Origin of the sequence: Brucella lupini, assembly GCF_002252535.1 — a bacterium.
GTDB classification, from domain to species: Bacteria; Pseudomonadota; Alphaproteobacteria; order Rhizobiales; family Rhizobiaceae; genus Brucella; species Brucella anthropi.
Map to the genome: position 1 here is coordinate 57672 of NZ_NNRN01000037.1, position 57671 is coordinate 115342.

A 57671-nucleotide genomic window follows, 5' to 3' on the forward strand; every position below is an offset into this window, starting at 1 on the left:
CCATGTGCGGATTTTTCGACCGAACTGACACTGCAACCAAGCTTTAGTCGCGCGCCATGGCGCTTCATTTCCCCCAGCAACATTTCAATTATCTGCAACGCCGAGCCATCACAGAAGAGCTGCCCGAGTGTCTTCTCGTGATAGGCGATACGATGACGTTCCACGAGCGCAATGAAGCCGCGCTGCGTGTAGCGGCTCATAGCAGAGATACAAAAATGCGGGTTCTGTGAGAGATAATTTTTCGGACTTGCATGAAGATTGGTGAAATTGCAGCGACCACCGCCCGATATACGGATTTTCTCACCTGCTGCCTTTGCGTGATCCACGACCAGCACGGAACGCCCGCGTTTGGCCGCCTCGATGGCACACATCATGCCTGCCGCGCCAGCGCCTATGACCACAATATCGACTGTTTCCAACTCACCCTACTCCGAATGGCGCCGGTCCATAGCATACCGGAGGCGAATGAAACAGAAGGCTCTGCCATTTCGAACGACAAATAAGGAAGTACTCGAATCTCTTTGTACGGTTCTGGCGCCAAGTGATTCAAACCGCAAAACAAAACGGCATTGCAGATTTCCCTGCAATGCCGCTTCAGCAGTACATTCAATTGAGGATCAATTGATCCGGACAGTCACGAAACGCAGTTCCCCCGAACGAGAAGCCAGCATCATAAGTGCATTCTTGCGTCCTTCGCGGCGCAGCGCATCAATGCGCTTCTTCACGTCTTCCGGCGTCTTCACGTTCACCTGCCCGATATCGACGATAACATCGCCGGTTTCGATACGCTTCTCGCCAGCAGCTGAACCAGGAGCGACGTAAAGAACAGCAACGCCTTCTACATCTTCGGCAATGCCAAATTCTCCGCGAACATCGTCATTCAGCTCGCTGAGCTTCATTCCAAGAACGCTCGGGGCAGCGTCACTCTTCTGTTCTTTTTTTGACGTATCCGGCGTTTCCGCACCTTCATCACCGCCCTCGCCCTCGGGCAGCGGAGCCTGATCTTCCGTCGCAGCTTCGGTGCTCTTGTCATCCTCGACCAGACGTCCGAGCTTGACCTTCACCGTCTTTTCCTCACCCTGACGAACCACGACGATCTCGACGTCCTTGCCGACCGGGGTTTCCGCAACCAGTCGCGGTAGATCGCGGGCGGTGTCGACCGGCTTGCCTTCGTAGCGGATCACGACATCTCCGGCTTCAATGGCCTTGTTGTCGACGCCGGAATTTTCGATCAGCCCGGCAATCAGCGCGCCCTTGGCTTCCTTCAGTCCAAGGCTCTGAGCGATATCCTCGGTAACAGGCTGGATACGTACACCAAGCCAGCCACGGCGAACTTCACCGAACTCCTTGAGCTGGTCGATAACACCCACAGCCATTTCCGCAGGGATGGCAAAGCCGATACCGATAGAGCCGCCCGAGGGCGAGATGATTGCAGTGTTGATACCGATCACCTTGCCATCCATATCGAACAGCGGCCCACCGGAATTGCCACGGTTGATGGCCGCATCGGTCTGGATGAAGTCATCATAGGGACCGGAATTGATATCTCGCTTGCGGGCCGAAATAATGCCCGCAGTCACCGTTCCACCAAGACCGAAGGGATTGCCAATCGCAAGGACCCAGTCGCCGATACGCGCCTTTTCCGAATTACCGAATTCTACGGCCTTCAGCTTGTGCTTGGACGGATCCACCTTGAGGATCGCCAGATCGGTCTTAATGTCTTTTCCGACCAGTTCCGCTTTCAGCTTGGACCCATCGTTGAAATTGACTTCGATCTCATCCGCATCGGCGATGACGTGATTATTCGTTACGATGAAGCCCTTTTCGGCATCGATGACGAAGCCGGAACCCAGCGACTGGACCTTGCGCGACTCGTCGCCTTGCGCGCCGCCCTTGTCACCGAAGAAGTCCTTAAAATATTCCTGGAATGGAGAGCCTTCCGGCACCTGCGGCATCGGAACCGCACCGTCACCTTCGCCATCTTCCTTGACGGTCTGTGAGGTCGAGATGTTCACCACTGCATCCAGCAGCCCTTCGGCCAGATCGGCAACGGAAGCCGGTCCCTGAGCCGCGATTGCCGGAGGTGTCCCTACCGAAAGAGTGCCAGCGACGGTCATCGCCCCCAATGCCACGGTTGCGAAAAGGGTGCGAGCAAATCCCGCCTTTGGTGCAATTGCCATGAAGCCCTGCTCCGTTCCTGTTTGCTTGCAGTCGTTTGATTAGCGATAGATGTACTAAGGCTTGATCGCTGCAAAATACGGCCTGTTTACGGCCCCGCATAGACTACAGACAATAAATAACGGAAGGAAAGCGGCTTATCCCCTGACAAGCCAAACAATGCCGACGCCGATTGCGAGCGCTGCAATCCCGGCAATGCGCAACATGTTCTCCGGCGTCTCACTCGCTTCACGAGCAAGCTTCTTCGCCAAGGAAGGAAAGCCGCCGTAGAGCAGCCCTTCGAGAACGAAGAGAAGACCTACGGCGGCTAAAAAATCGCTCATGAGCGTTTGACCCGGTTGTTACTGGGCAGGCGTTGCCAGCTTGCCGCCAGCATCACGGAAGAACTTGAAGAACTCCGAGTCCGGCGAGAGAACCAGCGTTGTATCCGGGGTCTCAAGGGCTTCACGATAAGCAGACATCGAGCGGTAGAAGGCGAAGAAACCAGGGTCCTTGCCTGCAGAGCCTGCGAAGATCTCACTGCGCTGCGCATCGCCTTCACCACGAAGGATTTCCGATTCCTTGCGTGCTTCTGCAATCGTTTCGACGACCTGACGATCCGCGACAGCGCGGATGCGCTGGGCAGCTTCACGGCCACGGGCACGCAGGCGCTCTGCTTCGGCAAGACGCTCTGCCTTCATGCGGTCATAGGTCTGCTGCGAAACTTCAGCCGTCAGATCGGTACGACGGATACGCACATCGGCGATGGTCAAGCCAAGCGACGTTGCATCGGGACGAAGCTGGTCACGCACTTCGCGCATCATGTCGCCACGCTCTTCCGAAAGTGCCGCTTCGAATCCGCGCTGGCCGTAAACGCTACGCAATGCAGCATCAAGACGCGTGCGAAGACGCTGCTCGGCAAGCAGCGTGCTGCCCGAAACGGTTTCACGGAACTTGCGCGCATCGGTAATGCGATAAACGAGGAACGCATCGACGTCATAGAACTTGCCGCCCGAAACCTGAACGCGGATATCGTCCAGATCGAAGCGCAGCAGGCGATCATCGATCAACTGCACAGTATCTGCATCAAGGAAGCCAAAAGGTAGTTTGAAGTAGATGCCCGGTTCCGTCTTCACATCAACGATCTGACCGAAGCGAAGCACGATAGCCTGCTGACGCTCGGATACGATGAACGTGGCGGAGTAGATCAGGAAAGCGATGACGGCGATAATGCCGCCAATGATTGGGAGCCTGTTCTGAGCCATTACTGGTTACCTCCGCTCGGGGTCGTCGTGGTCGCATTCACGCCTGGGCGTGGCTGCTGGCGCATGAGTTCGTTCAGCGGCAGATAAGGCACGACATCCTTTCCAGGTTCGACAATAACTTTCTTGGTGCTCTTCAGCACCTGTTCCATGGTTTCGAGGAACAGACGGTTACGCGTCACTTCCGGCGCCTTCTGGTATTCACCCAGAACGGAGCTGAAACGCTGAGCCTCACCTTCCGCGTCCTGAACGACACGGTTCTTGTAAGCGGCTGCTTCTTCGCGAAGCTGGGCTGCTTCACCACGAGCCTGACCGAGCTTCTGGTTCGAATACTGGTTCGATTCTTCCACGAAACGGTCTTCGTCCTGTTCGGCACGCTGCACTTCATCGAAGGCATCAGCCACTTCACGCGGCGGTGCTGCATCTTCGATGGAAACGGCGTTGATCTGGATACCCGTTTTGTAGGTATCGAGCGTCTGCTGAACAATATCGCGAACACTGGATGCGATTGCCGAACGGTTGTCGCGGAAAACGTCCTGAGCCGGTCGACGGCCAACGATTTCACGGATCGCGCTTTCAGAAACCTGCTGCACCATCGCATCCGGATTATCGACGTTAAACAGATAGGCTTGCGGATCGGAAACGCGATACAAAACCGAGAACTGAACGTTGACGATGTTCTGGTCGCCCGTCAGCATCAGGCCCTGCGTCGCACTTCGGTTGCCCTGCCCACCGATATTGATCTGCTTTTCGACGATCTGCGCCTTTTCATAGGTTTCAATCGGCCACCAATGGAAATGCAGTCCCGGTTCGGACACTTCTTCCTTCGGCTTGCCGAAGCGCAATTCGACGGCAAGTTCGTCCGGCTGCACGGTATAGACGGACTGGAAGAGCCAGAAGCCGACAACTGCCGCGCCAATAAGGAAAAGAACGCCGCGATTGCTGCCGCCCTTGCCACCACCACCGGGGAAGACCTGCTTCAGACGATCTTGTCCTTTGCGCAGAATATCTTCGAGATCAGGTGGTGTGTTCTGGCCGCCGCCACGTGGGGCCTTTGGCCCTTGTCCCCAAGGACCGCCATTATTGTTGTTATTGTTATTATCGCCGCCGCCACCCCATGGGCCGCCGCCACCATTCTGATTACTCCAGGGCATCCTCACCTCTCGTCCAGGCGACGGGAAAGCGAGCTGCCCACTCCCGTCATCAACTAATGTTTCCGTTTTATAGGCATCGGGAGGTCCGCTTTCAACGCGAAGACGACAAAATTCGTGAACTATGCTTTACACAGCACGTTTTTCGTACACAAAATAGCGCGTTGGGTGACTATCCTTGTCACCAGCGGGCACATCCTCCTGCGAAACGACGCGCCAGATTTGGAGGTCGATTTCTGGAAAATGCGTATCTCCATCGATCTCGGCCAGCACGCGGGTCAGGTGAATATGGTCCGCGAGAGGCAAAGCCTGCGCATAAATTTTCCCGCCGCCTATGACGCAAACCTCTTCGACACCCAGGTCAGCGGCCAGTTTTTGTCCGAGCGCAATTGCCTCTTCGAGAGAACCGATAGCACTTGCACCTTCAGCCTGAAATCCGTTGTCCCTCGTCACGACAATATTGGGCCGTCCCGGCAAGGGGCGCCCAATAGATTCCCAAGTCCGCCGCCCCATGATAACCGGCTTGCCGAGCGTCAGGGCCTTGAAGCGTTTGAGATCGGTTGAGAGCCGCCACGGCATATCATTGTCGCGCCCAATGACGCCGTTTTCGGCGGCAGCAACAATGATTGAAACAATCGGTTCTTGTACGGACATGGAATGCCTCAGACAGCAATCGGCGCTTTGATCGTCGGATCGGCCTCATAGCCCTCAAGCTGGAAGTCCTCAAAACGGAAAGCAAAGAGGTCCTTCACATCCGGATTGATCCACATTGTCGGCAATTTCTTTGGTATTCGGGTAAGCTGCAGGCGCGCCTGATCGAAATGATTGGCGTAAATATGCGCATCCCCGAGCGTATGGATGAACTCTCCCGGTTTCAGACCGGCAACCTGCGCGATCATCATCGTCAACAACGCATAGGAAGCGATATTGAACGGCACGCCCAGAAATATGTCCGCAGAGCGTTGATAAAGCTGGCAGGAGAGTTTTCCATCGGCGACATAGAACTGGAAAAGACAGTGGCATGGCGGCAAAGCCATTTCATCGACCAGCGCCGGGTTCCACGCCGATACGATCAGGCGCCGCGAATTGGGATTTCCATGCAGCATCTTGAGAAGATTCGCGATCTGATCGATATGGCGGCCATCCGGCGCTGGCCATGAGCGCCACTGATAACCATAAACCGGGCCCAAGTCGCCATTCTCGTCTGCCCATTCATCCCAGATCGAGACGCCATTTTCCTTCAGATAGGCGATGTTCGTATCACCTTTCAGAAACCAGAGCAGCTCATGGATGATCGAGCGAAGATGCAGTTTCTTGGTCGTGAGAACCGGAAACCCCTCTTCGAGATTGAAGCGCATCTGATATCCGAAAACCGATCGCGTACCTGTACCCGTGCGGTCACCACGGTCGGTGCCGGTATCCAGCACATGTTGAAGAAGATCGAGATAGGTGCGCATGGGGGATGATCCAGAATCCGATTCGTTTAAGCCACTATAAAGAAAAACCCCGGTGTAAGGCACCGGGGCTTCGGATTCACCAGATCGCTGTGGATCAAAGGCCGCCGAGTTTTCCGAGCTGCTTGGCGACCAGATAATAGAAGGTAACGCGATTCTTGTTGCGATCACCCTTCATGACTTCCGCAACATGCGCGACGACTTCGTCACCCTTGGCTTCATCATCAACGCCGAGTTTCTTGGCAACCCAATTGGTGCGGACGCGCTTCAATTCTTCCGGGTCCGTTGCCGAAACGAGCGAGGAATCGCGATTGCGCAGCGCAATACCCAGATGCTTGACGATCTTGTCGACTACAGCTTCATCGGCACCGGCATCGTAGCGACGGACATCCGCGAGATATTCACTCATATATCCACTCTCCTTCGAATGGGGTATCAGCACCCCGTTTCAGCCACGGAATCCGGCTATATAAGAATTTACTTGCCGACCCCGATATGTTGCGAGGATTGACCAGCAAATGCAGGCTGTCAATGAAAAATGAACACAAGGGCTGGTTGTCGGGAGCCTATTGGCAAAACCCGTTAAAAACTACGCACCCTCTTCCAATCATGATCAACCGCGCCTATATACGGCGTGTCGGCGCAAGCTGACTATGGTGATAAATGGACGGTGTAATAAACCCATTGGACCCGGGGGCGGTACCCGGCGCCTCCACCAGAATACAAATCAGCCTATCGGTTTGTATTGTGGTGGGGGCGAAACAGGATCGACAAGGGTGTAAAGATCGCTCTTTTACTCGGCATGATACCACCGTTATCGGGTCAATTGAGTAGTTGCAAATGACAACAAAGCTCAGGGTTATGCTCTCGCTGCCTAATGGCGGTGCGGGAAACCCACTCTAAAGTCCTTAGGGTTAGCCCCTTAAGGCGGGGTTCGGAGGCACCTGGCAACAGAAGCCTCCACTTTCCCTTTCACATTACTTATGCAGCGGCGGCTTCCGTATCAAGTTCACTTGCCTTGCGCGAAAGAACGATCTGCGTCAGCACGAAGGCCGTGAGCGCACAACCGGCAATTCCGCCGACCATCGGCACAGCCGTTCCGTCAAAGAACGAGCCTGTCACACCAATGGCAACGCCGCCAATCACGAAATGCAGCGTACCCATCAGCGCAGAAGCAGTTCCTGCAATCTCGCCGTGGTCTTCCAGAGCCAGCACCGCCGTTGTTGGGATGACAAGGCCAAGGAAACCATAGCCCACGAACAGGAAGCCTGCGATCAACCAAAGCGACTGATGCCCCATGAGTGCGGCGGCGAACATGGCGAGCATTGCCGCTGCAAATCCGGAAACGGCGAATCGCATGACGCGGCGAAGCCCGAAGCGTGCCCCCAACCAGCCGTTCAACTGCGAAACGCCGAAGAACGATACTGCATTGGCCGAAAACGCGATGGCATATTGCGTCGGCGTCAGGCCGTAATGGTCGATAAGCACGAAGGACGAGTTGGCGAGATAGACGAAGAAGGACGCGATGCCAAAGCCGCCAACAAAGACCAGTCCGAGGAAATAGCGATCCTTAAGCAGACGACCGTAGCCGCGCAAGGCGCTGCCCAGATTGCTTTCAAGCCTGGCCTCTGCCGTCCGCGTCTCTTTCTGTGCAGTGGCCACCAGGATGATACCAATAACGGCAGCGACCAGAACCGCCCAGAAAACACCACGCCAGCCAAAGAAGCTGATGATGACGGAACCGGTCAGCGGCGCCAGAATCGGCGAAATGGAGAAAACCAGCATCAGAAGCGACATCAGACGCGCTGCCTCGATACCTGTGTGAAGGTCTCGCACGACAGCGCGCGGGATGACCATACCAGCTGCTGCACCCAGCCCCTGAACGAAGCGGAAAAGCACGAGCACATCTATATCGGTCGCGACGGCGGAGCCAATGCTGCCGATACCGAACAAGACCAGACCGCCATAGAGCGGAAGTTTACGCCCGACCATATCGGACAGCGGCCCGCAGAAAAGCTGCGCAACCGCGAGAGCAATGAAAAAGGCCAGAAGGCTCATCTGCACCGCACCAGTTTCCGCGTGCAAATCGGCGGCAATGGTGGGCAGAGCTGGCAGATACATATCGATCGCAAATGGGCCAATGGCGGAAAGAAGGCCAAGAACAATGGCATTGCGCACAAGACTGGAAGCCATGGGGGACGCGCTTTCATCAATGTTTCGTGAGGTTCCCGCACCGATTTCGGATCTCCGGTTTTGCTTGGGAGGATAGCGCCATCGGGCTCGCAAAATCGGTACAGGACAGATAAATATTTGTATTCGCTACCGGTTTTCGTTCCATCTTGACGATATCGACCTGTTTTCCATTACGGCCGACACTTGAAAACTCTGTAGCGAAAGGCATTCTATACGCATCGTCAAAACAGATTTGACACTGATGTCAAATTAGACACCATTGTCCAAAACGTCAAGCTATCTTATGTTGGAGTTATGAAGCCTACTGACATTATCGACATGGCCGCCCTGCCCGAGAAGCGTGCTGTATCCGAAAAGGGCCTGAATTCCGCGGTGATAAAGCCCGGACAGTGCATGAAGCGCGACTTCATTTTGTGTTCTGCTGCGCGTGTTTTCAATCGCGACGGATTTCAAGGCGCGAGCATAGACCTCATTGCCAACGAAGCGGGCGTGTCACGTCAAACCATCTATAATCACTATCGCGATAAGGAAGCTTTGCTTGCTGCCGTCGTCGAGGATGCGCTTGCACGTATGAACGCGAGCCTGTTCGCAGTTCTGGCCACTTTCCCCCAGACTGGCGAAAATCTGGAGCACGATCTGGTGGCTTTCTCGATCCGCATGAGCCGGAATTGCATATACGATTCGTCCGGTGCGTTTCTGCGCAAGGTAATGCAGGCCAATGAGACCAACCTGCCGCTTGCAGCCAATATTTGCAGCACCAAAGGCCCGGCACAAGCCATCCCGGCCATAGCAGCCCGTCTGGCGCGCCTCGCCATGGATGGTCATCTGCGCGTCGACGATCCGGACCTTGCCGCACGCCATTTAATGGCGCTCATCAATGCCGACACGCACTACCATATGCTAACCGGTCAGGGTGTGGACGATGCAATCATCGAAAAGAGCGCCGTCAACGGAGTACGCACGTTCCTGATGGCCTTCGGAAGTCGATAGAGGCAAGCGCACCCTATTGCGTTCAAAAATTGCACATCTTTCCGCCACAGGCGTCGCCCTATTGCTTTTTCAGATCATATATCATCCGTTCCGGCGAGAACGAACTTGACATCGACCTCCGAATCCGTGGGATAAGCAAACCATGGTACAGGACCTAATCCGTTACGATATTCTCGCTCAGGAAGCCCTACGCGGCGTCATTCGCAAGGTTCTTGCGGAAGTGGCCAAAGCCGGCTTGCCAGGCAACCATCATTTCTTCATCACGTTCCTGACTGGAGCGCCCGGTGTGCGAATTTCCTCGCGCCTGAAGGAAAAATATCCCGAACAGATGACAATCGTTTTACAGCATCAGTTCTGGGACATGCTCGTTACGGATCAGTTGTTCGAAGTCGGTCTGTCTTTCGGTGACATTCCTGAAAAGCTGACTGTACCTTTTTCTGCCGTCCGTGGTTTCTACGACCCTTCGGTCAATTTCGAACTCGAATTCGATGTCGCGATCGCACAGCCAGAAAGCGACAATGACGAAGGCGGCAATGTAGCCCCTATCGAAATCCTCCCCACGGAAGCACCGGTCGAGAAGGTAGAAAAGCCTAAATCGAAGTCGCGCAAGACTGCAGCCGAAAAAGAAGCCGCTGCGGCCAAAGACAACAATGCAGATGATGGCACCGACAAGGAAGCCAAACCTTCTGCCGATGTTGTTTCACTGGATGCTTTCCGGAAAAAGTAATTCCGCACACACCATCCTCATGTGAATAATGGGCCAGAACTCCGGTTGGTTTCGTCCGTTTGTTTGATTGGACAGTTCCGTTTCACTGTTGATCGTGATCAATGGTGAAAAGCAAACAGGCGCTTTATACTCTGTTCTGACGGCAACCAGTTCAGGATTGAGTTCGATGATTCGTGCAATTGCTCAGGCAGTATTGTGGGTAAGCGGCATTGTCGCGGCTTTCTTCGTGGCAAAAGACGAACCCAACTTTCCGCTTCTGCAGATGACAGTTGGGCTTATACTTCTGATTCTGGCGTCCTTGGCCATCTGGTGGTTCACCAACCCCAAAGATCCGCAGAAGTAGAACCAGCCTATTACGAGCTTGCGAGACCGGGCCGAAACGCGGTAATTTTTCAGGAGCCTTCAACATTTCCGCGTGGTTCCATGAGCGATATCGTCAATCTCAGACAGTTCAAAAAGCAGAAAGCCCGCGCTGAAAAAGAAAAGCAGGCTGACCAGAACCGTATTCAATTCGGTCGTACGAAGACCGAAAAAGCTTTCGCTCGCGCGGAGACGACAAAAGCGGAACGTTTTCTGGATCAGAACCGTCTGGAAAAAAACGATAAGCCGGACGAGACAAAGTGACCCCGTCAGGACGTTTACGCAAACATTCCGTCAGTATTCGCGGGCACGCAACCAGCTATACGCTTGAAGACCCGTTTTTCGAACTGGTTGAGGAAATTGCGGCCACACGGGAGCTTTCCGTGGCGGCTCTGATCGCAGAAGTCGACAGCAAGCGTGACCGATCAATCAATCTGTCTTCCGCACTTAGACTTCATGTTCTGGATTGGCTCAAATCCAGAATAACTCAAGGCTGAGGTACAGGCACCACAGGCGTCGTTTCCAGACTTTTCAGGAATTCGTTGAGGGATTGACCACCTTCCGGCGATGCCAGAGGATCTTTCGATCCACCTGCCGGTCCGCCTTGCGGCTTCTCAGCCTCAAGCCGTTGAGCTTCCGCGGCGGTTTTCCGAGCCGCTTCGCGCGCACTGGCTTCGGCACGGCGTCTCACCTCGTCCTCACGCTGCGAACGATCACGTTCCACTTCATCTGCTTCGAACAGCCCAAGCTGACGACGAAGGCGCTGCTTCTCCATCAAACTCGCCTGCATGGATTCAACACGTTCCTGTTCGCGTTCAAGCGCACGCTGGGTCAGGAACTGAACAAGCGGCTGCTTGTCGAATGACACCTCCGGCGCGCTATAACTACCGCCGAGAGAAAAGGCCACCTGCGGAGAAATACCTGTATCGGCGCCATCCCCGTTCTGGAACGTCAAAGTACCGTTTCCGCCAATTCCCAGTGTCGACAGATCGAATTGCAGATCACTGAGAAGAGCCGCATTTCCATCGCTCAGATTTGCCGCAGCCATACGTGCGACACCGCCGCTGATCGTAAAGTCAAACCGCGCGTTGCCTGGCGCAAATGTGCCCTGCCCGGTTGCCTTGTCGGCAATGCCGACAAATTGCTTGGAAGCAAGCTTGTCGGAACCGGAGAACTGATCGCCCGTTGCATCGGCCGCCGCTATCATTGCAGGCAATGCCGCGCCATCCAGACCGTCGACGGTGAAATTCTCCACGTCAAAACTTGCCGCTCCCGCCAGCGATCCGACCAGCGCCGCAACGCTCTCGCCGCTACCATTCAGATTGACGGCAGCTTTCACCACACCGCCCAGCGGTGCAGAGCCGTTCTCTAGCTGGTAAAAATCCTTGAGCTTTGCGCCACTCCATTTGAGCTCTGTCAAGAGGAGTGCATTCTTGTCGCTATTGCTCAGAGAAACGTTTCCAACCAGATATCCACCTGCCCAGTTGCCGGTCAATTCGTTCAACTGAAGACTATCCATGGTCTTCAGAAGCCGTGTTGAAAACTCCGTAGCGGTCCCGAACCCTTCCATATGAGCTTGCGCCACGTTGAGCTTCATATCCAGCAATAACGGCAGGGACGGACGGACCGCGAATGCACCACGCGGCCAGATTGTCTTCGTGGTGGGCTTTGCCGGCTCAAATGCATCCTGCCCAAGCATGATAGCAGCAAGACTATCAACCTCGAGCGTCGCGAGCTTTGCCTCACCCTTCAACTGCGGCAGGCCGCTATCGGCAAAATTGGCCTCCAGCCGCGCGGAAACATCTTCTCCATCCAGCTTTCCTGTCAGATTGGGAAACCGCAAGATACCCTTTGCGAACTGAAAATCGCTGGCAAGGTCTGCTGAAAGACCTTCACCAAATCCGGGCAGCGCGAAACCGACCGTTGCGATGAATGGTTGCAGATCGGCGGACTTCAACTGGGCCTTGCCGCTGGCAGCGATATCCCCTCCGACCAGCGAAATCACACCATCAGTTGTGGCCGTCCCGTCTGGTGCCGTGAGCTTGAGCAATGTCCGCATGCCTGCACTCGGCGCACCCTGCATGCTCAGGTCGGCGGTAAGTTCACCAGCAAGCCCAAGCGGCAAGGCAGGCAAGCCGATCAATGCGAGTACCGCCTCGCCTTGCTCTGATGTTGCCGTGCCGTTCAATTGCATCTGCAACGGCTCGCCCTCACCCTCGCCACCGCTCGCCGTGCCCGACAGGTCCAGCTTCATGCCGCCTGTTTTCCCGGTAACACTGAACGAAAACTCCCCGACACCGGGAGCACTTTTGGTGTTTGCCTCAGCAGGCCGGGCACTCTTACCCTTGGATGCCGCGCCTTTAGCAGGTGTCTTGTTCGCCACAGGCACGGACGGCGCCACCGCATTGGCGATGACATTGATCTCGCTATCCTCGAACAGCCCAGGGAAATTCGCCGCACGCAACGAAAGCGCATGAAACAGCGGTAGCTGGGGATAGCGGTTGGCCATCAGCGAGAGGAAACGCGAAAGATCTCCAGACAGTATCGTCGCATCGAGCGAGCCGGAAGGCGTATTGGAGAAGGGTTCGTAGGTGCCTGTTGCAGTAAGCGTCGTGCCCGCTACATCGCCAACCAGCAGCCGGTCGAAATCGAAGCGCCCGTCATGCAGCCGGAGCGCCATGTCGACATTGGCCGCTTCCATGTCCTGATAGCGGACAGGCCCTGCTTTGAATGCCAGGTTCAGCGATTGGCCATCGAGAAAACCCAGCCCGTCACCACTGGAAAAAAAGGCTGTAAAAGCTTGCAGCGCTTCGCTGTCCACCGCTCCGCCATTGAAGGTCAGCACAATTGAAGGCTGTGCCAACCCTTTCACTTCGCGAACAAACGAGCCTTTGAGTGTGGTTTTTCCCAACGCAATTTCGAAATTATCGATCCGCTGCATTCCGTCGCGAAGATCGACCTGTCCTGAAAAACCCGCGCCTTCGAGTTTGCGCACAGAATCGTCAACTGTCTCGTTCAGCCAGCTTGCGAGACCGGACGGCTGACGCGACGCAACAAGCATATCACCCTTAAAGCCAAAATCCTTGCCAACCGAGAGCGTGCCCTTGGCTTCCACCTTGGTTCGCCCCGGAAGATCAGCAGCGAACTGACGAATATTCCAGTTCTTTCCGTCAGGCTCCGCGCTCACTGTGACTGAGCGTATCGTTGTACCACCTGCAATGACGGCAGGCAGACGCAAATCCACATTGCCGGGTATAGTCGGAATGGGCAGTTGTTCGAGAACACGACGCGCTATCGCAATACGATCCGCAACCGGCATTGCAGAACTGGATTGTTCTTCGCTGGCGGCTTCATTCGGCCCCCAGAAAAGTTGCTGTCCGTCGGCGCTGACCTCGAAACGCGGCTTGGCGCCATAATCGATGAATGCCTTGCCATTCACCACATAAGGATTGTCGGCAGGCCCCTGCTCCATCCGGAATTCGCTGGCATCGAAGTGACTGCGATCCGCCTTGAATTTACCGGTTACGCGCACGCCACTGAAAAAAGGCGTTTCCGTCGGCGTTTTCTGATCCTTAGCCGTCTTGGCAACCATATCGGAAGAGCGGAGCGAAAAATCACCGGCATAATCGAGTCGACCTTCGGTCACGGTCACATCACCATCGGTCTCGAAAGTAGCTGGGATTGCCTCCGGCGAAATGCGAGCGCGTACGCGCAGCGAACCGTCCGGCTTCGCCTCGCCGCTTGTAAGGTCGATCGCCAGCTTTTCGCCCTGAAGAACGAGACTTCCGTTTGCCTGCCACGGACCTGCAAGACTGTTTGCGGAGATCACGGCATTGAGTCCGGTAGCTGTGTGACTGCGACCGCTTGCCTCTTCGCGAAGGGTAATTGTTCCGTCACTGACGGAAAGCCGTTCCAGCTTGATTTTCGTCGGATCGAGCGGCGTCGACGGGCGGATTGCCCAATCGACCTTACCGCTTTTGTCCAGGGAAATCGTGGCTCGCGGGCGATCCACGCGCATATCGAAAATCAGAAGTTGGCCGCGCAGAAACGGCATCAGTTCGGCATCCATCGAAAACGTATCGACGGTCATCACCGGATGAGCAGCATCGGTCCCGACGCGCACATCGGAGAAAGCGACAGAAGGAAACGGCAAAAGCCGTGCGCTGACGTCACCAGCGACCTTAACAGGGCGCCCCAAAACACGGCTGGCCTCGCGCTCGAAATCGGCACGATAGCCGCTCCAGTCAACAAAAGGCGGCACGACAAGTGCTGCCGTCAACAGCAGCACGAGAAGCCCGCCGACGATGACGAATATGCGGCCCAAGAACCAGCTCCGGTCAAACAGATTGCAAGTTAGCGCGAAACAAAGAGTGAATCACGCTGTCTTTATCTGCGCAACATAACGGCATCGATCCGGCGACAACAAGGCAAATTGCATCACAGCCATATCGATATGCACGCCTGCCTGAATCAAACTCTTGGCAAACCCGTCCAAACGGCTGATTTGAATCAGGAAATCAGTATTTTGCCCGGATTCATGATGTTGTCTGGATCGAGCGCTTTCTTGATGGCCCGCATGTAGTCCGTGGCTTCACCCAGCTCCATGGCCAGATACTTCATCTTGCCCTGCCCGATGCCATGTTCGCCGGTGCAGGTTCCTTCCATGGCAATGGCACGTTTTGCCAATCGGTCCATGAATGCTTCGGCACGCTCCATTTCGCTCACATCATCCGTGTCCAGAAGCAGGAGAAGATGGAAATTACCATCCCCCACATGCCCGACAATTGGTGCTATCAGGCCTGTTTCGGCAAGGTCTTTTTCCGTCTCGCCGATGCAATCGGCCAGACGCGAAATCGGTACGCAGACATCGGTGGAAACACCCTTGCAACCGGGCCTCAGCAAAAAAGATGCAAGATAGGCGTCGTGACGCGCCCGCCATAGCCGGTCGCGTTCCTCGGCATCGTGGGTCCACTGGAAATTGCCCCCACCATTGCCTGCAGCAATTTCTCCAAACAATTCCGCCTGTTCGGCAACGCCGCTTTCCGTGCCGTGGAACTCGACAAACAGATAGGGCTGTGCCTCATAAGGCAGTTTGGAATGGAGGATCAGCGCCTGCATCTGAAGCGTGTTTACAAGCTCGATACGTGCAACGGGGATACCCATCTGGATGGTTTCAATCACCGTGCGGCAAGCCGAATCCACATCCGGGAAAGGACAGATACCGCCGGAGATCGCCTGCGGTATCCCCTGTAGTTTCAATGTCAGTTCGGTGATGATGCCAAGTGTTCCCTCGGCTCCGACAAGCAGCCTCGTGAGATCGTAACCCGCAGCCGTCTTCTTCACGCGCTTGGAAGTCTCGATCAACCGCCCATCGGGCATCACGGCTTTCAGCGCCAGCACATTCTCGCGCATGGTCCCATAACGCACTGCATTCGTACCGGACGCACGGGTGGAAGCCATGCCGCCCAGCGTGGCATTGGCACCCGGATCAATCGGAAAGAACAGTCCCGTATCGCGCAGATATTCATTCAGTTCCCGGCGCGTAATGCCCGGTTCCACCACGCAATCCAGATCTTCCGCGTGCACCGCAATCACCCTGTTCATGCGCGTGAGGTCAAGAGAGACACCACCAGCGGGCGCATTCACCTGCCCTTCGAGCGACGAACCGGCGCCGAAGGCGATAACCGGAACGCGATGTTCGGCGCAGATACGCACAACATCCTGCACCTCCTGCGCAGTCTCCGCAAAGATGACGATGTCCGGCGCCTGTGTCGGTACATAGGTCGTCGTGTGACCGTGCTGCTCGCGGATAGCCTGACCGGTCTGCGCACGCTCACCGAAACGCTGCTTGAGAATACCCACTGCTGCTGCAATACCGTTCTCATTGCGTGCAAGCGCGACAACATTTTCAAGCGACATCGTTCATTCTCCGAAATTCATAGTCAAACGGCAGGCAACGCCAATGCGACCGGGTCTTGTCCAAGATGCTCGGCAACGGCGCGGATCACCAGATTATGGTCCTCGCGCTGCGGCAGCCCCGATACGATTACTGCGCCGATTACGCCTGCCCCTGCAACGCGGATCGGAAATCCGCCGCCCGCCAGCGCGTAATCTTCGACATTCAATGCTTTATGGAGAGCAAACATGCGATCGTCGCGATTCTGTTCCAGAACAAGACGATAGGTCGAAGCATGAAAGCGGCGCACGACATTGAACTTGCGGCGCAACCATTCCTGATTGTCCACTGTGCTTCCGGCGGTCGTCGCATAAAACAATTGCCGGTCCCACAGGGAAATTTCGGTGGCAATGCCGAGCTTTTCCTTCACGGCGATATCGCGAATGCGATGACCAAGCGCGAATGCTTCATTCTCGTCAAATGACGGAAAAATAAGCGCCTGTTCCTGCCGGATGATCTGCGCAATCGCCTGCTTGCTGTCGTCGCCCTGTGCCATTCTCTGCATTTCCCCGATGAGCCGCACGAAATCTGTGCGTTCCTTGTGCGCCTTCGATCACGTGATTGCAATAAGGGTTGTCCGCCATCAAACTTGATTGATCGGATGCAATCCACTAGTGGAGCCTTATGGTTCAGAACCCCAATATAGATGTGCCCCTGAAAGGCGATCAAATACCGGATTTTGTCGAAACCGCCGTGTTCAAGCGCGACGTGTTCTCGGAAACCCATGCCGGTTATTTCGTAGGCGATCCCGATACCCGTATCATCCGTCGTGTCGTAAGCGCTGCTCCCTGGTGGTCGAAGCCGCTGGCATGGATATTGGCCCGGCGCGAAATCCGTGGCCTCAAGACTGTACGCGGCATTGAAGGTGTCCCGCAGCTCCTCGCCGTCGATAAGGACGGGCTGTATCGATCCTGGACGGAAGGCACACCGCTGCATCTTGCGCGCCCGTCCGATCCGAAATGGTATCGCACCGCGCACCGCATCCTGCGCGATATGCGCCGTCTTGGCGTTACCCACAACGACCTCGCCAAACCGCAAAACTGGCTGATGACGCCTGAAGGTGAAGCTGCAGTCATCGATTTCCAGCTTGCAAGCGTGCATCGTCGTCGTGGCGCGCTCTATCGCCTGATGGCCTATGAGGATTTTCGCCACCTCATCAAGCAGAAGCGTGCTTTCGCAAAGGACATGATGACACCAACGGAAAAGCGCATTCTGGCGCGCCGTTCGCTGCCGTCGCGCATCTGGCTGGCGACAGGCAAGAAAGTCTACAACTTCATCACGCGCGGCATTTTCAGCTGGTCGGACGGCGAAGGCACCGGTGACCGGATCGACAATGAAGGTCCTGCAATTCAGGCGGCCCTCAAATCTGATCCGCGTGTCTCGGATGTAGCTCTCGCGCTTTATTCGCTGCCAGCCAAGGGCGTCGGCATCTATGCTTTCGTGGAGACTCTCAACGCCGACGAAAAAAGCCTGCGCGCGCGCTTGAAAGGCCAGAAGGTTGAACTGATCCAGCCGGTTGCCCATCTGCCCCGGCGCGCTGACGGGACCATCCGGGACGACATTCTGCGGCTGATCGCGATGAACCAGATGACGGAACTCGATGATCTGTTGCAGCGCGAACCGGAACTGCGCGGACTTGTGGAAGCACTGGCCTCGCATCGCCTGAACTTTACGGATCGTCGCGTCACTCAATTAGAGTAGTCGAATATTTTAACCCTTTCGCTGGTCTTTCAGCCACGAATCATTACATTCGGGTCAAATGTCTGACTTTCCCGACGATATGCCGTTTTTCGGCGATGACGACGCTCCGGCAGGCCGCACGCCTGCTCCCGGTGGCATTGCCGCACGTGCCATGGCAGCACGCAACCAGCAGCGTGGCGAGCCTGATTACCTGAAAGGGTTGAACCCCGAGCAACGTCAGGCAGTCCTGACGACGGAAGGTCCTGTTCTGGTGCTTGCCGGTGCGGGCACGGGAAAAACGCGCGTTCTGACAACGCGTATTGCACATATTCTGACCACCGGCCTTGCCTATCCAAGCCAGATTCTCGCCGTGACTTTCACGAACAAGGCCGCGCGCGAAATGAAGGAGCGTATCGGTCATCTGGTCGGAGGCGCAGTCGAAGGCATGCCGTGGCTCGGCACGTTCCACTCGATCGGTGTCAAGCTTTTGCGTCGCCATGCGGAGCTTGCAAATCTGACATCGGATTTCACGATCCTCGACACCGACGACGTGATCCGGCTTATCAAGCAGCTCATTCAGGCTGAAGGGCTTGATGACAAGCGCTGGCCTGCCCGCACCTTCGCCAACATGATCGATGGCTGGAAGAACAAGGGATTCGGGCCATCCGATATTCCGGAAGGCGATGCGCGCTCATTCGGCAATGGTCGCGGACGCGAGCTTTATCAGGCCTATCAGGAGCGCCTGCGCACATTGAATGCCTGCGATTTCGGCGATCTTCTGCTGCATCCGATCCGTATCTTCCGCAATCATCCGGATATCCTGCGCGAATATCACGCGAAGTTCCGCTACATTCTGGTGGACGAATATCAGGATACGAATACGGCGCAATATTTGTGGCTGCGTCTGTTGGCGCAGCGACCAAAATCACGAACGACAGCACCAACGCAGGACGGAGGCTCGCCGGTACAGCCCGCCAAGGCATCCGAAGCCTCCCGCAGGACCGATGAGCGCAGCGAATTCGGCGTGAGCGGAGATAAAGTCAATCTGTGTTGCGTCGGCGACGACGATCAGTCGATTTACGGCTGGCGCGGAGCAGAAGTGGACAATATTCTTCGCTTCGAAAAGGATTTTCCGGGCGCAGTCGTCATCAAGCTTGAGCGCAATTACCGCTCCACAGCGCATATCCTCGGTGCAGCCGCCCACCTGATCGCACATAACGAGGGTCGCCTAGGCAAAACGCTGTTTACCGAAGCACCCAATCCGGACGATCCACGGGTCAAAGTTCATGCGGCCTGGGACTCGGAAGAGGAAGCCCGTGCTGTCGGCGAAGCCATTGAGCAGGCCCAGCGTCAGGGGCATCTCCTCAACAACATGGCGATCCTCGTCCGCGCTTCTTTCCAGATGCGTGAATTCGAAGACCGTTTTGTCACGCTCGGCCTTAATTACCGCGTCATCGGCGGCCCACGCTTCTACGAGCGGCTCGAAATCCGTGATGCGATGGCATATCTGCGTGTCGTTGCACAACCGGCCGACGATCTGGCGCTGGAACGCATCATCAACACGCCTAAGCGTGGTCTGGGCGAAGCCGCGATCCGCCAGATCCATGACTATGCACGTGCACGCGATATTTCGATGTTTTCCGCGGCCTGCGATCTCATTGAAACCGAGGAATTGAAGCCGAAGCCACGCTCCGCACTGCGCGAAGTGGTCGAGAATTTCCTGCGCTGGCAGTCCCTGATCGACAACACGCCGCATACCGAACTGGCCGAAACCATCCTTGATGAATCCGGCTATACGGCCATGTGGCAGAATGACAAATCGGCAGAAGCACCAGGCCGGCTTGAAAACCTCAAGGAACTGATCCGTTCCATGGAGGAATATGAAAGCTTGCGCGGTTTCCTTGAGCATGTCGCACTCGTGATGGACGCCGAGCAGAATGAGGATCTGGATGCCGTCAACATCATGACGCTGCATTCGGCCAAAGGTCTGGAATTTGAAACCGTCTTTCTTCCCGGCTGGGAAGAAGGCTTGTTTCCGCACCAGCGCGCGCTTGATGAAGGCGGGCGTTCCGGCCTTGAGGAAGAGCGCCGCCTCGCCTATGTCGGCGTGACCCGCGCCAAGAAAAACCTGCATATCTGGTTCGTTTCCAACCGACGCATCCACGGCATGTGGCAATCGACCATTCCTTCCCGTTTTCTGGAAGAACTACCGGAAGCGCATGTGGAAGTGGCCGAACTGGAAGGCAATTACGGCGGTTATGGCGGAGGCTATGGACAGTCCCGCTTCGACAAGGCTGATCCATTCCAGAATTCCTATTCGACACCCGGCTGGCAGCGCGCGCAGCAGAATCGCTCCGATGCCACCCGTAACAACTGGGGTTCTCGTTCGGGCAGCAAAGTGGAACGCATCGGCTATGGCGAGACCGATTCCGGTTTTGGAGCTGGTCGTGGCTCCATCAAGGGACGCACGATTGACGGTGAACTGGTGGCTAAGTCAGTGGCCGACAAGCCATCGGCCTTCAAGGCGGGCGACCGCGTGTTCCATATCAAGTTCGGCAACGGAACGATTTCGCTTATTGACGGCAACAAGCTGACCATCGATTTCGACAAGGCCGGACAGAAGCGCGTTCTCGATAGTTTCGTCCAGCCGATCTAGTTTCCATCACAGATGAAGGATCAGGGCAGCCGGATTATTCCGGCTTGCCCTTTGCCCATGTGACGTCACCCTTGTAAAGCGGCACGGTTGAAAGCGACGTTTTCGCTGAACCGTCCTGAACCTGTGTCGCATGGGCGAGATAGAGCAGAGTATTGTTTGTCTTGTCGTATATGCGCGTGATGACAAGCTTCTTCCAGATCAAGCTTGTACGCTCGGAGAACACCCGTTCCCCGCCCTTACCGAGATCGATATCTGCGATAGTGATCGGCCCTGTCTGCTCGCAAGAGATGGACGCATTGGACGGGTCCTCAAACCAGTTGCCTTTCTGCAGCCGGTCGATCATGCCGCGCGAAAACGACGCCAGATGACAGGTTACGCCCTGCACTTTCGGGTCCTGTACCGCATCGATGACGATATCGTTTCCAAGCCAGTCGACGCCAACCTTGCCAACTTCTTCAGCCGGAGCGGCCGAAGCCGCAACGACCAACATGGGAGCAAGCAACAACCCGGCAAAACGCTTCAGTCCGACCATATCTTCCAGCCTCCAGAACTGTTGTGATGCCAAGGTGGGTAAACAATTGCGGCTTTGCAAGAGCCGGAATTCAGCCGCTCCACTTTTCCAGAAACGCCTCGATTTCGAGCGTCTGGATGTCTGGAACCGCTTCATAGAGCTTTTCCACCGACCAGTTCCACCATTCGAGTTCGAGCAGTCGGTCTATGACAGCATTATCGAAGCGTTTGCGGATGAAACGAGCGGGAACACCGCCGACCACATGATAGGGTGGCAAATTCTTCGTCACGACCGCATTCGCGCCAATCACGGCACCGTGGCCAATCTGAACGCCCGGTGTGATGACCGCGCCGTGGCCGATCCATACATCGTTACCGATGATCACGCGCTGCTCCTGACGGCTTGCCCGGAACTCGCCATCAACGCCCAGATAACGAAAATATTCATTCGGTCGATAACTGACTTTATGAGTCGTGAGCCGCTCCATCGGGTGTTCGAGAGCATTGATGCGAACATTCGCAGCAATTGAACAAAACTTGCCGATCTCGGCATAGATTCCCTCGCCGTTCCGCTCGAAATAAGTGAAGTCGCCGACCGTGACTTCACGAAGAATCACACGCTCGCCAATATCGGCATACCGTCCCAGCTTGACGGATTTCAGCTGAGCCGTCGAATGAATGCGGGGTTCGCTGTTCTGGAAACGGAGATCATCTGACGACATCATTGCAAACTCACCTCAAGCTTCCCTGCAGCGCAGTCAGCTCTGGAACGAACTGCTTAAGCCGCTTCCTGCGAACTATCTTGCTCGCCGGAAAGATAATCCTTGATAACATTCGGCAGAACATCGTCAAACTTCGCAATGAGGGCCTGGTGAATTTGGGCTCGAAAAGCGGGCTCGAAACGCTCAAAACCCTGCACGCAGCCGAAGGGCGCTGAACCGGCCTCGATCGCCTCAAGTTCTTCCGCCCAATGTTTTTCCTGGACAAAATCCAGATAAGCCAGTTCTCTCGCCGGACGAACAGAAGCTTTGTGCCGCAAAATCTCCAGATGATTGGCGAGAGCAACCGTATTGAACTGTTCGATATCGCGATATCGAAAACCGACCTGCCGATTCAGAACATCGGGACGTTCGGTGAAAAAAGCCGCCAGCGTGCTGCGCCGCAACGGATGTGGGTGATGATGGATCGACATGAATCGATCCTTCATGCCAGCAGTGACAGCGCCTTTCCATTGCGCCATGCGGAATTTCGGAAACGTATATTCATACCGCGATATCTTGCCAAGCAAATGGCGCAGCTTGTACTTCCAGCGTGTGTTTTCAGGTCGCACCCAATCGCCATGAAGAACAGGGCGCTCGTTCTCATAAAGATCGGATACTGTCAGCGGAGCATTCACGAAGAAATCGTCGTTGGAATAAATAAAATGCTCCGACAGCCCGGGTATCCGCCACATCGCACCTTCAATAGCGCGGGCGTTGAACGAAGGGCGAGCAGCCGGCAAACCATCAAAAATATCATCATGTGATACGATCTGGATAAAAGAAGCATCACATTTGCCCTCATGCTTGAATGCATCGAGGAAACGGGGCTTCTGATGATCGGTGATGATGAAAATGCGCTTGATGAACGGGGCGAATTTGATGACGGAAGCGATGTTATAATAAATCTCGCCATTATCGAGATAACGTTCGTTTGTAACGGCTTCGAAATGCGTGCGATCAGAATTTGGCGCGAACCTTTTTCTGGCAGCCATATGCGCGGGATCCTGCCCGTCAACCCAAGCGATTACGTAATCGACTTCCAATATTGCTCTCACAAGAAATTGCAATTTTATGACCGAAATATATCAGTTCAATCATTCTTGCAAAAAGAAAGAACGAAGAAGCTGTTCAACTTTGGTCACGCGGATGAGACAGGAGCCAAACTGTGCGAAGAGCCATTATCCACCGCGCGACAAATAGTCAAAAGTTTCAGAAATTATTGAAAATTGAGCAAATGGCCGTACATTACCGCCATGCTCTTCATGATGCAGGATGCGGCTATATCGACCGTTCTGCAGCGCATAAAGAAAAGATAGATTGTTGATCAGCGCATCAAGGCGCGTACGGAAATTCAAGGCTGACTGGACATGAAAAAATTCCTGCCCATCTTCATCATCGCCTTCATCGTCGTTATCGTCGGCGCTGCGGGTCTCAATCTTTTCCGAGACAAGGAAGCGGCTAAAGAACCCTTCGGCGGTCCGCTTAACCTTGTGACCATGGATGGCACGCCTTTCACCGAGAATGACCTGCGCGCTGCGCCAGCAGCAATCTTTTTCGGCTTCACCCATTGCCCGGACGTCTGCCCCACCACGCTCTATGAGCTTGATGGCTGGCTGAAGCAGCTTGGGCCAGAAGCCAGTGACATCAAGGCTTATTTCATCACCGTTGATCCGGAACGCGACACACAGCAAGTCATGAAGACCTATGTCGGTAACGTTTCCGACCGCATCATTGGCATCACCGGTACACCACAGAATATTGCTGATATGGTCAAATCCTACCACGTCTATGCCAAGAAGGTTCCGGGCGAAGACGGCGAATATACGATGGATCATACAGCATCGGTATTTCTGCTCGACAAAGGCGGTCGCTTCCGCAGCACAATCGCCTATCAGGAAAACCCGGATACGGCTCTGGAAAAGTTGAAGAATCTGGCCAAAGGCGCTGCAAAGAGCTAAATAGAATCTACGAAGCATTTCCATCGGAAATGCGTCAGAGCCTGAATCAAAAAGCGGCATGTGTGTGCGAAAATGGTGATTTTCGAGTACCGGAGCGCAATGTACTTCTGAGCATGGTCCCGAAAAGTTGCAGACTTTACGGATAAGACTATGCACCAGAGAAAGCTACATGAGCACCGGAACGCAGAAAAATTGCCATTTGCAGCCATACAGGTCGGCTTTTGGTACAGACTCTCAAAGATAGAGAGCTTTATTACTTCATGGCCCAGTCACGACTTTTCTTTTCGGCGGATAAGGCAGAAGCCGAGCGCGTCTACAACATTCTCGAACAGGCTTTCGAGGAAGACGGCTTCCCCATCGCTATCACCGAAATCGATGAAGACCGGCAGATTTTCGAGGTGTCGGTTTATGTCGAGGACGATGCCGAAGATGTCGCCAAGCGGATCGATGCGTTGGTGGGTGCGGACATTTTCTCCGTTGAAGAACTGCCCGACATCGACTGGGTCACGCATTCGCTGGAAGGTCTGAAGCCTGTCAGAGCCGGGCATTTCTTTGTCCATGGCTCGCACGATCGCGACAAGATCGAAGCAGGCGACATCCCCATTGAAATCGATGCTGGTCTTGCCTTCGGCACCGGCCATCACGGAACGACGGCAGGATGCCTTGAACTGATCGAGGAAACTGTCAACGGCGAACATCCGACCAATGCGCTCGACCTTGGCACCGGCAGCGCTGTTCTTGCCATCGCCATAGCCAAGCTCGCTCCCATTCCTGTACTGGCTACCGATATCGATCCTGTCGCTGTCACCGTCGCCGCAGAAAATGCCGCCAAGAACGGTGTGGCAGAACATATCGTTACGGCAACGGCGGAAGGCTTCGGCCACCCGATCTTCCGTTCCTATTCGCCATTCGACCTGATCGTCGCCAACATTCTTGCCAATCCGCTTATCGAGCTGGCACCTTCCCTCAAGGAGCATCTGGCATCCGGCGGTTCCATCGTTCTTTCCGGAATACTTGACAGTCAACACGATGCAGTGCTTGCTGCCTATCAGGCACAGGGACTCGCCCACCAAAAGACGCTGCATCGCGAAGGCTGGGTAGCAATTCATCTGAAATAACAGGCCGTTTGAACCACGGCGTATTCCTGTTTTGAGCGAGTTAAACCTATGGCTTTTCAGAGTTTCGACGTCACCACAAATCCGGCCAATGGCGGCCCACGCGTTGCGAAGCTGCGCGCGAAAATGGCCGAACTTGGCCTTGACGGATTTCTGGTTCCTCGCGCAGACGAGCATCAGGGTGAATATGTTCCGCCCCATGCGCAGCGCCTTGCCTGGCTGACCGGCTTCACCGGATCGGCCGGTGCCGCGCTCGTCCTCAAGAATAGCGCCTATATCTTCGTCGATGGGCGTTATGAACTGCAGGTCCGCGCCCAGACGGACCCCAAGGTCTTCTCCTATGAAAGCCTCGTTACAAATCCGCCGGCTTCCTGGCTGGCAGAAAACGGCAAGGGCCTGCATATCGGCTTCGATCCTTGGCTCCATACCATTTCCGAAGCCCGCAATTTACGTGAAGCACTGGAGGCTCAGGGCGGTCAGCTGGTCCCGGTCGAAACCAATCTTGTCGACGCCGTATGGGACGATCAGCCTGAAGTGCCAACGGCAGAGGTCACAATTCAGCCGGCCCGTTTCGCAGGACATGAAGCGGAAGACAAGATCAAGGAAATACAGGCAGCCGTTACCGCAAGCGGCGCCAGCGCAACTGTCCTGACTGACCCGTCATCAGTCGCATGGGTGTTTAATATCCGCGGCAAGGACGTATCCAACACGCCGCTTCCGCTAAGCTTTGCCATCATTCCTGCGAAGGGTGAGCCAGAGCTTTTCATCGATGAACGCAAACTTGCCATTGAACCGCGCGCCTATCTGACCCAGCTCGCCAAGCTCTCGGCACCGAGCGATCTGGAAGGGCATCTCAGTGCTCTCGCGGCCAAGGCAGAAGCTATTCTTCTAGACCCGACTCTTGCGGCTGAGCAGCTCCGCCTCGTTGTCACCAGCGCAGGCGGCAGTGTGATCGAAGGCAAAGACCCTGCCCGTATTCCACGCGCAATCAAGAACAAGGCTGAACTTGATGGCTCACGCGCCGCCCATGAGCGCGACGGTGTGGCTATGGTCAATTTCCTCTCATGGGTCGACGGCCAGAAGCCCGGCACAATCGATGAAATCAGCGCAGCGCAGAAGCTGGAAGAATCGCGTGCCGATGCCGGGCGCGACTTCCAAATGCCGCTGGAAGACATATCCTTCGACACGATCTCCGGTGCGGGGCCGAACGGCGCAATCATCCATTATCGCGTCAATACCGACACCAACAGAACGCTTGAAGATGGCGAGCTATATCTGGTCGATTCCGGCGCACAATATCGCGACGGAACTACCGATATCACCCGCACCGTCCCCATCGGCAAGGTAACGCCAGATACGATCAAGGCATTCACGCTCGTGTTGAAAGGTGTGATTGCGATCACGACGGCTCGCTTCCCGAAAGGCACACGCGGGCAGGATATCGACGTTCTGGCGCGCATCGCATTATGGAAGCATGGTTTCGACTATGCGCACGGAACCGGCCACGGCGTCGGCTCCTACCTGTCAGTGCACGAAGGCCCACAGAGCATTTCGAAAAAGGGCGCGCAGGAACTGCTGCCAGGCATGATCCTTTCCAATGAACCGGGCTATTACAAACCCGGTTCATTCGGCATCCGCATCGAAAACCTCATCATCGTCACCGAACCGGAAGTGCCGGAAGGTGGCGACATTCCGATGATGGGCTTCGAGACACTGACATTCTGCCCTATCGACCGGCGCCTGATCGACAAGTCGCTTTTCACGCAGGAAGAAATCGACTGGCTGAACAGCTACCATGCCAGCGTGCGCGAGAAGCTGTCAGGCCACCTCAAGGACGCTGAACGCAAATGGCTTGAAGCGGCAACCGCGCCGCTTTGATAATGCATTCACACCGTGAAATGGCGTAGCGCGATCAAAAGCGCTACGCCTGCAAAGAACATGGTCATCATGCTGAGCCGCAACGAAAGCACTATACAGACCGCAAGTACCAGCAGTTCCCGCCAGCCGTGATCCGAAGCAGGTGCCGCCACAATAGCCGTCAGAACGGCTGCAGGCACGGCGTTGAGCGCCGCTTCCACCCGGTAATGCACACGGCTGAAGCGTGACAGGACCAGATGCCCGCCAATACGGGTGAGATAGGTGCAGAGCGCGCCTACGAGAATGATCCAAATCGTGGTGGACATTTACGCCTCCCCTTCGCGTGGCTTGGCAATAATCGCCGCAAGAACAATGCCGCCAAGTGCGCCCAGCGAAACATGCCACGGAGATCCCACGAACTTGTAGGCCGCCACGGCTGAAATCGCACTGACGATGACGACCGGTAGCCAGTTCTGCCGATGACGAAAGCTCATCACCATGCCGAGGAAATAGATCGGCAGCAGAAAGTCGATGCCGAAGGCATAGGGGTTTGTAATCAGATTGCCGAACAGTCCGCCGATCAGTGCTTCAAGCACCCAGGTGACATAGAATGTAAGCCCGAGTGCCATATACCAGACGAAAGTGACCGGTTTGCCAGCCTCCGCCCGTTGCTCGACCTCCGCATACTGGATATCGACCAGTACGAAAAAGGCCAGCGCCTTCTGCCATGGCTTGAAATGACGAATACGGCGTCCAGTACTCGCCGAATAAAGCACGTGCCGAAAATTAACCGCGAAAATCGACATGACGATCATCCACGGCGCTATGTTCTGGCCGAAAAGATCAAGCCCGACCATCTGGCTGGCCCCGGCATAGATGATGGAGCTCATGAACACCGCTTCCGCGAGCGACAATCCGTTATCGACAGCAAGCGCACCGAACAGCAAGCCAAAGGGCGCTCCGGCAACGACAAGCGGAAGTCCGCGCCGGACACCGTCAATAATATCGGCGCGCGCTGAAGCCCGTACGGGCCGAAAAGTCTGATCCACGAATATTCACTCCTCCGAATGAAGAGTAGTTAGGAAATTCTGGGGCCTGTTGGAATATGATTTCCCAAAAAATCATACTATTAAACAGGAATGCCGCATTTGCGCATCACTCATAAATCCAGCTGATGCATTCATGAACGATCATGATTGTTGCGGAACTGTCTTTTCGATTTTGTGCATCCAGTCCACAAGCGGGCGAGCCCGTTCGGTGAAGTCGACAAGACGATCTGCCAGATCAGCGCGGGTAATCGTTTCAGGGTCGATTTCTATCCGCACCGAGAAATGCCGATTGCGAATTGCTTCCAGCAAATCATCATCGGTCACGGCCTCAAAACCACGCGGCGTGCGCTTCAGCCGGTCGTAGTCGCTGATTTTCAAACCGTTTTTCTTGAGTTTCGCGACCATGGCGCGGAATTCTTCCGGCTTCTCGGCAATGGCCGTGCGTATAGCCAGAAGCAGTTCCTTCTTTGGCCCCCACCAAGCCACACAGGCGTAGCAGTCGCGGACACCCGGCAGGCCGATGCAGACATAGAAGCAGCCGCTCTCGTCCCATTTTGTACCCGATTGCGACAGCAGCGCAGACAGGTGACGGTTATAGGGGGCCTTGTCCTTGGAAAACCGCGTATCCCGTTTGATGCGGAACTGCGATTTCACCCGATCGCCCTTGAACGGCAGACCGGCTTTTTCAAAACGACCCGTTAATTCCTCGACAAGATCTCCAAGAGGTTCCTTCAGCTGCTGCTCGAAAAGATCCTTGTTCTCTACGAACCATTCGCGATTCTGGTGAAAATCCAGAGCTTTCAGAAACGGGATCGCTTTTTCACCAAAACCGCTGAACGGGGCCATTATTCTTCTCCGACCAGTGTAAACCAGGCGTCTTCATCGATGACTTCGATGCCCAACTCGGATGCCTTGGCGAGTTTGGAACCAGCGCCCGGTCCGGCCACCACAAGATCGGTCTTTTTCGAAACCGATCCGGCTGTCTTTGCTCCATAGCGTTCGGCCATGGCTTTCGCCTCATCGCGCGACATACGTTCCAGACTGCCGGTAAATACCACCGTCTTGCCTTCGACCGGCGAACCGGTCGATACGAGTGCAACTTCGTCTACAGGAGTCACTCCTGCTTTGAACAAGTTGTCCAATACTTCGCGATTATGCGGCTCCGCATAAAAATCCACGACAGCTTCAGCAACGATGGAACCGATGCCCTCAACGGCAATCAGTTCCTGCCAGGCTTCATTGCCCTTGTCGGTGCGGTCACCCTCTTTTGGCGGAACTGCTTCCAGAGCAGCTTCTTCAAAGGCAGCATAAGACAGATAGGCGCGCGCAAAGCGCTTGGCATTCACCTCACCAACATGACGGATACCAAGGCCGAACAGAAAGCGATGCAGGGCAATCTCGCGCCGATCATTGATCGCATCATAAAGCTTCTTCACGGAAGTCGCGCCGAAACCTTCAATGTTCTCCAGTTTCTTGAGAGGCGATTCAGCCTGTCGCTGTTGCAGCGTGAAGATATCCGCAGGCGATTTGATCTTCAGTTTGTCATCTTCGGCATGGAAGAAGAATTCGACCTGCTTTTCGCCAAGGCCTTCAATATCGAACGCATTGCGCGATACGAAATGACGAATGCGCTCGACCGCCTGCGCAGCACAGGTCAGGCCGCCGGTGCAGCGATAGACCGCCTCGCCCTCTTCACGCACGGCATGGCTGCCACAGACCGGGCATTCATGCGGGAAATGGAACGGCGAGGCATCGGCCGGGCGCTTTTCCAGTACAACATCGACAATCTGCGGGATCACATCACCTGCGCGCTGCACGATAACCGTATCGCCGACGCGAATATCATGCTCATCAGCACGAATACGCTCACCCTTGAGGCCGATACCCTTGATATAGTCCTCGTTGTGCAGCGTCGCATTGGTCACGACCACGCCACCGACAGTGATCGGCTCCAGCCGCGCCACTGGCGTCAGCGCGCCGGTGCGCCCGACCTGAATGTCGATGCCGCGCAAGATCGTCAGCGCCTGTTCTGCCGGAAACTTGTGCGCAATCGCCCATCGCGGGCTGCGGGAACGGAAACCGAGCCGTGTCTGCAGATCGAGCCGATCAACCTTATAGACGACGCCATCAATGTCATAATCGAGTTCGGCGCGCTCAAGGCCAATAGCACGGTAATGCGCAAGCAATTCATCTGCACCGTGAAGCCGCTTCGTCAGCGGATTGACCGGGAAACCCCATTCGCGAAAAACCTCAACCATACCCATCTGCGTATCGGCAGGCATGTCCGACATCTCACCCCAGGCATAGGCAAAGAATTTCAGTTTGCGGCTCGCCGTCACCTTGGCATCGAGCTGGCGCAGGGAACCTGCTGCCGTGTTGCGCGGGTTCACATAAGTCTGCTTGCCTTCAGCGGCCATCTGTTCGTTGAGCGCGAGGAAGTCACTTTTGGCCATATAGACCTCACCGCGTACTTCAACGACGGAAGGCGCTCCAGCCGGAAGCCGGTTCGGAATTTCAGCAATGGTGCGGATATTCGTCGTGACATTCTCGCCGGTTGTGCCGTCACCGCGCGTCGCGCCGCTAATCAGAATTCCATTCTCGTAACGGATCGACATGGAAAGCCCATCGATCTTCGGTTCAGCGGTAAATGCAATGGAATTATCCGGCAGCGGCCCCAGGAAGCGATAGACACTGCCCACGAAATCGCGGACGTCATCGTCTGAAAACGCATTGCCGAGCGAAAGCATCGGGCGTGCATGAACAACCTGCGCAAATTTGGAAACAGGTGCTGTACCAACACGCAAGGACGGGCTGTCTGTCCGCACCAGATGCGGGAAGCGCGCTTCAATCGCATCGTTACGCCGCTTTAGCGCATCATACTCGGCATCCGAAATCTCTGGCCGGTCATTGGCATGATAAAGCTCATCGTGATGCGCAATTTCAAGCGCCAGCCGTTCCAGTTCTGAAGCGGCTTCAGGTTCAGTCAGTTTTTCGACGGGAGTATCGGTCATAAGCGGAGCAAAACCTGCTGATTCAATTTTGCTCAACATAGCCAAGAAATGGCATCGCGCCTACACCGACCCGACATTACGAACATGCATATCCCCTGACAGCGTCATGTCAGGAGACGAGCGCACTATCTCTTTGTTTGTACGCATTATCCGACGCATCGAAGCGGAATCAGAAATCAGTCCAGTGGACTGATTTCCCCGCGTAGACGCTTCGCACTTTTGCTGGAAATGCTCAATTCTCGGCCAGCAGGCGTTCTGCTGCTGCGCGCGCTTCGTCGGTAATGCTGGCACCGGCCAGCATGCGGGCAATCTCTTCCTGCCGCTCATCCACCCCGATGGAACGGATCGAGGTAGACATACGGTCTTCATTGGTCGCAGACTTGGCAATCAGGAAATGCGTGGAAGCACGCGCCGCCACCTGCGGCGCATGTGTGACCGAAAGCACCTGCACGCGCCCGGAAAGCCGTGCAAGGCGCTGCCCGATGGCATCTGCCACCGCACCGCCCACGCCGGTATCAATTTCATCGAATACGAGCGTCGGAGCAGAACCGCGATCCGCAAGCGCCACCTTCAGTGCCAACAGGAAACGTGAAAGCTCACCACCCGAAGCGACCTTCATCATCGGCCCGGCCCGCGTGCCCGGATTGGTGCGCACCCAGTATTCAACCGTATCGATGCCTTCCGCCGCCCGCGCTTGCGCATCAGTTGACATTTCAACGATGAATTCAGCACGCTCAAGCTTCAGTGCAGGCAGTTCAGCCATTACGGCAGCCTTCAGATGCTCCGCCGTCTCCTTGCGCAAACCGGAAAGCTTAGCCGCCGCAGTGTCATAGGCCGCCCGCATTTCGCTCGCCTGACCTTCAAGCTGGATCAGCTTTTCCGCTCCAGCGTCCAGGTCGGCGAGATCAGCATCCATCTTGTCGCGCAGCGCAGGCAATCCCTCCACCGCGACAGAATATTTGCGTGCGGCAGCGCGCAAAGCAAAAAGCCGTTCCTCGACCTGTTCCAGCACGCGCGGATCGAAATCGATCTCGCGCATGGCATGATCTATGCCGTCCTGCGCAAGAGCCAGACTGTTAAGCGCCTCATCGATTGCCCTGCAAACCGGCTCCAGCAGATGCGGTGCTTCCGGAATCTTGCGCTCCAGACGGCGCACAAGGCTCGCCAGCGTCGGTACAGGTGATCCCTGCCCCGAGAGCAACTCGCCAGCTTCGTTCACGTCACCGGCGATCTTTTCGGATTTCATCATGATCGCACGGCGCTCGGCGAGTTCTTCTTCCTCGCCGGGTTGCGGATCGAGCTTGGTCAGTTCTTCAACCGAAGAGCGCAGGTAATCGCCTTCACGCTCGGCCTGCTCGACGCGGGCACGATGCTTGGCAAGTGCTGTTTCCGCATCGCGCCAAGCCTTGTGACGCTCGCGAACCACTGCGGCCTCTGGCTCGAGACCGCCAAAAGCATCCAGCAATGTACGGTGAAGATCGGTATCGATCAGCGCGCGGTCGTCATGCTGGCCATGGATTTCCACCAGCCTGCGTCCGAGATCACGAAGGAGCGCGACGCTCGCCGCCTGATCGTTGATGAAGACACGCGTGCGACCATCGCCCATCTGCAGGCGGCGCAGAATGATGTCGCCATCATCGTCAAAACCGTTATCGCGCAGAAAAACCCGGGCAGAATGTGCGCCCGGCACATCGAACACTGCAGTCACCTGCCCTTGATCGGCACCATGACGCACCAACGAGGCGTCGCCACGCGCGCCAAGCGCCAGAGAAAGCGAATCAAGCAAAATAGACTTGCCCGCCCCGGTTTCACCGGTAAGTACGGACAAGCCTGTCTTGAACTCGATGTCGAGCCTTTCAATCAGAACAATATCGCGGATCGACAGGTGCGACAGCATGTGAGAATCAGCTTATGAGCCGCCGCCGGTGATGAGCGACGAAGCCTTGGCCAGCCACGAATTACCGTTTTCGCGTGGCTCAAGACCACCGCTCTGCAGAAGCTTGTAGCTGTCCTTGTACCACGGGCTGTCCGGATAGTTCTTGCCGAGAACCGAAGCGGCCATCTGGGCTTCCGACGTCAAGCCAAGCGCATAGTAGGCTTCGACGAGACGAGCCAGTGCTTCTTCCACCTGACGGGTATTGGAATATTCCTCCACAACGCCGCGGAAGCGCTTGATAGAGGCAAGGTATTCCTTGCGTTCCAGATAATAGCGGCCAACCTGCATTTCCTTGCCAGCGAGCTGGTCGCGGGCGAAACGGATCTTGGCCTTGGCATCATCCGTATATTCGGAATCCGGGAAACGATCGACCACTTCCTGCATCGCAGCGATTGCGCGACGGCTTGCAGCCTGATCGCGGGTCACGTCCGGAATCTGGCGGAAGTAGGAAAGACCGATGATGTAATAGGCATAGGCCGATTCAGGCGAAGTCGGGTAAAGCGTGTTGTAACGCTTCGCCATCGAGATCGCTTCTTCGTAATTGCCCTTGCGGTAGTTGGTGAAGGCAGCCATCACGAGCGACTTGCGTGCCCATTCCGTGTAGGGATGCTGGCGATCGACGGCGGCGAACTTCTTCGCAGCTTCATCAAGGCGACCTGCGTCCAGATTGGCGAGACCTTCATTGTAGGTTTTGTCGGCAGGATCAATCGTCTCGACATACTTGGTGAGATCGATGTCGTCGTCCTTGCTGGCACAACCGGCGAGCGGGATAAGAACGGCGATAGCGCCAGTCAGCAGCGCGGTTTTCGTCACACCCTTGAATTTGAAACTCGTCATGCGGTCTCCGGCCTTCTGACAGCGTCATTCCTGTTTGGAGTTGCGTGCTTCTAGCACTGCACGGCAGCTCCATCCATACAAATCATTCAGCTTCAGCGAATGTACGAACATAGCTGACGCTGTTTTGGCCGTCCATAAACCACATGCAGGCGAAATCGGCAATCGTCTAGTGGTCTGAATCCGCCGGACGGCGTATCGAAACGCGTAACCAGTGTGAATTGTCCCCGGTATTGGCTACCCGTATGGGTAGTTGCTCCCCGATCAATCCACCGTAGAACGGCGCACCGACTCAATTGTGAGGTGAACCGGCGAACACGGCTCAATTAAGGCCATGCGCCGATACATACTATTTCTTGGCTAAATTTAGAGCGCCCATGGAGCCGCTATATTCGGCTTCACAGCAACGAAATCCGATGCTCTCGAGTTCTGGCGAACACCCGAAGCCTCGACGATATCGAACGCCGTCTTGTCCGACAGCAGCGCCTTCACCGTTTCCGCATTCAGCCTGTGACCACTGCGGTAGGACCGGAAACAGCCAATGAACGGCAGACCGGCAAGTGCCAGATCGCCGACGGCATCGAGCGTCTTGTGACGAACGAATTCGTCCTTGAAACGCAGCCCGCCCGGATTGATGACAGAATTGTCGTCACCAATGACAAGCGAATTGTCGAGCGACGAGCCAAGCGCATGGCCGGAGGCCCAAAGACGTTCCACATCCTTCATGAAACCGAACGTCCGCGCGGTGGAAAGCTCCTTGCGGAAAGTCGCTTCGTCCACGTCGTCTGCAAATTTCTGCCGACCGATCAGCGGGCATTCGAAGTCGATCTCGACTTCAAACCGCGTACCGGCGAAGGGGCGGAATTCACCCCAGGAACCGCCAGCTTCGACGCGAACCGTTTTCAGAATACGGATAAAGCGGCGCTTCGCTTCCTGCGTGACGATACCTGCCTCATCGAAAGCTTCGATGAAACGAGCAGAAGTGCCGTCGAGAATGGGAACTTCAGGACCATCAATTTCAACGACAAGGTTATCAATGCCCAGCGCAGCGACCGCCGCCATCAGGTGCTCGACTGTGTCAATCTTGGATTCTTTCGGTCCGAGCGACGTGCAGAGGTCTGTTGCGCCAATCTGTGAGACATGGGCGCGCACTTCCGGCGCCTTTCCCTTCAGATCTGAACGCTGGAATACGATTCCCGTATCGGCATCGGCCGGGAAAAACGTCGCCGAAGCTGGAGCTCCGCCATGAACGCCGACGCCCGAAAGCGTAACCGCACGACCAATTGTCTTTTGATAAGCGCTCAAGAGAGTTCCAATCTGCTGAATAAAATGAATACAGGCCGTTTAAACGGAATTTCAACACAGCCCATTTCGCAATTCTTTGCGTCTATATGGATAGATATAGCTAAAATTGCGACAGGAAATACAGAGGGTTCACAAACTCGTGCTGCCCGAACCATACCCCGTTACAATTAAAATAATAATTTGCATGACTTGAACAAAATCACGCTTTCTTACGAATGTTTTGATTTTGTTTACTGAAACGAAAAAGCCGCGGGGGTTACCCGCGGCTTTCCTATTCACTCACCGAAATGGCTCAGTTCGACTGACGGCGCAGGAAGGCCGGGATTTCGAGCTGATCTTCTTCCGAAGCTGCACGCGGCTGCGGACGACCCTGATCATCAAGCTGGCCGCGACGCGGTGCGTAGATGGACGAGTCCTGCTGCGGAGCGCGACGTTCAGCCGGACGCATGCCAGGTTCACGGTGCTGAGCCGGTTCCAGACGGGCTGCAGGCTGATCTTCCTCACGACGCGACAGACCATGAGTCAGGCGCTTCAGGAGGCTCATCGGGCCGCGCGGCTCTTCCTGTGCAGGCTGCTGCGGAGCACGACGGGCATTGATTTCAGCCTGTGCAACCGGCGGAAAATCCGAAACGGCAGGCATGCGCGGAGCAGGACGCGGTTCACGAACCGGCTGTTCATGCATCTGCGGCTGCTGGTAGGCCTGTGGCTGTGCTGCCTGATGACCTGCCGGTGCCTGCGGCATCGGTGCACGGGCAACCGGAGCGCGTTCGAAGGACTCCGGTGCCGGAGCCTGGAAAATGCGGCTCTGCGGACGGAATTCCGGCTCAGCAGAAGCCGCAGGAGCTGCCGGTGCGGCTGGAATTTCAGCTTCGGCAGACTGGATCGCCTGGGCAATCGGATCGACCTGACGCGGCTGTTCAACAACTGGAGGACGAAGTGCGCCATGCGGAGCCATTGGCTTCGCCTGTGCAGTCTGCTTTACCGGCTGGCGAAATTCCAGCGGCGCAGGCGCCGCGTCTCCTAACTGCTTATCGATACCGGTAGCGACGACAGAAACGCGGATGACGCCTTCGAGGCCTTCGTCGAAGGTTGCGCCAAGGATGATGTTCGCATCCGGATCGACTTCTTCGCGAATACGCGTAGCAGCTTCGTCGACTTCGAACAGGGTCATGTCGCGACCACCGGTGATCGAGATCAGGAGGCCCTTCGCGCCGCGCATCGAGGTTTCGTCGAGCAGCGGGTTAGCGATTGCAGCTTCGGCAGCAGCCATTGCACGGCCTTCGCCGGAAGCTTCGCCCGTACCCATCATGGCCTTGCCCATTTCGCGCATCACCGAACGAACGTCAGCGAAGTCGAGATTGATGAGGCCTTCCTTGACCATCAGGTCGGTGATGCAGGCAACGCCCGAATAAAGCACCTGGTCAGCCATTGCGAAAGCATCGGCGAAGGTGGTCTTGTCGTTGGCAATGCGGAAGAGGTTCTGGTTCGGAATGACGATAAGCGTATCGACGTTCTTCTGCAGTTCTTCGATGCCGAGATCGGCAGTCTTCATGCGGCGGGCGCCTTCGAAATGAAAAGGCTTGGTCACGACGCCAACGGTGAGGATGCCCCGTTCACGGGCAGCGCGCGCCACGACCGGAGCAGCGCCGGTGCCGGTGCCGCCGCCCATACCGGCGGTCACGAAGCACATATGCGTGCCATTCAGGTGATCGACGATTTCGTCGATGCACTCTTCAGCAGCCGCACGGCCAACTTCTGGCTGGGAACCAGCACCAAGACCCTCTGTAACGGCAGCGCCGAGCTGGATCATGCGTTCGGACTTCGACATCGTCAAAGCCTGAGCGTCGGTGTTGGCCACGACGAAATCCACGCCGCGCAGACCGGCATTGATCATGTTGTTGACCGCATTGCCGCCGCCGCCGCCGACACCGAATACGGTGATGCGGGGCTTCAGCTCGGTGATATCCGGCTTTTGCAGATTGATAGTCATAGGTCCTTGTTCCTCTTAAGCCTTACCACCGCTTCGCCGCCGCGGTGTGGATTGGTTGTTACCCAGATGGTCACGCCCCAATAATTCAACACGCTATTTCAACAGCTTACACAATACTTACTACTCAGAAACTCTCTTTCAGCCATTGGCTGACACGTTGAATGCGCCCACCCGTACCGGTCATGAGACCGGAGGAAGCCGCTTTCACCGACCGCTCTTCTATCCCGGCCACCTGCGGGTAAATCAGAAGTCCAACGGTCGCGGCAAAAGCTGCCCCCTTAGCCGCCTCAGGCAATCCCGCTATTCCTAGAGGACGCCCGATTCGTACATTTCTTGCAAGGATTCGCCTGGCTGCCTCTGGCATTCCTGGCAGCTGGCTTGCGCCGCCGGTCAGAACCACACGCTTGCCGACAATATGTCCAAGACCTGACTGGTTAAGCCTGTCGCGCACCAGTTCCAGCGTCTCTTCCACTCTTGCACGGATAATCCGCGTCAGCACCGAGCGCGGATATTGATTGGGTACATCACGCTCATCGTCGCCGATGGGCGGAACGGAGATGAGATCGCGGTCATCGGCAGCGCTCGGCAGAGCGGAGCCATACATAACCTTCAGACGTTCGGCATCTTCCATCCGGGTGGAAAAGCCGCGAGCCACATCCATCGTCACGTGATTGCCGCCGATTGCCACTGCATCGGCGTGAATGAACTTGCCTTCGGAGAAGACGGAGATCGTCGTCGTGCCGCCGCCCATATCGATGCAGGCCGCGCCCATTTCAGCTTCGTCGCCGACCAGAGCGGCAAGACCGCTGGCATAAGGCGTTGCAACGATGGCTTCCACCGACAAATGGCAGCGATTGATGCAAAGCTCCAGATTGCGCAGTGGCGCTGCATCGGCAGTCAGCACATGCATATCGACGCCAAGGCTGTCGCCCAGCATGCCGAGCGGATCGCGAATACCGCGTTCGCCATCGAGCGTATAGCCGACCGGAAGCGAATGAACGAGGTGACGCTCGGCTGCGAGCGCCTGCTTGGCACCGGCAGCCAGTACGCGGCGAATATCGGTCTGCTCGACTTCATGGCCGCCCAGATTAACGCTTGCCGTGAAGGTTTCGCTCTTGAGGCGACCGGCTGAAATATTGACGATCAGGCTATCGACGGTCAGACCAGCCATGCGCTCAGCTGCATCGACCGCAAGGCGGATCGACTGCTCTGCCGCATCCAGATCAATGATGACGCCCGACTTGACGCCGCGTGAACGCTGATGGCCGATGCCGAGCACTTCCATACGGTGCGTGCGACCTGGCAGCAGTGCGCCGCCTTCATGCGGACGCAACCGTGCGATGACGCAGGAAACCTTGCTCGATCCAACATCCAGAACCGTTAACAGGCGCACCTTGCGCCCTGCAGCTCCGCCTTGTGATGATCCCTTGCCGCCCAGAATACTCATACGCGCTTCCCCGTGCGGGATAGTTCTTTTTTACGCTCTGCCAGAAACTTCTGGCGCTGCTCCATGCCACTCGCAGTCAATTGAACAGTCACGCGATCATCGAGACGAAGATCGACCGCAGCGATATCGCGCGACAGAAGATGCTGGTCCTGATCGAGCTTCTCGACCTGCGCGAGCGCCTTCAGCGGATCGGTTTCCGGCAGCATGATGCGCACGCCATTATCCAGAAGCAGATCCCAGCGACGGTCGCCGACACGGATGTAGGCGCGAACCTTTCCGGCCAGACCCGGATAGGCAGCGATTTCATCAACGAAGCCCTTGACCTTCTTTTCCGCGCCCTCGCCCACGACGAGCGGCAACGAATTGTAACGGCCCGGACGGAACGGAACGATGGTATCGCCGGCGGCGTCGATCAGCGCCAAATCCTTGTCGTTTTGCCAGATGGCGAACGCCTTGCGTTCATGCAACGAGACAAGAACCGTACCAGGATAAACCTTGCGAACTTCTGCGCTTTCAACCCATGGCAGCTTGTCGATGGATTGGCGCGCTTCTTCAGCGCTCAGACCGACGAGAGATGTCTCGCCATCGAGATCGAGCTGACCCAGAATATCGATATCGGACGTCTCGTTGTTGCCGACGACCTTTATATCCTCAATTGCGAAACCGAGTGTGGAAGCAGTCGCCTTGACCACCTCCGGCGTGTGACCGCCAACCGCCATGCCATAAAGGCCGGTAGCACCAAGGAAACCCAGCATGCCGACAGTGCCTGCATGGCGCGGAATATTTACATTGCCTTGGAAAAGGCGAGCAGCAAAGCGAAACGGCTTGCGCAGGAAACGCGGCAGGACAAAAGCAGCACCCGTCGCTCCCGATGCATCCCGCATCGAGCCCGAGCGCCCATATCCGTCCGATTTTCCGTTCAACGCAAACAAGACGCGTCCTCCACCATCCAACTCAACAATTCACCGAAAGAGATACCAGCCGCTTTGGCGATATCAGGCACGAGCGAGGTAGGAGTCATCCCCGGCTGGGTATTGATTTCCAGCCAGATAACTTCGCCATCATCAGAGAAACGATCGTCGAAACGGAAGTCTGACCGGCTTACGCCCCGACACCCGATTGCCCGATGCGCCGTAAGGGCCATTGTTTGTATTTTTTGGTAAATATTTGGTAAAATTTTTGCCGGACACACGTGAGATGACGCGCCTGCAACATATTTTGAATCATAATCGTAGAACTGATGACCGACCGGAATGATCTCACACACGTCCATGACGCGGTCACCCATCACGGCACAGGTCAATTCCCGGCCGGGAATGTATTTTTCGACCAGAACCTCGGCACCGTAGTTCCACTCAGCCGAACTGATGATTTGCGGCGGATGCGTCTGATCCTCCTTGACGATCACGACGCCAAAGCTCGAACCTTCGCGAACAGGCTTGACCACGTAAGGCGGCTCCATCGGATGCTCAGTGCCGATCTCAAAACGGTTGAGCAGAAGCGAGGAAGCAACAGCAACACCGGCAGCAGCCGCAACCTTCTTGGCGCGGTCCTTGTCCATGGCGAGCGCCGATGCGAGCACACCCGAATGCGTGTAGGGAATCTGGAGATATTCGAGAACGCCCTGAATAGCGCCATCCTCACCGAAAGGGCCATGCAGCGCATTGAACGCAACGTCGGGCTTCAGTTCGGCAAGAACGCTGGCAACATTGCGATCCACATCAATACGCGTCACGCAATAGCCGCGCTCTTCAAGGGTCGCAGCGCAAGCCGTTCCGGAGGACAAGCTGACCGGGCGCTCCGAAGAGAAACCGCCCATCAAAACGGCGACGTGCTTTCCCGTCATGTTAGCATCCCCTCTGCGCAATCCCCTGCGCATCAATTAAACAGAATCCGAGTAACCCAGCAGCAAAGGCCGCAGGCACCCGCGGCAGGAAAATCCTGCCGAATCAAATCACTGTGTGGTTAACCCTAAAGAATCAGAGGATTGATTCCGTGACAAGACCCTATAGAAAGGGACGAACCTTACGCGTCGCTTGTGAAGGCAAAAAAGCCCGGAATATCAGGTAGAAAATCCGGGCAACTTTTTTATCAAAATTTTCCAAGAAACTCTTCAACCGGCTCGCCCTCGCGGAACAAACCGAGACGTTTGATTTCCCAATGAAGGCGAATACCCGAATTTTCAAAAACTCTGGCGCGAACCGTTTCGCCCAAAGTCTCCAGATCGTGCCCCGTTGCGGTGCCTGTATTGATCATAAAATTGCAGTGCATTTCGGACATCTGCGCGCCTCCGACGCGCAAACCGCGGCAACCTGCCTTGTCGATTTCCTTCCAGGCCGATGTGCCTTCCGGATTCTTGAAGGTCGAGCCGCCTGTCTTTTCGCGTACAGGCTGCACCGTCTCACGATGATGCTGCACCTCGTCCATGGCTTGTTTGATCGCTTCATGCTCGCCGGGAGTTCCCTCGAACAAGACAGAGGTAAAAATCAGATCCGGCGATGCTGAGGAATGCCGATACGCGTAGCCCATATCCGCATTGGAAAGCACATGCACCTCGCCCTTGCGATCAAGGGCGCGAACCTCCACGACGCGCTCGCGCGTTTCCACGCCGTTGGCGCCTGCATTCATGCGCAAAGCCCCGCCCATGCCGCCGGGTATGCCATGGTAGAAGTGGAAGCCAGCCAGCCCCGCTTCCAGCGCCGCTGCGGCCACGCGCTTGTCAGGCGTCGCCGCGCCTGCCCGCAGCTGCGTCTCAGAAACCTGATCGACTTCACCGAAGCCTTTTGCGGAAAGCCGCACGACAAAGCCTGGAACACCGCCATCGCGCACGAGCAGGTTGGAGCCGATGCCAACCACGAGAATCGGTACCTCTTCCGGCACAGCCTTCAGAAATGAGGAGAGGTCTTCTTCATCGGCAGGCTGAAACAGAACCTGTGCCGGTCCGCCAGCGCGGAACCAGGTGATTTTGTCCATGCCGGCATCGGGCGTCAGCCGACCACGCAAGCCCGACAATTTGCCGTCGAGCTTCTTCAGAAGCGTCTCGCCGCTTTCCATCTTACTTCTTACCCTGTTCAGCCAGTTCTTTCGGCAGCGCATATGCCCACTGCGTAATATTGCCTGCGCCGAGGCAGACCACGAAGTCGCCCGGCTCCGCTATCGAAGCAACCAGCGGTGCCAGTGCTTCTGGCCCGCTGGCATAGCGCGCATCGCGATGACCTGCGGTCTTGATGCGCGATACGAGCGCCTCGGAATTGACGCCTTCGATAGGGTCTTCGCCAGCCGTATAGACCGGCGCTACGATAACCGTATCGGCATCGTTGAAACATGCCGCGAATTCATCAAAGAGGCTTGCCAGACGCGTATAGCGGTGGGGCTGCACAATGGCGACCACACGACCTTTTGTGGCTTCACGTGCAGCTTTCAGCACGGCGCGGATTTCAACCGGGTGATGGCCGTAATCGTCGAATATCTCGACGCCGTTCCACGTGCCCGTATGGGTAAAGCGACGTTTCACACCGCCGAACGAACCAAGGCCACGACGAATATCGTCGGCCGCGATACCCAGCTCATGCGCAACGGCGATTGCTGCCGTCGCATTGGATACGTTGTGCTGGCCCGGCATCGGCAGACGCAGATCCTTGATCTCGGTTGCCTCGCCCTTGCGCGAACGGATCACGACATCGAACAGGCTCGCAGCACCATCCATGCGGTGATTGACAAAACGCACATCAGCCTGCGGGTTTTGGCCATAAGTCACAATGCGGCGGTCTTCGATGCGGCTCACCAGAGCCTGCACTTCGGGATGATCAAGGCACATCACGCCAAAGCCATAGAAGGGAACATTCTCGACAAACTGCGCGAAAGCCGCACGCACAGCGTCGAAATTGCCGTAATGATCGAGATGTTCCGGGTCGATATTGGTGACGACCGCAATATCGGCAGGAAGCTTGAGGAACGTGCCGTCGCTTTCATCCGCTTCCACCACCATCCAGTCACCATCGCCCATGCGGGCATTGGTGCCATAGGCATTGATGATACCGCCATTGATAACGGTTGGATCGAGGTGCCCGGCATCAAGCAAGGCCGCAACCATGGATGTCGTGGTGGTCTTGCCATGGGTGCCGCCAATCGCGACCGCATGACGGAAGCGCATCAGTTCGGCCAGCATTTCGGCGCGGCGCACGATGGGCCGCAGCTTTTCGCGTGCAGCAACCAGCTCGGGATTGTTCTTCTTGATCGCCGTCGAAACGACAACAACTTCGGCATCGCCGATGTTTTCAGCCTTGTGGCCGACAAAGACCTCAATGCCTTTTTCACGCAGGCGCTGCACATTGGCGCTGTCGGACTGGTCAGAGCCCTGTACATGATAGCCGAGATTGTGCAGCACTTCGGCAATACCGCTCATGCCGATGCCGCCAATTCCGATGAAATGGACAAGCCCGATATTCAGCGGCATTTTCATGGCCGAGTTCCTTCTTTGAATTCCTGAACAGATTTACCTGCTGCAATAGCCTCTGCCAGATCAGCAAGCAACTGCGCTGCATCCGGCTTACCAACGCTTTTTGCAGCTTTTGCTTGTGCTTCGAGGCGCTGTGGCTCATTCATCGCAGCCTGGAGTATCGCGGCCAAGCGTTCTGGCGACAATTCCGACTGGCGAACGACCTCACCGCCGCCGACAGCCGCGAGCGCTGCTGCGTTCGCTGCCTGATCGTGATCGAGCGCGTGCGGAAACGGCACCAGCATGGCCGGGCGACCAATCACCGTGATCTCCGAAACGGTCGAAGCACCGGACCGCGAAATCACGAACTGGGCATCCGCCATGCGTGCTGGCATATCGTTGAAAAACGGCGCAACATCAGCGGGAACACCAAGCTTCTTGTAAGCTTCGCGCACAGCGGCTTCGTCTTCCTTGCGGGCCTGCTGGGTGATCAGAAGCCGCGCCCGGTCGTTCTCTGGCAGCAAAGCCACGGCAGCGGGAATGGCAGTCGAAAAGAACTGCGCGCCCTGGCTACCGCCAAAAACCAGCAGGCGGAAACGTTCATCCGCCTTGACCGGCTTGTAAGAAGTCTCAGCCGCGGCCAGAACTGGAGGACGCACAGGATTGCCGGTCGTGACCGTTTTTTCGGCATAGACCCCGCCGGTCTCGGGCAGGAAACCACCAGCAATTGCTTTCACGCGACCTGCAAGCCCTTTGTTGGCGCGGCCCATGACGGCATTCTGCTCGTGCACCATCGTCGGGATATTCATGTTGCTCGCGGCATAGAGCGGCGGCAGTGTCGGATAGCCACCAAAGCCCGCGACGAGTTTGGGCTTCAGCCGACGGAACAATTTACGGGAATCGAGATTGCCCTGCCATAGTGACCAGAACGTCTTCAGGAGCGCTATCGGGTTGCGGCCTGCAATTGTTGCCGAACGAATGACATGAACATGATCTTCCGCGAAGGCACCCGCGAAACGCTGCGCGCGCGCATCGGTCGCCAGATGGACGTCCCATCCGCGTGCCTTCAATTCATGCGCCAGCGCTTCCGCCGGAAAGAGATGGCCACCCGTTCCACCGGCGGCCAGTACGATTACGCCTTTTACCATCGGCCCCTCACAGCGCAGGAATGCGTTTGCCCATATCGACACCGCTACCGACCGTGTGGGTCATGCGGGCTTCCGGACGGCGGCGCGTCAGAGCCAGAAGGATGCCCATCGTGATGGCGATGGCAATGAGCGAGGAACCGCCATAGGAGATGAACGGCAGGGTCATTCCCTTTGCAGGCATGAGATGCAGGTTCACGGCCATGTTGATGATCGACTGGAAGCCGAACAGAATGACAATCCCCGAGACGGCCAGACGGGTGAACGGATCACGCTCGCGCAGCGCAATCGAAAGGCCGCGCACGACGATGAATGCGAACAGCAGCATGATGATCATGCACAGGATGATGCCGTATTCTTCTGCTGCAACCGAGAAAATGAAATCGGTATGGCTGTCCGGGATGATGCGCTTGATGGTGCCTTCGCCCGGACCTTGTCCGAACCAGCCGCCACGCAGAATCGCTTCGCGTCCGGCATCGACCTGGAACGTATCGCCCTCGCCTGTCATGAACCGATTGATACGACCCGCCACGTGATCGAACATGAAATAGGCTGAAACGCCGCCGCAAACCGCAAGACCGCCAAGAACCAGAATCCAGAACATCGGCAGACCGGCGAGGAAGAACATGGCACCCCATGTGCCTGTGGTCAGCATTGTCTGGCCAAGGTCAGGCTGAAGGACGAGCAAAGCAGCAACGGTGCCAAACAGCAGCATGGCAAGAAAATTGCCGGGCATTTCGCCACCGCGTTCACGCTCCGAGAACAGCCAGGCGCAAACCACCACGAATGCAGGCTTCATGAATTCCGACGGCTGGATAGAGATACCCGCCAGATTGACCCAGCGCCGCGCACCTTTCACTTCGATACCGAAGAACAGTGCGGCAACCATCAATACAAGCGAAATGCCGAGCAGGATCAAAGCAAATCGCCTGATCTGGCGCGGCGACAGAAACGACACGCCGATCATGACGCCAACTGCCGGCAGCATGAAGAAAATCTGGCGCTCGACAAAATGGAACCCGTCGAGGCCGATACGCTGGGCCACGGCAGGACTTGCGGCGAATGACAGCAGAATGCCAAGCCCCATCAGGGCCAGACATGCAGCGAGGAAGAAGCGGTCTATTGTCCACCACCAATTGGCGACAGGACCGCGATCGACACGGCTTACCATCAGCTTTTTCCTCCTATCGGTTCAACACCCGGAAGCGCCAGAACAGCGCTACGGAATGCATCGCCGCGTTTTTCAAAATTCTGGAACTGGTCGAAGCTGGCGCAAGCGGGCGACAGCAGCACAACCGGTTCGGGAGCAGCATCGTTACCGGCATCGCGGGCAGCGTGCTCGACAGCGACTGCAAGCGTGTCGGAAATCTCGAACGGCGCCGCATCGCCAAGCGTTGCAGCAAACTGTGCTGCGGCTTCGCCGATCAGATAGGCCTTGGCAATCCGTGGGAAGAACCCGGCCAGCGAAGCAATTCCGCCAGCTTTCGGCACACCGCCTGCAATCCAGTAGATGTTTTGCGGGAAGGAGGACAATGCCGGAGCTGTTGCTTCCGCATTGGTCGCCTTGGAATCGTTGACGAACAGGACTTTCCCGCGATGCCCAACCTGCTCCATGCGATGGGCCAGACCGGGAAAACTGTTCAATCCCACCTGGATTTCTTCAAGGCTTAAGCCCACCGAAAGGCACGCGACGACAGCCGCAAGCGCGTTCTGTGCATTATGTGCGCCGCGCAGCGAACCGATACCTTCCAGAGAAGCGATTTCATCGATTTCGCCCTCCTGCGACCAGAGCAGCTTTGCGCCGTCAGCAAAATAGCCTTTGCCGAGGCGCTTTTCCTTGGAAATCCGCACGACATTTACGCCGTCACGATAAAGCCGGTCCGCAATGGCTTCGCAATAATCATCATCAACGCCGACAATTGCCGTATCGCTCGCGGCCACCAGACGTTCCTTGATCGCGCCGTAGTTTTCCATCGAGCCATGACGGTCGAGATGATCCGGCGTCAGATTGAGCAGGATGCCCGCCGTCGGGTTCAGCGATGGCGCAAGATCGATCTGGTAGGATGAACATTCGACCACATAGAAGCGCTTGGCCTGCGGCGGCTCCAGCGTCAGGATTGCCGTGCCGATATTGCCGCCAAGCTGCATATCCCGGCCAGAAGCCTTGATGATATGGGCAATCAAAGCGGTCGTCGTCGATTTGCCGTTGGTGCCGGTAATGGCGATGAACGGGCAATCGGGAGCAATATGATTGCGCTCGCGGACGAACAATTCCACGTCACCGATGATTTCGACGCCTGCGGCATGGGCCAGATCGACGGTCCAGTGCGGCTTTGGATGGGTCAGCGGAACGCCCGGCGAAAGCACGAAAGCCGCAAATTGCGACCAGTCAGCCTGCCGAAGATCACCTGTGGCAATGCCCGCGCTCTGGGCACGGGCAACACTGTCGGGATTGTCATCCCAGGCAATGATCTTTGCGCCGCCCGCAAGAATGGCCTTGGCGGTCGCGATACCCGACCCGCCCAGTCCGAAAAGGGCGACTGTCTTATCCTTGAGGGCGGTGATCGGGATCATTCGATATGCCTGTTATCTGAGCTTCAGGGTGGAAAGACCGATCATCGCGAGAATGATCGCAACGATCCAGAACCGGATCACGACCTGGCTCTCGGTCCAGCCCTTCTTTTCGAAATGGTGGTGAATAGGCGCCATGAGGAAGACACGCTTGCCGGTCAGCTTGAAGGAGCCAACCTGAATGATGACGGAAAGCGCTTCGACGACGAACAGGCCACCGATGATGGCGAGAACGATTTCATGCTTCGTTGCAACCGCAACGGTGCCCAGCATACCACCCAGCGCCAGCGAACCCGTATCGCCCATGAAGATAGCGGCGGGAGGCGCATTGAACCACAGGAAGCCGAGGCCCGCGCCGATAACAGCGCCAAGAACCACAGCAAGTTCACCTGTGCCCGGCACGAAATGAATTTGCAGATAGTCAGCGAAGATCGCGTTGCCGGAAAGATAGGCAATGAAGCCGAAAGACGCCGCGGCCACCATGACCGGTACAATTGCAAGCCCGTCGAGACCATCTGTCAGGTTTACGGCATTGCCTGCGCCAACCATGACGAAGGCTGCAAACGGAATGAAGAACCAGCTCAGATTGACGACGAACTGCTTGGCAAACGGAAATGTCAGCGAAGAGGAGAACGGCTCCTGCCCTGCCCGCATGATGACAAAAGCGGCAACAGCGGCGATCAGGAATTCGATGCCAAGACGCGCCTTGCCGGAAAAGCCCTTGTCAGACTGCTTCGTCACCTTGAGATAATCATCATAGAAGCCGATGGCGCCGAAACCCACCGTAACCAGCAGAACGACCCAGACATAGACGCTGGCCAGATTGGCCCAGAGCAGGCACGACACAAGAATGCCGGTCATGATCATAAGACCGCCCATGGTGGGCGTACCGGCCTTCTTGAAATGGGTCTGCGGACCGTCAGCGCGGATCGGCTGGCCTTTCCCCTGACGCACCCGGAGCGAGTTGATGATCGACGGGCCGAACAGGAACACGATCAGCGCCGATGTAATCATCGCGCCGCCGGTGCGGAAGGTAATGTAGCGGAACACATTGAGCGGTGTCATATGTTCGGCGAAGAAGGTGAGAAGCATCAACATGTAGAGAAAAATCCCTCAAATACCGCTTACTCCGCGGGTTCCACCGGCGGAAACTGGCCAATCAACGTCTTGACGATTTTGGAAAAGCCGATCCCCTTCGACGATTTCACCATGATGACATCGCCCGGACGGACCGCCTTGATCACCAGCGGCAACAATTCGTCGGTGCTTTGCCTGTACTCGGTCTGAATTTCAACCGGCAAGGCATTTTTCAGCGCCGACATGTCCGGTCCACCGATAAAAAGCGTATTCACTTCAGCATCCACGATCGGGCGCGCGAGATCGGCATGAAGTTTGCCCGATTGACGGCCAAGCTCCAGCATGTCGCCTAAAACCGCGATGCGACGGCCACGCGAACCTTCCGGTGTGGTCGAATGCAACAATGACAGGGCTGCGCGCATCGAGGTCGGATTGGCGTTGTAGCTCTCATCAATCAGCGTGAAGGTTCCTTCAGGATGCTGAAGCACATGGCGCGCGCCGCGACCGCCTTCGGCAGAAAGCGTCGCCATGGCCATCATCACCTTGGCGATATCTGCTCCGACCAGATCAGCGGCCCCAAGAACGGCGAGCATGTTCTGCACAATATGACGGCCCGGCATACCAACCTTCACGGCTGCTTCATGCGTTCCGATTTTGACCGTCATGCAAGAGCAGGTTGGGTGCAGCTTCACTTCGCGCAGACGATAGTCGGACCGGGCGTTCTCGCCGAATGTGGCAATGTGTTCGACACCAGCCTTTTCGGCCAGTTCTTCCAGCTGTTTGAAGCGCTTGTCATCACGATTGAGAAGCGCATAGCCGCCTGGAACTATGCCTTCGAAAATCTCCGCCTTGGCAACGGCGATTTCTTCCAGATTGGCGAAATGACCAAGATGTGCCGGTGCAATCAGCGTGATCAGCGCCACATGCGGGCGCACCATCTTCACCAGCGGACGAATTTCATCGTGATGGTTCATGCCGATTTCGAAAACGCCGTAATCCGTATCGGCAGGCATGCGCGCAAGCGTCAGCGGCACACCCCAATGATTGTTGAACGACGCCACAGAAGCATGGACCTTGCCGACTTCCGAAAGAACGTGACGCAGGGCTTCCTTGGTCGTCGTCTTGCCAACCGAACCAGTCACCGCGATGATCTGCGCCTTCGAGCGTGCCCGCGAGGCAATGCCAAGCTTGGTCAGGGCCTCAAGCACATCCTCGACCACGATCATCGGTACTTTGGAATTGCCGAATGCGGGCAGACGATGCTCGGCCACCACAAGAAGACCCGCACCAGCGGCCATGGCGCTGGTTACGAAATCATGCCCGTCGAACTGTTCGCCCTTGATGGCGAAAAAAGCCTCGCCCGGTTTCAGCGAACGGCTGTCGATTGAGATGCCGGTTATGCCGCCGGGAAGGTTGCCAAAGGGCCTGCCTTCCATGGCTTCAACCATATCGTTGGATGTCCAGAGCCAGTCACTCATTCCGAGCGCTCCTCAAGGCGGGCAGCAAGTGCTGCTGCAACTTCCGCATGATCAGAGAACGGCAAGGTAATGCTGCCGACAATCTGGCCCTCTTCATGCCCCTTGCCTGCAACGACCAGCGTATCGCCCGCCTGCATCATGGATACAGCGGTAAAGATAGCCTCTCGACGATCACCAATTTCGGTTGCGCCCGGCGCTGCTGCCATGATTTCGGAGCGGATTTGGGCCGGAACTTCCGAACGCGGATTGTCGTCCGTGACGATTGCCACGTCCGCCAGTCGCGAGGCGATTTCGCCCATGATCGGACGCTTACCCTTGTCGCGGTCGCCGCCGCAACCGAAAACCACGATCACCCGCCCCGTCGTGAACGGACGCACCGAAGTCAGAACATTTTCCAATGCCTCAGGCTTATGGGCGTAATCGACATAGGCTGGGGCGCCATCTTCCGTCGCACCGACGAGATCGAGCCGTCCCGGTGCGCCTTTGAGGAGCGCCAAGGCACGCATTGCAGCCGCAGCCGGAACGCCCGTAACCATGGCAAGCCCAGCGGCGACCAGCGCATTTGCGACCTGAAAATCTCCGGCGAGCGGCAGTTCGATCTCAAAAATCTCATCGCCGATGCGCACTTCGACATGCTGGCGGAAACGCTCGTGCTCGACCCGCTTGAGAGCAATGAAATTGCCTTTTCGTCCGACCGTCTTCACGTCGCATCCGGCAAGCGTCGCCGCCTCGATGGCCTGCGCCGAGAAATGATCGTCGGAGAAGATGATGGCTGGCGCACCCTTCGGTAAAAGCGTGTTGAAGAGACGCATCTTCGCGCCAAGATATTCCTCGATGGTCGCGTGATAATCCATATGGTCGCGACCGAGATTGGTAAACGCACCGGCAGCGAGCTTGACACCATCGAGGCGACGCTGATCAAGGCCATGCGATGAGGCTTCCATGGCCGCATGGGTCACGCCTTCATCGGCAAGCTCTGCCAGAACACGATGCAACTCCACCGGATCGGGTGTTGTCAGCGAATTATAGTCGCTGCGCGTCGGCGAAAACACGCCGGTCGTGCCGATATTCGCCGCCGGAAAACCGGCATAGGCCCAAATCTGCCGGGTAAAGGACGCGACGGAAGTTTTACCGCTGGTGCCTGTAACCGCAACCATAACTTGTGGCTGCTTGCCATAGAACTGCGCCGCAGCTACTGCCAATGCAAGGCGGGGATCATCGACATGAAGAACCGGGACGCCTGCGTCAGCGACAGCCGTATCCTTGCCTGCGATGATGGCGCTGGCGCCGCGCTTGACGGCATCGGCGACAAAAGCCGCACCGTCTGCTTTCACGCCTTTCAACGCTGCGAAAAGAAAACCGCGTTCGACCTTGCGGGAGTCCGACGTGACGCCGGTGATCTCCACCTCACCGGCATCGCCGGAGGCCAGTTCCTTAAAGAGAGCGATTTCCTTCAGTTTCATGGTCATACCAAATCCAGATTCAGTTGTGCGCGTTTCGCTGCAAGGGCTGCTTTATGCGAATCAGTCGTATTCGTTGGAAACCATTGCTGGCGGCACTTCCTGTTGAAAATCAGGCTTGCCGCTTAAATTGCTAACCATTGCTGGCTGGGCTTCGAGTTGGAAATCGGGCTTCACGCCGAGGAACGATGCAGACCGGCGGATGATCTCCGAAACCATCGGTGCTGCGTTAAGACCTGCGGTTGCGCTGAACTTGCCTTCTTCCGGCTTCGGTTCGTCGATGATGGTCAGCACGACATAGGTCGGATCATCCATCGGAAATGACGCCAGAAACGCGTTGAAGCGCACGTCCTTCGAGTAGCGGCCATGCACAACCTTTTCCGCCGTGCCGGTCTTGCCGCCGACGCGGTAGCCCGGAACAGTGGCCCGTTTGCCGGAGCCGCCCTGAGCGGTCGCGTTGAGGCGATAGAGGTAACGCATATCCGCAGAAACCTGTGGATGAATGACCTGCTTGGCCACCTGATCAGCCTGAGCCTGCGTGCGCATCAGGAAAGTCGGCTCCATCAGCTTGCCGCCATTCATCAACGCAGCCGCACCGACCGCCGTCTGCAACGGCGTCGTCATCATGCCGTGGCCAAACGAAATGGTCATCGAATGGACCTTCTTCCACACACGCGGTTCAACGGGACGCGCCACTTCCGGCAACTCCGTCTGCATGCGGTCGAGAAGGCCGATCTTCTTCAGGAATGCGCGATGGCCTTCAATGCCAACGGCATCCGCCTCACGGCCCGAACCGATATTGGACGAGAAGATGAAGACTTCCGGCAGCGTCAGCCAGCGGCCCTTGCCGTGGAAGTCACGGATCGTCTGGCGACCGAACACCAGCGGGCGGCTGGCATCGAGTTTCGACTGCAGGTTGAACTTACCGGAATCGAGCGCCATCGCCGTGGTAAAGCTCTTGATGGTCGAACCCATTTCATAGGTGCCCGCCGACATGCGGTTCAGGCGGTCCTTGTCCAGAGCATGGACCGGGTTGTTCGGATCAAAATCCGGCACCGATGCCATGGCGATCACTTCGCCGGTCTTGACGTTCAGCACCACAGCACCGGCAGCAATTGCCCGGTAGCGTTCCATGGCCTTGACGAGTACGTCACGCATGATGTGCTGCACACGAATATCGATCGAGAGGCGCACCGGCTCCAGCGACTGTCCGGTCGCAAGGCCGACAGAACGCAGATCGGTCAGCCCCTGACTGTCGATATATTTCTCCATGCCCGCAATGCCCTGATTGTCGACATTGACGAGACCGAGGATATGCGACGCGGTCGGGCCACCCGGATAGAAGCGGCGCTTTTCCGTACGGAAGCCGATGCCCGGCACGCCGAGCGCCATGATCTGGCTCTGCTGGCGGGGCGTCAGTCCACGCTTGATCCAGACGAAACCGGCGCCACTTTTCAAACGCTTATATGTCGCTTCCCAATCAAGATCGGGCAGCACCGTCGACAACATTTCGATGGTTTCGTCGGGATCGACGATCTTGCGCGGCTCCGCATAGAGCGAAGCAGTCTTGATGTCGGTCGCGAGGATTTCGCCGTTACGGTCGAGAATATCCGGGCGCGACGCGAGCTGGTGAACCGCCGGGCCTGCATTATCCTCATTTTCGCCGCCGATGACACCGAAATAGATGAGCTTGCCACCCATCACACCATAGATGCCGACAAAGCAGGCGATCGCCATCCAGAGACGATTGCGCGCGCGGTTGCCATGCTTTTTGCGCGAGCCGACAAACGCCATGTTGCCGGCCAGCTTTTCATCGCCAACCGGCTCAACACCGTCATCTGCCTGCATATTCTTTTTCCCGAAAAGTCTCAGCCGCATGATCAGTGCCTCGCCCCGCTTTTCTTGACGCTGCCGGTCGTGATGGCATCCTTTTCAAGCACGCCGCTTGCAAGCAGTTCGTCGCTGCCGGAGATGATCTTCTGGATATCGTCAACCGGACGTTCCGGAATTTCGTGGACACCCAGCACAAGCTGTTCGGCTTCGATCGGCTGGAGGTTGAGTTCCTTTTCGTAGACACCAACGAGACTTTGCAGGCGACCAGGCTGGGTCATCAATGCCCAGTCGGCGCGCAAGAGCGTGATCGTGTCCTTTTCGGAGTCGATCTGTCGCTTCAGCTTGGCGATCACCGCGATCTGCTTTTCCGCGTCATATTTGATCGTGTAGGTGACGGTCGCCGCCACCAGCATCGCCGCTATCATGATGATGTCGAAAGTACGCAGCACTCGTTCAACTCCGGGCCAGTTCGTTCGTCTCGGGCAGTTTGGGCAGTCCGAAAAGCGATAAATCGTCTTCCAGTGGCGGATTTTCCGTCCTTATTCCAGCGCGCAGCTTCGCCGAGCGCGCACGTGGATTTCGTTCTTCTTCCTCTGCGGTCGGGCCAACAGCGCCCTTGACCGCGGGCGTAAAGCTCGGCAGACGGACATGTGTTTCCGGCAGATGACGCGATCCGGCACTACCGCCGGCGCGGTCAGCGAAATAGCGCTTCACCATGCGGTCTTCGAGCGAATGGAAGGTCACGACAACCAGCCGGCCGCCCGGTTTCAGGATGCGTTCGGCAGCAAGCAACGCCCGCGCCAGTTCGCCCAACTCGTCATTCACATAGACCCGCAGCGCCTGAAAAACCCGCGTCGCCGGATGGATGCGATCCTTCGGATTGCGTCCCACCAGCGTTTCGATGGCATTGGCAAGATCGAGCGTACGCGTGAAAGGCTGTGCGGTCCGGCGCTTGTCGATCATGCGTGCAATGCGGCCTGCATGGCGCTCTTCGCCCAGAAAATTGAAGATGCGGGCAAGATCACCGGTCTTGAGACGGTTCACCACATCGGCAGCGCTTGGTCCTTTTTTCGACATGCGCATGTCGAGCGGACCATCCTTCTGGAAGGAAAAGCCGCGCTCGGCCTCATCGATCTGCATCGACGATACGCCAATATCGAGCACAACGCCGTCCACCTTGCTGCCTGCTCCCTTAACCTTCGAGACTGCTTCATCAAGAGCAGAGAACCGGGACTCGACCAGATCGAGCCGGCCCGGAAACTGCTTTTCCATCGCCCGCCCGGCTTCGATTGCGGTCGGATCGCGGTCAATCGCGATCACGTCCGCTCCCGCTTCCAGTATGCGACGCGTATACCCGCCAGCACCGAATGTCCCATCGACAATCACTGCGCCAGATACAGGCTTCAGGGCGTCGATCACTTCGGCGATCAGCACCGGAACGTGACGGACTTCAGCCCCTTCGGCTTGAGAATTGTCTCCGCCGAGGCTTGCCATCATTCCGATCCTTTCCCGGGTACTTGGCCCGTTTTTAAAGCGTCTCGCGCTTCAATCTTTTGTTTTCACGCATGTTTTGTTCCAAAATCGGTTCCCAACTTCAGGAAACATGCTTTCGTGTTTTGCTTGCGGATTCCGCCCATTTGCCGTCAACGTGGCGACATGGCGGATTCGTTCGTCAGTTATCGGATATTAAGCTTAATGAAGCGTTATCCTTTGGCTCAGCACTTCTACAGAACTGTGCCAGCCCCATAATTTTCAACAGGGATTTTTTGAAGGCGGTTTGCGCTCAGCAGTTGCCCGAAAACGGACATTTGCTTCAATCCAAATGCGATGGACCCACACACTATGCATCACAAGCTTATGATTTGTGATGCCCCGCCCCCGGTTGACGCCCTCCCATCATTGGCATATTTAATGCAAATAGTTTGCAACTGCATAAACACCCAAGGCATTGAGTATGGCACCCCATGGAGCAGGCCCCTCCGGCGCTGGCGAAGTAACATTTGAAGGCTGGCGACGTGATCGCGGCGAAGCATCCATGTCCGATGTCCACCGCTCGATCCGAGTCAATCGTTCAGGTTCAAAGTTCCGTCGCGCACTTTCCTTCTTCGGTCCCGGCTATCTGGTAGCCGTTGGCTATATGGACCCCGGCAATTGGGCCACCTCGCTCGCTGGTGGCTCTCGCTTCGGCTATACGTTGCTATCCGTTGTGCTGCTGTCCAATCTTATGGCCGTGCTCCTGCAGGCGCTTTGCGCACGTCTTGCCGTCGCAACCGGCCGCGATCTGGCACAGGCTTGCCGCGATGCCTATCCGCGCTTTCTCGCATGGCCGCTCTGGTTCCTGGCCGAACTGGCAATCTGCGCCACCGATCTGGCGGAAGTCATCGGCACCGCCATCGGCCTCAACCTGCTCTTCGGCATTCCGCTGGAAATCGGTGTCATCATCACTGCTGCCGATGTGCTTCTGGTTCTTTATCTCCAGAACAAGGGATTTCGCCGTGTCGAGGCGCTCATCATCACCCTTCTGGGCGTGATTGCGCTCTGCTTCCTTATTCAGATTCTGATGGCGCAGCCGCAATGGGGCGCAGTCATCAAGGGCTTTGCGCCAACAACCGACATCATCCGCAATCCGGACATGCTTTATATCGCCCTTGGTATCATCGGCGCCACGGTCATGCCGCATAATCTCTATCTGCATTCGGGCATCATCCAGACACGCGATTACGGCCACACGACCGCTGAAAAGCGCGAAGCCATACGCTATGCGACGCTGGATTCCACCATTGCGCTGACATTCGCACTCCTGGTCAATGCATCGATCCTGATCCTCGCTGCGGCAAGCTTCAACGCCACCGGCAATACCGGTGTCGAAGATCTCGACAAGGCCCATGCTCTTCTGAACCCGCTATTGGGATCGGCCCTCGCACCAACACTTTTTGCGATTGCGCTTCTCTGTTGCGGCCTGAACTCGACCATCACCGCGACGATGGCCGGTCAGATCGTGATGGAAGGCTTCATCGACATACGTCTGAAGCCGTGGCTGCGCCGCGCGATCACCCGCTTCGTGGCCATCGTTCCGGCTGCCGTCGTGACGATCATGTATGGTTCGCAGGGAACGACCGAGCTTCTGATCCTGTCTCAGGTCGTGTTGAGTCTTCAGCTGCCCTTTGCCATCATTCCACTCGTCATGTTTACGGCGGAGAAAAAGAAGATGGGATCGTTGGTCGCTCCACGCTGGGTGACGATTCTTGCCGCCATTACCGCTGCGATCATCGTCGTCCTGAACATGAAGCTGATTTACGATTTCATGTCCGGCGTGCCAATTTAAGCCCCTCCCGAGGCTCTTGGAATGGGCGGTTCCGTATCGCGGAGCCGCCCATTCTTTTACTTCACTGCCGCGTTGCCACCGTCGGCATAAAGCGCTGAACCAGCGACAAAACTCGACATCGGGCCTGCCAGGAACAGCGCTGCCTGCGCGATTTCTTCAGGCTGGGCGATCCGCTTCATCGCATGCAGGCCTGCGGCCCATTCCTTCTGCTTTTCATCTCCACCCATCGGCGTATCAACACCGCCCGGCAGAAGCGCATTCGCCCGGATGCCACGGGCGCCGTAATCAGCGGTTATGCCCTTGACCATCCCCATGAGAGCTGCCTTCGAGGTTCCGTAAACCGACATGCCGGGAATGCCAACGCTCGTGCCGACAAATGTCGAGGTGAAGACAATCGAGCCGCCGCCCCTTTCGAGCATCAGCGGAATTTGCGATCTCGCTCCCAGAAATGCCGAGGTCAGATTGCCCGCCAGCACCCCTTCCCAATCATCGGGCACGATTTCGGCAAGCGGCGCGATAGGGCCTACAGTACCAGCATTGTTGACAGCTATATCAAGCGCGCCGAATTTATCCTTCGCTGCCGTAGCAAGTGCCTCATGCGTTTCAGCTTCTGAGACATCGCCCGCAACACAATGCGCCTTTCCGCCAAACGCCGCGATCTCCTCCGCAACACGTTCCAGACCGGCAAGCCCGCGAGCATTCAGCACAAGGGCTGCGCCCTCTCTGGCAAAAAGCAATGCAGTGGCACGTCCTATTCCGGATGATGCGCCGGTGATGATTGCGACCTTGTCTTTCAAACTGGACATACTGAACCTCCGTGATTTCGTGGAGGTTCCAATTAAAGTCTCGGCAGTAACGCAACTATCCGTTTCTTGCGTTTGAATGCTGAAGCAGTCGATTAGGAGCATTTCCAGCAAAAACATGAAACGGTTTTGCGTAGGGCAATGCGACAAAACAAACAGTTGGAGCGGGTCCAACGCTTCTTTTAAAATAGAAGCCGCTCTAGAGAAAATTGTCAGTCGGTCTGTAAGCCGGGTTCTGTATGGCCGGGCTTTCGCCCGACGTGGCAGCCATTCATCTGGGACGGATGTCGCCACCCGCCTCGTGCAACCCACCCGGACGGCTGATCCGGAAACCGATTGCCGGCCCTTGCGAGCCAGCGCGCCGTCCCTATTCGGTTTTGCTCCCGATGGGGTTTACCGTGCCGTCTGCATTGCTGCAGACGCGGTGGGCTCTTACCCCACCCTTTCACCCTTACCCCGTCATCCCTGCCGTTTCATTGCGCAACGGTACGGAAGACGGGGCGGTCTGCTTTCTGTGGCACTTTCCCTGGGGTCACCCCCGCCGGGCGTTACCCGGCATCGTGTTTCCATGGAGCCCGGACTTTCCTCACCTGCCGCCTTTCGGCATATGACAAGCGCGGCTGCCCGACCGACTGACAGCGCGCATATAGCAACGATAGCGGAACAGTGGAACCGGATTCCGGAAAAAATCTGCAGTCACCGGAAACAGAAAAGCCGACAGTGTCTCCACTGTCGGCTTTTCGTTCACATCAGGCGGCCTGTACTCTACGCGACCGCCGACGTAAATCTGCATTCGCATCCTGAAAATGCATCAGAGAGCGCGCATATAGGCCTTGACCGAGCTGCAATATTTCGCCGAGGTCGGGTTCATACGCTTTGCACCGTGACCGGCATTGTACTTCAGGATCGTGCCGCAAGTGCTGCCGCCGCCGAGCTTCTGCGCCTGGGCCAGATACTTCATGCCGAACTGGATGTTCGTGGAAGGCTCATAGAGACCCTTGGCTGAACCCGTGTAGCCGAGGCCACGTGCGGTCGAGAGCTTGATCTGCATCAGGCCGATTTCACCGGCCTTGCCACGCACATTCGGCTGGAAATTGCTTTCGTGACGCACAACCGCATGGGCAAGTGCGGAAGGCACGCCATAGGTCGATGCGTAACGATTGATGATGCTTGAATAAGCGC

Annotated in this window: 50 protein-coding genes and 2 other RNA genes (2 of these 52 cut by a window edge); 12 read left to right on the forward strand and 40 right to left on the reverse strand. The window is 56.5% G+C overall.

Going from position 1 to position 57671, the window contains the following annotated elements; genetic code table 11:
* The 8 genes from CES86_RS05885 to CES86_RS05920 all read right to left on the reverse strand — a co-directional run.
* A protein-coding gene (locus tag CES86_RS05885) for a BaiN/RdsA family NAD(P)/FAD-dependent oxidoreductase (RefSeq protein ID WP_094513888.1) crosses the window boundary here: on the reverse strand, positions 1-419 show its 5' end (the start). Its footprint begins 760 nt before the window's first position; 419 of the gene's 1179 nt are visible here — the first part of the coding sequence; its start codon is at positions 417-419; its stop codon lies off the left edge, out of view.
* Between the two features lie 198 nt (positions 420-617).
* Positions 618-2180, reverse strand: coding sequence for a Do family serine endopeptidase (locus CES86_RS05890; RefSeq protein ID WP_012091792.1), 1563 nt, complete (start codon positions 2178-2180; stop codon positions 618-620).
* A gap of 135 nt (positions 2181-2315) precedes the next feature.
* Complete coding sequence (locus CES86_RS05895) at positions 2316-2501, reverse strand: DUF2065 domain-containing protein (protein WP_006467185.1); 186 nt, start codon at positions 2499-2501, stop codon at positions 2316-2318.
* Positions 2502-2519: 18 nt separating this feature from the next.
* Positions 2520-3422, reverse strand: coding sequence for a protease modulator HflC (hflC, locus tag CES86_RS05900; protein ID WP_010659764.1), 903 nt, complete (start codon positions 3420-3422; stop codon positions 2520-2522).
* Entirely contained in the window at positions 3422-4573 is a 1152-nt protein-coding gene (gene hflK / locus CES86_RS05905; protein ID WP_012091791.1) for an FtsH protease activity modulator HflK, read from the reverse strand. Before hflK ends, hflC begins: the two co-directional genes overlap by 1 nt.
* A gap of 126 nt (positions 4574-4699) precedes the next feature.
* A complete protein-coding gene (locus CES86_RS05910; RefSeq protein WP_094513889.1) occupies positions 4700-5224 on the reverse strand; it encodes a dihydrofolate reductase in 525 nt (174 codons plus the stop codon).
* A gap of 8 nt (positions 5225-5232) precedes the next feature.
* Positions 5233-6027 (reverse strand): thymidylate synthase, encoded by a 795-nt coding sequence (locus CES86_RS05915; RefSeq protein ID WP_094513891.1) that lies wholly within the window; start codon positions 6025-6027, stop codon positions 5233-5235.
* A gap of 94 nt (positions 6028-6121) precedes the next feature.
* Complete coding sequence (locus CES86_RS05920) at positions 6122-6433, reverse strand: DUF2853 family protein (protein ID WP_010659760.1); 312 nt, start codon at positions 6431-6433, stop codon at positions 6122-6124.
* Between the two features lie 188 nt (positions 6434-6621).
* Here CES86_RS05920 and ssrA point away from each other — a divergent pair.
* Positions 6622-6989: a transfer-messenger RNA gene (gene ssrA, locus CES86_RS05925) on the forward strand.
* Positions 6990-7005: 16 nt separating this feature from the next.
* On the opposite strand, the gene CES86_RS05930 is transcribed toward ssrA, so the two are convergent.
* On the reverse strand, positions 7006-8217 hold the full coding sequence (locus CES86_RS05930; protein WP_010659759.1) for a multidrug effflux MFS transporter: 1212 nt from the start codon (positions 8215-8217) through the stop codon (positions 7006-7008).
* 294 nt (positions 8218-8511) lie between these two features.
* Between CES86_RS05930 and CES86_RS05935 the strand changes: the two genes are divergently transcribed.
* The 5 genes from CES86_RS05935 (at position 8512) to CES86_RS05950 (ending at position 10791) form a co-directional block, all read left to right on the forward strand.
* Positions 8512-9207 (forward strand): TetR/AcrR family transcriptional regulator, encoded by a 696-nt coding sequence (locus CES86_RS05935; protein ID WP_094513893.1) that lies wholly within the window; start codon positions 8512-8514, stop codon positions 9205-9207.
* Positions 9208-9349: 142 nt separating this feature from the next.
* Positions 9350-9934 (forward strand): SspB family protein, encoded by a 585-nt coding sequence (locus CES86_RS05940; RefSeq protein WP_094513895.1) that lies wholly within the window; start codon positions 9350-9352, stop codon positions 9932-9934.
* A 166-nt stretch (positions 9935-10100) separates the two neighbouring features.
* Positions 10101-10277, forward strand: a complete 177-nt coding sequence (locus tag CES86_RS27455; RefSeq protein ID WP_010659756.1) for a hypothetical protein — start codon at positions 10101-10103, stop codon at positions 10275-10277.
* An 80-nt stretch (positions 10278-10357) separates the two neighbouring features.
* Positions 10358-10558 carry a DUF4169 family protein gene (locus CES86_RS05945; protein ID WP_094513896.1) on the forward strand — a complete coding sequence of 67 codons (201 nt, stop codon included), beginning with the start codon at positions 10358-10360 and terminating at the stop codon, positions 10556-10558.
* Positions 10555-10791, forward strand: a complete 237-nt coding sequence (locus CES86_RS05950) for a ribbon-helix-helix domain-containing protein (RefSeq protein ID WP_094513898.1) — start codon at positions 10555-10557, stop codon at positions 10789-10791. The genes CES86_RS05945 and CES86_RS05950 overlap by 4 nt, the downstream gene beginning before the upstream one ends.
* On the opposite strand, the gene CES86_RS05955 is transcribed toward CES86_RS05950, so the two are convergent.
* From CES86_RS05955 to CES86_RS05965, 3 genes are all read right to left on the reverse strand, one after another.
* The gene (locus CES86_RS05955) at positions 10782-14618 is read right to left on the reverse strand and encodes an AsmA family protein (RefSeq protein WP_094513900.1); all 3837 of its coding nucleotides are present in this window, start codon (positions 14616-14618) and stop codon (positions 10782-10784) included. The genes CES86_RS05950 and CES86_RS05955 overlap by 10 nt on opposite strands.
* A 185-nt stretch (positions 14619-14803) precedes the next feature.
* On the reverse strand, positions 14804-16213 hold the full coding sequence (locus CES86_RS05960; protein ID WP_094513902.1) for an FAD-binding oxidoreductase: 1410 nt from the start codon (positions 16211-16213) through the stop codon (positions 14804-14806).
* A 23-nt stretch (positions 16214-16236) separates the two neighbouring features.
* Positions 16237-16746: a heme-degrading domain-containing protein gene (locus tag CES86_RS05965; protein ID WP_012091768.1), complete on the reverse strand. Its 510-nt coding sequence runs from the start codon at positions 16744-16746 to the stop codon at positions 16237-16239.
* A 128-nt stretch (positions 16747-16874) separates the two neighbouring features.
* On the opposite strand from CES86_RS05965, the gene CES86_RS05970 reads away from it, so the two are divergent.
* Positions 16875-17951, forward strand: coding sequence for a serine/threonine protein kinase (locus CES86_RS05970; protein WP_012091767.1), 1077 nt, complete (start codon positions 16875-16877; stop codon positions 17949-17951).
* A 58-nt stretch (positions 17952-18009) separates the two neighbouring features.
* Positions 18010-20586: an ATP-dependent helicase gene (locus CES86_RS05975; protein WP_094513904.1), complete on the forward strand. Its 2577-nt coding sequence runs from the start codon at positions 18010-18012 to the stop codon at positions 20584-20586.
* Between the two features lie 34 nt (positions 20587-20620).
* Here CES86_RS05975 and CES86_RS05980 read toward each other — a convergent pair whose 3' ends face one another.
* The 3 genes from CES86_RS05980 to CES86_RS05990 all read right to left on the reverse strand — a co-directional run bounded on the left by CES86_RS05980 (position 20621) and on the right by CES86_RS05990 (position 22849).
* Complete coding sequence (locus tag CES86_RS05980) at positions 20621-21118, reverse strand: CreA family protein (protein WP_010659748.1); 498 nt, start codon at positions 21116-21118, stop codon at positions 20621-20623.
* Between the two features lie 70 nt (positions 21119-21188).
* Positions 21189-21821 carry a DapH/DapD/GlmU-related protein gene (locus CES86_RS05985; RefSeq protein ID WP_012091765.1) on the reverse strand — a complete coding sequence of 211 codons (633 nt, stop codon included), beginning with the start codon at positions 21819-21821 and terminating at the stop codon, positions 21189-21191.
* Positions 21822-21874: 53 nt separating this feature from the next.
* A complete protein-coding gene (locus CES86_RS05990) occupies positions 21875-22849 on the reverse strand; it encodes a hypothetical protein (RefSeq protein WP_012091764.1) in 975 nt (324 codons plus the stop codon).
* Between the two features lie 375 nt (positions 22850-23224).
* Here CES86_RS05990 and CES86_RS05995 point away from each other — a divergent pair, with 375 nt between their 5' ends.
* From CES86_RS05995 to CES86_RS06005, 3 genes are all read left to right on the forward strand, one after another.
* Positions 23225-23815 (forward strand): SCO family protein, encoded by a 591-nt coding sequence (locus CES86_RS05995; protein ID WP_094513905.1) that lies wholly within the window; start codon positions 23225-23227, stop codon positions 23813-23815.
* Positions 23816-24075: 260 nt separating this feature from the next.
* Positions 24076-24933 (forward strand): 50S ribosomal protein L11 methyltransferase, encoded by an 858-nt coding sequence (locus tag CES86_RS06000; protein WP_094513907.1) that lies wholly within the window; start codon positions 24076-24078, stop codon positions 24931-24933.
* 48 nt (positions 24934-24981) lie between these two features.
* On the forward strand, positions 24982-26808 hold the full coding sequence (locus CES86_RS06005; RefSeq protein WP_094513909.1) for an aminopeptidase P family protein: 1827 nt from the start codon (positions 24982-24984) through the stop codon (positions 26806-26808).
* A gap of 8 nt (positions 26809-26816) precedes the next feature.
* Here CES86_RS06005 and CES86_RS06010 read toward each other — a convergent pair whose 3' ends face one another.
* The 22 genes from CES86_RS06010 to rsmH form a co-directional block, all read right to left on the reverse strand.
* On the reverse strand, positions 26817-27113 hold the full coding sequence (locus tag CES86_RS06010) for an AzlD family protein (protein ID WP_012091761.1): 297 nt from the start codon (positions 27111-27113) through the stop codon (positions 26817-26819).
* Positions 27114-27836, reverse strand: coding sequence for an AzlC family ABC transporter permease (locus CES86_RS06015; protein WP_094513911.1), 723 nt, complete (start codon positions 27834-27836; stop codon positions 27114-27116).
* A 141-nt stretch (positions 27837-27977) separates the two neighbouring features.
* Positions 27978-28682 (reverse strand): DUF2461 domain-containing protein, encoded by a 705-nt coding sequence (locus tag CES86_RS06020; RefSeq protein ID WP_094513913.1) that lies wholly within the window; start codon positions 28680-28682, stop codon positions 27978-27980.
* Complete coding sequence (gene ligA / locus CES86_RS06025) at positions 28682-30847, reverse strand: NAD-dependent DNA ligase LigA (protein ID WP_094513936.1); 2166 nt, start codon at positions 30845-30847, stop codon at positions 28682-28684. The genes CES86_RS06020 and ligA overlap by 1 nt, the downstream gene beginning before the upstream one ends.
* Positions 30848-31079: 232 nt before the next feature.
* Entirely contained in the window at positions 31080-32744 is a 1665-nt protein-coding gene (recN, locus tag CES86_RS06030; protein WP_094513915.1) for a DNA repair protein RecN, read from the reverse strand.
* Between the two features lie 12 nt (positions 32745-32756).
* Positions 32757-33620 carry an outer membrane protein assembly factor BamD gene (locus tag CES86_RS06035; RefSeq protein WP_010659737.1) on the reverse strand — a complete coding sequence of 288 codons (864 nt, stop codon included), beginning with the start codon at positions 33618-33620 and terminating at the stop codon, positions 32757-32759.
* A gap of 363 nt (positions 33621-33983) precedes the next feature.
* Positions 33984-34922 (reverse strand): UDP-3-O-acyl-N-acetylglucosamine deacetylase, encoded by a 939-nt coding sequence (gene lpxC / locus CES86_RS06045; RefSeq protein WP_012091755.1) that lies wholly within the window; start codon positions 34920-34922, stop codon positions 33984-33986.
* Between the two features lie 292 nt (positions 34923-35214).
* Positions 35215-36912 (reverse strand): cell division protein FtsZ, encoded by a 1698-nt coding sequence (gene ftsZ, locus CES86_RS06050; protein WP_012091754.1) that lies wholly within the window; start codon positions 36910-36912, stop codon positions 35215-35217.
* A 124-nt stretch (positions 36913-37036) separates the two neighbouring features.
* The gene (gene ftsA, locus CES86_RS06055; RefSeq protein ID WP_012091753.1) at positions 37037-38359 is read right to left on the reverse strand and encodes a cell division protein FtsA; all 1323 of its coding nucleotides are present in this window, start codon (positions 38357-38359) and stop codon (positions 37037-37039) included.
* A complete protein-coding gene (locus CES86_RS06060; RefSeq protein ID WP_040129183.1) occupies positions 38356-39291 on the reverse strand; it encodes a cell division protein FtsQ/DivIB in 936 nt (311 codons plus the stop codon). Before CES86_RS06060 ends, ftsA begins: the two co-directional genes overlap by 4 nt.
* Positions 39279-40205: a D-alanine--D-alanine ligase gene (locus CES86_RS06065; protein ID WP_012091751.1), complete on the reverse strand. Its 927-nt coding sequence runs from the start codon at positions 40203-40205 to the stop codon at positions 39279-39281. Before CES86_RS06065 ends, CES86_RS06060 begins: the two co-directional genes overlap by 13 nt.
* Before the next feature lie 245 nt (positions 40206-40450).
* On the reverse strand, positions 40451-41413 hold the full coding sequence (gene murB, locus CES86_RS06070; protein WP_094513917.1) for a UDP-N-acetylmuramate dehydrogenase: 963 nt from the start codon (positions 41411-41413) through the stop codon (positions 40451-40453).
* Position 41414: 1 nt separating this feature from the next.
* Positions 41415-42821 (reverse strand): UDP-N-acetylmuramate--L-alanine ligase, encoded by a 1407-nt coding sequence (gene murC, locus CES86_RS06075; protein WP_094513919.1) that lies wholly within the window; start codon positions 42819-42821, stop codon positions 41415-41417.
* Positions 42818-43945, reverse strand: coding sequence for an undecaprenyldiphospho-muramoylpentapeptide beta-N-acetylglucosaminyltransferase (gene murG, locus CES86_RS06080; RefSeq protein WP_094513921.1), 1128 nt, complete (start codon positions 43943-43945; stop codon positions 42818-42820). Before murG ends, murC begins: the two co-directional genes overlap by 4 nt.
* Before the next feature lie 7 nt (positions 43946-43952).
* Entirely contained in the window at positions 43953-45113 is a 1161-nt protein-coding gene (gene ftsW, locus CES86_RS06085; protein ID WP_071630023.1) for a putative lipid II flippase FtsW, read from the reverse strand.
* On the reverse strand, positions 45113-46516 hold the full coding sequence (gene murD, locus CES86_RS06090) for a UDP-N-acetylmuramoyl-L-alanine--D-glutamate ligase (RefSeq protein ID WP_094513923.1): 1404 nt from the start codon (positions 46514-46516) through the stop codon (positions 45113-45115). The genes ftsW and murD overlap by 1 nt, the downstream gene beginning before the upstream one ends.
* 12 nt (positions 46517-46528) lie before the next feature.
* Positions 46529-47611 (reverse strand): phospho-N-acetylmuramoyl-pentapeptide-transferase, encoded by a 1083-nt coding sequence (gene mraY, locus CES86_RS06095; RefSeq protein WP_012091745.1) that lies wholly within the window; start codon positions 47609-47611, stop codon positions 46529-46531.
* A gap of 26 nt (positions 47612-47637) precedes the next feature.
* On the reverse strand, positions 47638-49068 hold the full coding sequence (locus CES86_RS06100; protein WP_029929042.1) for a UDP-N-acetylmuramoylalanyl-D-glutamyl-2,6-diaminopimelate--D-alanyl-D-alanine ligase: 1431 nt from the start codon (positions 49066-49068) through the stop codon (positions 47638-47640).
* The gene (locus CES86_RS06105) at positions 49065-50537 is read right to left on the reverse strand and encodes a UDP-N-acetylmuramoyl-L-alanyl-D-glutamate--2,6-diaminopimelate ligase (protein ID WP_094513925.1); all 1473 of its coding nucleotides are present in this window, start codon (positions 50535-50537) and stop codon (positions 49065-49067) included. Before CES86_RS06105 ends, CES86_RS06100 begins: the two co-directional genes overlap by 4 nt.
* A gap of 54 nt (positions 50538-50591) precedes the next feature.
* Entirely contained in the window at positions 50592-52406 is a 1815-nt protein-coding gene (locus CES86_RS06110) for a peptidoglycan D,D-transpeptidase FtsI family protein (protein WP_040129181.1), read from the reverse strand.
* Between the two features lie 2 nt (positions 52407-52408).
* Positions 52409-52810 (reverse strand): cell division protein FtsL, encoded by a 402-nt coding sequence (gene ftsL, locus CES86_RS06115; protein ID WP_010659722.1) that lies wholly within the window; start codon positions 52808-52810, stop codon positions 52409-52411.
* 4 nt (positions 52811-52814) lie between these two features.
* On the reverse strand, positions 52815-53858 hold the full coding sequence (gene rsmH / locus CES86_RS06120) for a 16S rRNA (cytosine(1402)-N(4))-methyltransferase RsmH (protein WP_012091742.1): 1044 nt from the start codon (positions 53856-53858) through the stop codon (positions 52815-52817).
* A gap of 457 nt (positions 53859-54315) precedes the next feature.
* Between rsmH and CES86_RS06130 the strand changes: the two genes are divergently transcribed.
* Entirely contained in the window at positions 54316-55686 is a 1371-nt protein-coding gene (locus tag CES86_RS06130; protein ID WP_010659720.1) for an Nramp family divalent metal transporter, read from the forward strand.
* A gap of 56 nt (positions 55687-55742) precedes the next feature.
* Here the strand turns inward: CES86_RS06130 and CES86_RS06135 are convergent, their stop codons facing one another.
* From CES86_RS06135 to CES86_RS06145, 3 genes are all read right to left on the reverse strand, one after another.
* Positions 55743-56492, reverse strand: a complete 750-nt coding sequence (locus CES86_RS06135; protein ID WP_094513926.1) for an SDR family oxidoreductase — start codon at positions 56490-56492, stop codon at positions 55743-55745.
* A 205-nt stretch (positions 56493-56697) separates the two neighbouring features.
* An RNA gene (rnpB, locus tag CES86_RS06140) (RNase P RNA component class A) lies at positions 56698-57125 on the reverse strand.
* 175 nt (positions 57126-57300) lie between these two features.
* On the reverse strand, positions 57301-57671 hold the 3' portion of the coding sequence (locus tag CES86_RS06145; RefSeq protein ID WP_010659717.1) for a lytic transglycosylase domain-containing protein. Its footprint extends 289 nt past the window's final position; only the last 371 of its 660 coding nucleotides appear in the window; its start codon lies beyond the right edge, outside the window; its stop codon occupies positions 57301-57303.

Excerpts from the sequence above, each read along its gene's own strand:
- CES86_RS05890 (WP_012091792.1), bottom strand. The coding sequence starts at position 2,180 with ATGGCAATTGCACCAAAGGCGGGATTTGCTCGCACCCTTTTCGCAACC.
- CES86_RS05895 (WP_006467185.1), bottom strand. The coding sequence starts at position 2,501 with ATGAGCGATTTTTTAGCCGCCGTAGGTCTTCTCTTCGTTCTCGAAGGG.
- hflC (WP_010659764.1), bottom strand. The coding sequence starts at position 3,422 with ATGGCTCAGAACAGGCTCCCAATCATTGGCGGCATTATCGCCGTCATC.
- hflK (WP_012091791.1), bottom strand. The coding sequence starts at position 4,573 with ATGCCCTGGAGTAATCAGAATGGTGGCGGCGGCCCATGGGGTGGCGGC.
- CES86_RS05910 (WP_094513889.1), bottom strand. The coding sequence starts at position 5,224 with ATGTCCGTACAAGAACCGATTGTTTCAATCATTGTTGCTGCCGCCGAA.
- CES86_RS05915 (WP_094513891.1), bottom strand. The coding sequence starts at position 6,027 with ATGCGCACCTATCTCGATCTTCTTCAACATGTGCTGGATACCGGCACC.
- CES86_RS05920 (WP_010659760.1), bottom strand. The coding sequence starts at position 6,433 with ATGAGTGAATATCTCGCGGATGTCCGTCGCTACGATGCCGGTGCCGAT.
- CES86_RS05930 (WP_010659759.1), bottom strand. The coding sequence starts at position 8,217 with ATGGCTTCCAGTCTTGTGCGCAATGCCATTGTTCTTGGCCTTCTTTCC.
- CES86_RS05935 (WP_094513893.1), top strand. The coding sequence starts at position 8,512 with ATGAAGCCTACTGACATTATCGACATGGCCGCCCTGCCCGAGAAGCGT.
- CES86_RS05940 (WP_094513895.1), top strand. The coding sequence starts at position 9,350 with ATGGTACAGGACCTAATCCGTTACGATATTCTCGCTCAGGAAGCCCTA.
- CES86_RS27455 (WP_010659756.1), top strand. The coding sequence starts at position 10,101 with ATGATTCGTGCAATTGCTCAGGCAGTATTGTGGGTAAGCGGCATTGTC.
- CES86_RS05945 (WP_094513896.1), top strand. The coding sequence starts at position 10,358 with ATGAGCGATATCGTCAATCTCAGACAGTTCAAAAAGCAGAAAGCCCGC.
- CES86_RS05960 (WP_094513902.1), bottom strand. The coding sequence starts at position 16,213 with ATGTCGCTTGAAAATGTTGTCGCGCTTGCACGCAATGAGAACGGTATT.
- CES86_RS05965 (WP_012091768.1), bottom strand. The coding sequence starts at position 16,746 with ATGGCACAGGGCGACGACAGCAAGCAGGCGATTGCGCAGATCATCCGG.
- CES86_RS05970 (WP_012091767.1), top strand. The coding sequence starts at position 16,875 with ATGGTTCAGAACCCCAATATAGATGTGCCCCTGAAAGGCGATCAAATA.
- CES86_RS05975 (WP_094513904.1), top strand. The coding sequence starts at position 18,010 with ATGTCTGACTTTCCCGACGATATGCCGTTTTTCGGCGATGACGACGCT.
- CES86_RS05980 (WP_010659748.1), bottom strand. The coding sequence starts at position 21,118 with ATGGTCGGACTGAAGCGTTTTGCCGGGTTGTTGCTTGCTCCCATGTTG.
- CES86_RS05985 (WP_012091765.1), bottom strand. The coding sequence starts at position 21,821 with ATGATGTCGTCAGATGATCTCCGTTTCCAGAACAGCGAACCCCGCATT.
- CES86_RS05990 (WP_012091764.1), bottom strand. The coding sequence starts at position 22,849 with ATGGCTGCCAGAAAAAGGTTCGCGCCAAATTCTGATCGCACGCATTTC.
- CES86_RS05995 (WP_094513905.1), top strand. The coding sequence starts at position 23,225 with ATGAAAAAATTCCTGCCCATCTTCATCATCGCCTTCATCGTCGTTATC.
- CES86_RS06000 (WP_094513907.1), top strand. The coding sequence starts at position 24,076 with ATGGCCCAGTCACGACTTTTCTTTTCGGCGGATAAGGCAGAAGCCGAG.
- CES86_RS06005 (WP_094513909.1), top strand. The coding sequence starts at position 24,982 with ATGGCTTTTCAGAGTTTCGACGTCACCACAAATCCGGCCAATGGCGGC.
- CES86_RS06010 (WP_012091761.1), bottom strand. The coding sequence starts at position 27,113 with ATGTCCACCACGATTTGGATCATTCTCGTAGGCGCGCTCTGCACCTAT.
- CES86_RS06020 (WP_094513913.1), bottom strand. The coding sequence starts at position 28,682 with ATGGCCCCGTTCAGCGGTTTTGGTGAAAAAGCGATCCCGTTTCTGAAA.
- ligA (WP_094513936.1), bottom strand. The coding sequence starts at position 30,847 with ATGACCGATACTCCCGTCGAAAAACTGACTGAACCTGAAGCCGCTTCA.
- recN (WP_094513915.1), bottom strand. The coding sequence starts at position 32,744 with ATGCTGTCGCACCTGTCGATCCGCGATATTGTTCTGATTGAAAGGCTC.
- CES86_RS06035 (WP_010659737.1), bottom strand. The coding sequence starts at position 33,620 with ATGACGAGTTTCAAATTCAAGGGTGTGACGAAAACCGCGCTGCTGACT.
- ftsZ (WP_012091754.1), bottom strand. The coding sequence starts at position 36,912 with ATGACTATCAATCTGCAAAAGCCGGATATCACCGAGCTGAAGCCCCGC.
- ftsA (WP_012091753.1), bottom strand. The coding sequence starts at position 38,359 with ATGAGTATTCTGGGCGGCAAGGGATCATCACAAGGCGGAGCTGCAGGG.
- CES86_RS06065 (WP_012091751.1), bottom strand. The coding sequence starts at position 40,205 with ATGACGGGAAAGCACGTCGCCGTTTTGATGGGCGGTTTCTCTTCGGAG.
- murB (WP_094513917.1), bottom strand. The coding sequence starts at position 41,413 with ATGGAAAGCGGCGAGACGCTTCTGAAGAAGCTCGACGGCAAATTGTCG.
- murC (WP_094513919.1), bottom strand. The coding sequence starts at position 42,821 with ATGAAAATGCCGCTGAATATCGGGCTTGTCCATTTCATCGGAATTGGC.
- murG (WP_094513921.1), bottom strand. The coding sequence starts at position 43,945 with ATGGTAAAAGGCGTAATCGTACTGGCCGCCGGTGGAACGGGTGGCCAT.
- ftsW (WP_071630023.1), bottom strand. The coding sequence starts at position 45,113 with ATGGTAAGCCGTGTCGATCGCGGTCCTGTCGCCAATTGGTGGTGGACA.
- murD (WP_094513923.1), bottom strand. The coding sequence starts at position 46,516 with ATGATCCCGATCACCGCCCTCAAGGATAAGACAGTCGCCCTTTTCGGA.
- mraY (WP_012091745.1), bottom strand. The coding sequence starts at position 47,611 with ATGTTGATGCTTCTCACCTTCTTCGCCGAACATATGACACCGCTCAAT.
- CES86_RS06100 (WP_029929042.1), bottom strand. The coding sequence starts at position 49,068 with ATGAGTGACTGGCTCTGGACATCCAACGATATGGTTGAAGCCATGGAA.
- CES86_RS06105 (WP_094513925.1), bottom strand. The coding sequence starts at position 50,537 with ATGACCATGAAACTGAAGGAAATCGCTCTCTTTAAGGAACTGGCCTCC.
- CES86_RS06110 (WP_040129181.1), bottom strand. The coding sequence starts at position 52,406 with ATGCGGCTGAGACTTTTCGGGAAAAAGAATATGCAGGCAGATGACGGT.
- rsmH (WP_012091742.1), bottom strand. The coding sequence starts at position 53,858 with ATGATGGCAAGCCTCGGCGGAGACAATTCTCAAGCCGAAGGGGCTGAA.
- CES86_RS06130 (WP_010659720.1), top strand. The coding sequence starts at position 54,316 with ATGGCACCCCATGGAGCAGGCCCCTCCGGCGCTGGCGAAGTAACATTT.
- CES86_RS06135 (WP_094513926.1), bottom strand. The coding sequence starts at position 56,492 with ATGTCCAGTTTGAAAGACAAGGTCGCAATCATCACCGGCGCATCATCC.